The 57,671-nt window shown below is 68.9% G+C and carries 54 protein-coding genes; 39 read left to right on the top strand and 15 right to left on the bottom strand.

Features of this window, described 5'->3' with window-relative positions; genetic code table 11:
• Positions 1 to 23 precede the first annotated feature (23 nt).
• On the bottom strand, positions 24 to 1,166 hold the full coding sequence (locus NN2_RS12955) for a serpin family protein (protein ID WP_063013401.1): 1,143 nt from the start codon (positions 1,164 to 1,166) through the stop codon (positions 24 to 26).
• Positions 1,167 to 1,459: 293 nt separating this feature from the next.
• Between NN2_RS12955 and NN2_RS12950 the strand changes: the two genes are divergently transcribed.
• Entirely contained in the window at positions 1,460 to 2,011 is a 552-nt protein-coding gene (locus NN2_RS12950) for a DUF4334 domain-containing protein (protein WP_063013400.1), read from the top strand.
• Between the two features lie 4 nt (positions 2,012 to 2,015).
• Here the strand turns inward: NN2_RS12950 and NN2_RS12945 are convergent, their stop codons facing one another.
• The 3 genes from NN2_RS12945 to NN2_RS12935 all read right to left on the bottom strand — a co-directional run bounded on the left by NN2_RS12945 (position 2,016) and on the right by NN2_RS12935 (position 4,378).
• A complete protein-coding gene (locus NN2_RS12945) occupies positions 2,016 to 2,756 on the bottom strand; it encodes an HD domain-containing protein (RefSeq protein WP_063013398.1) in 741 nt (246 codons plus the stop codon).
• 47 nt (positions 2,757 to 2,803) lie between these two features.
• Positions 2,804 to 3,430, bottom strand: a complete 627-nt coding sequence (locus tag NN2_RS12940; protein WP_063013396.1) for an alpha-ketoglutarate-dependent dioxygenase AlkB — start codon at positions 3,428 to 3,430, stop codon at positions 2,804 to 2,806.
• 81 nt (positions 3,431 to 3,511) lie between these two features.
• A complete protein-coding gene (locus tag NN2_RS12935; RefSeq protein ID WP_231983081.1) occupies positions 3,512 to 4,378 on the bottom strand; it encodes an alpha/beta fold hydrolase in 867 nt (288 codons plus the stop codon).
• 208 nt (positions 4,379 to 4,586) lie between these two features.
• Here NN2_RS12935 and pyrR point away from each other — a divergent pair, with 208 nt between their 5' ends.
• The 14 genes from pyrR to NN2_RS38540 all read left to right on the top strand — a co-directional run bounded on the left by pyrR (position 4,587) and on the right by NN2_RS38540 (position 20,961).
• The gene (gene pyrR / locus NN2_RS12930) at positions 4,587 to 5,249 is read left to right on the top strand and encodes a bifunctional pyr operon transcriptional regulator/uracil phosphoribosyltransferase PyrR (RefSeq protein ID WP_082856957.1); all 663 of its coding nucleotides are present in this window, start codon (positions 4,587 to 4,589) and stop codon (positions 5,247 to 5,249) included.
• The gene (locus NN2_RS12925) at positions 5,246 to 6,211 is read left to right on the top strand and encodes an aspartate carbamoyltransferase catalytic subunit (protein ID WP_063013393.1); all 966 of its coding nucleotides are present in this window, start codon (positions 5,246 to 5,248) and stop codon (positions 6,209 to 6,211) included. Before pyrR ends, NN2_RS12925 begins: the two co-directional genes overlap by 4 nt.
• A 109-nt stretch (positions 6,212 to 6,320) precedes the next feature.
• Positions 6,321 to 7,661 (top strand): dihydroorotase, encoded by a 1,341-nt coding sequence (locus NN2_RS12920; protein WP_063013391.1) that lies wholly within the window; start codon positions 6,321 to 6,323, stop codon positions 7,659 to 7,661.
• Positions 7,661 to 8,176, top strand: coding sequence for a PH-like domain-containing protein (locus tag NN2_RS12915; RefSeq protein WP_063013389.1), 516 nt, complete (start codon positions 7,661 to 7,663; stop codon positions 8,174 to 8,176). Before NN2_RS12920 ends, NN2_RS12915 begins: the two co-directional genes overlap by 1 nt.
• Before the next feature lie 37 nt (positions 8,177 to 8,213).
• Entirely contained in the window at positions 8,214 to 9,332 is a 1,119-nt protein-coding gene (gene carA, locus NN2_RS12910; protein ID WP_063013387.1) for a glutamine-hydrolyzing carbamoyl-phosphate synthase small subunit, read from the top strand.
• The gene (carB, locus tag NN2_RS12905) at positions 9,332 to 12,658 is read left to right on the top strand and encodes a carbamoyl-phosphate synthase large subunit (protein WP_063013385.1); all 3,327 of its coding nucleotides are present in this window, start codon (positions 9,332 to 9,334) and stop codon (positions 12,656 to 12,658) included. The genes carA and carB overlap by 1 nt, the downstream gene beginning before the upstream one ends.
• A gap of 14 nt (positions 12,659 to 12,672) precedes the next feature.
• Positions 12,673 to 13,062 carry a hypothetical protein gene (locus NN2_RS12900; protein ID WP_063013383.1) on the top strand — a complete coding sequence of 130 codons (390 nt, stop codon included), beginning with the start codon at positions 12,673 to 12,675 and terminating at the stop codon, positions 13,060 to 13,062.
• Entirely contained in the window at positions 13,059 to 13,883 is an 825-nt protein-coding gene (pyrF, locus tag NN2_RS12895; protein WP_030513993.1) for an orotidine-5'-phosphate decarboxylase, read from the top strand. The genes NN2_RS12900 and pyrF overlap by 4 nt, the downstream gene beginning before the upstream one ends.
• A gap of 611 nt (positions 13,884 to 14,494) precedes the next feature.
• Complete coding sequence (gene mihF, locus NN2_RS12890; protein ID WP_030513994.1) at positions 14,495 to 14,815, top strand: integration host factor, actinobacterial type; 321 nt, start codon at positions 14,495 to 14,497, stop codon at positions 14,813 to 14,815.
• Between the two features lie 7 nt (positions 14,816 to 14,822).
• Positions 14,823 to 15,404, top strand: a complete 582-nt coding sequence (gmk, locus tag NN2_RS12885) for a guanylate kinase (RefSeq protein ID WP_063013381.1) — start codon at positions 14,823 to 14,825, stop codon at positions 15,402 to 15,404.
• A gap of 64 nt (positions 15,405 to 15,468) precedes the next feature.
• A complete protein-coding gene (gene rpoZ / locus NN2_RS12880) occupies positions 15,469 to 15,744 on the top strand; it encodes a DNA-directed RNA polymerase subunit omega (protein WP_025350704.1) in 276 nt (91 codons plus the stop codon).
• A 53-nt stretch (positions 15,745 to 15,797) separates the two neighbouring features.
• Positions 15,798 to 17,015, top strand: coding sequence for a bifunctional phosphopantothenoylcysteine decarboxylase/phosphopantothenate--cysteine ligase CoaBC (gene coaBC, locus NN2_RS12875; RefSeq protein WP_063013379.1), 1,218 nt, complete (start codon positions 15,798 to 15,800; stop codon positions 17,013 to 17,015).
• 200 nt (positions 17,016 to 17,215) lie between these two features.
• Positions 17,216 to 18,430, top strand: coding sequence for a methionine adenosyltransferase (gene metK / locus NN2_RS12870; protein WP_063013377.1), 1,215 nt, complete (start codon positions 17,216 to 17,218; stop codon positions 18,428 to 18,430).
• 290 nt (positions 18,431 to 18,720) lie between these two features.
• The gene (locus tag NN2_RS38540) at positions 18,721 to 20,961 is read left to right on the top strand and encodes a primosomal protein N' (RefSeq protein WP_369829568.1); all 2,241 of its coding nucleotides are present in this window, start codon (positions 18,721 to 18,723) and stop codon (positions 20,959 to 20,961) included.
• Positions 20,962 to 21,007: 46 nt separating this feature from the next.
• Here NN2_RS38540 and NN2_RS12860 read toward each other — a convergent pair whose 3' ends face one another.
• Positions 21,008 to 21,847, bottom strand: a complete 840-nt coding sequence (locus NN2_RS12860) for an NAD(P)H-binding protein (RefSeq protein ID WP_063013375.1) — start codon at positions 21,845 to 21,847, stop codon at positions 21,008 to 21,010.
• A 73-nt stretch (positions 21,848 to 21,920) separates the two neighbouring features.
• Between NN2_RS12860 and NN2_RS12855 the strand changes: the two genes are divergently transcribed.
• The 6 genes from NN2_RS12855 to NN2_RS12830 all read left to right on the top strand — a co-directional run bounded on the left by NN2_RS12855 (position 21,921) and on the right by NN2_RS12830 (position 27,648).
• Positions 21,921 to 22,502 (top strand): TetR/AcrR family transcriptional regulator, encoded by a 582-nt coding sequence (locus NN2_RS12855; RefSeq protein WP_063013373.1) that lies wholly within the window; start codon positions 21,921 to 21,923, stop codon positions 22,500 to 22,502.
• Between the two features lie 99 nt (positions 22,503 to 22,601).
• Positions 22,602 to 23,258 carry a PadR family transcriptional regulator gene (locus NN2_RS12850; protein ID WP_369817501.1) on the top strand — a complete coding sequence of 219 codons (657 nt, stop codon included), beginning with the start codon at positions 22,602 to 22,604 and terminating at the stop codon, positions 23,256 to 23,258.
• A gap of 55 nt (positions 23,259 to 23,313) precedes the next feature.
• Positions 23,314 to 24,336: an esterase/lipase family protein gene (locus NN2_RS12845; protein ID WP_082856956.1), complete on the top strand. Its 1,023-nt coding sequence runs from the start codon at positions 23,314 to 23,316 to the stop codon at positions 24,334 to 24,336.
• A 67-nt stretch (positions 24,337 to 24,403) separates the two neighbouring features.
• On the top strand, positions 24,404 to 24,964 hold the full coding sequence (gene def / locus NN2_RS12840) for a peptide deformylase (protein ID WP_036523470.1): 561 nt from the start codon (positions 24,404 to 24,406) through the stop codon (positions 24,962 to 24,964).
• A complete protein-coding gene (gene fmt / locus NN2_RS12835; RefSeq protein WP_063013371.1) occupies positions 24,965 to 25,888 on the top strand; it encodes a methionyl-tRNA formyltransferase in 924 nt (307 codons plus the stop codon).
• A 428-nt stretch (positions 25,889 to 26,316) separates the two neighbouring features.
• Complete coding sequence (locus NN2_RS12830; RefSeq protein WP_030514005.1) at positions 26,317 to 27,648, top strand: RsmB/NOP family class I SAM-dependent RNA methyltransferase; 1,332 nt, start codon at positions 26,317 to 26,319, stop codon at positions 27,646 to 27,648.
• Between the two features lie 13 nt (positions 27,649 to 27,661).
• Here NN2_RS12830 and NN2_RS12825 read toward each other — a convergent pair whose 3' ends face one another.
• The gene (locus tag NN2_RS12825) at positions 27,662 to 28,867 is read right to left on the bottom strand and encodes a YeiH family protein (RefSeq protein ID WP_082856955.1); all 1,206 of its coding nucleotides are present in this window, start codon (positions 28,865 to 28,867) and stop codon (positions 27,662 to 27,664) included.
• A gap of 103 nt (positions 28,868 to 28,970) precedes the next feature.
• Here NN2_RS12825 and NN2_RS12820 point away from each other — a divergent pair, with 103 nt between their 5' ends.
• Positions 28,971 to 29,900, top strand: coding sequence for a LysR family transcriptional regulator (locus NN2_RS12820; RefSeq protein ID WP_063013369.1), 930 nt, complete (start codon positions 28,971 to 28,973; stop codon positions 29,898 to 29,900).
• Between the two features lie 9 nt (positions 29,901 to 29,909).
• On the opposite strand, the gene NN2_RS12815 is transcribed toward NN2_RS12820, so the two are convergent.
• Together NN2_RS12815 and NN2_RS12810 are read right to left on the bottom strand one after the other, a co-directional pair.
• Entirely contained in the window at positions 29,910 to 30,641 is a 732-nt protein-coding gene (locus NN2_RS12815; RefSeq protein WP_063013420.1) for an RNA polymerase sigma factor SigF, read from the bottom strand.
• A 194-nt stretch (positions 30,642 to 30,835) separates the two neighbouring features.
• Positions 30,836 to 31,249: an ATP-binding protein gene (locus NN2_RS12810; protein ID WP_227462764.1), complete on the bottom strand. Its 414-nt coding sequence runs from the start codon at positions 31,247 to 31,249 to the stop codon at positions 30,836 to 30,838.
• A 132-nt stretch (positions 31,250 to 31,381) separates the two neighbouring features.
• Here NN2_RS12810 and rpe point away from each other — a divergent pair, with 132 nt between their 5' ends.
• The gene (gene rpe, locus NN2_RS12805) at positions 31,382 to 32,047 is read left to right on the top strand and encodes a ribulose-phosphate 3-epimerase (RefSeq protein WP_030514010.1); all 666 of its coding nucleotides are present in this window, start codon (positions 31,382 to 31,384) and stop codon (positions 32,045 to 32,047) included.
• On the opposite strand, the gene NN2_RS12800 is transcribed toward rpe, so the two are convergent.
• Positions 32,016 to 32,486, bottom strand: coding sequence for a hypothetical protein (locus tag NN2_RS12800; RefSeq protein WP_030514011.1), 471 nt, complete (start codon positions 32,484 to 32,486; stop codon positions 32,016 to 32,018). The two genes, rpe and NN2_RS12800, sit on opposite strands and share 32 nt — an antisense overlap.
• A 490-nt stretch (positions 32,487 to 32,976) precedes the next feature.
• Here NN2_RS12800 and NN2_RS12795 point away from each other — a divergent pair, with 490 nt between their 5' ends.
• The 4 genes from NN2_RS12795 (at position 32,977) to NN2_RS12780 (ending at position 35,945) form a co-directional block, all read left to right on the top strand.
• Positions 32,977 to 33,597, top strand: a complete 621-nt coding sequence (locus NN2_RS12795; RefSeq protein WP_063013367.1) for a riboflavin synthase — start codon at positions 32,977 to 32,979, stop codon at positions 33,595 to 33,597.
• An 81-nt stretch (positions 33,598 to 33,678) separates the two neighbouring features.
• Positions 33,679 to 34,929, top strand: a complete 1,251-nt coding sequence (locus NN2_RS12790; protein WP_063013364.1) for a bifunctional 3,4-dihydroxy-2-butanone-4-phosphate synthase/GTP cyclohydrolase II — start codon at positions 33,679 to 33,681, stop codon at positions 34,927 to 34,929.
• 28 nt (positions 34,930 to 34,957) lie between these two features.
• A complete protein-coding gene (gene ribH, locus NN2_RS12785) occupies positions 34,958 to 35,437 on the top strand; it encodes a 6,7-dimethyl-8-ribityllumazine synthase (protein WP_030514014.1) in 480 nt (159 codons plus the stop codon).
• Positions 35,438 to 35,441: 4 nt separating this feature from the next.
• Positions 35,442 to 35,945, top strand: coding sequence for a PH domain-containing protein (locus tag NN2_RS12780; RefSeq protein WP_082856953.1), 504 nt, complete (start codon positions 35,442 to 35,444; stop codon positions 35,943 to 35,945).
• 4 nt (positions 35,946 to 35,949) lie between these two features.
• On the opposite strand, the gene ggt is transcribed toward NN2_RS12780, so the two are convergent.
• Positions 35,950 to 37,893, bottom strand: coding sequence for a gamma-glutamyltransferase (ggt, locus tag NN2_RS12775; protein WP_063013362.1), 1,944 nt, complete (start codon positions 37,891 to 37,893; stop codon positions 35,950 to 35,952).
• Between the two features lie 100 nt (positions 37,894 to 37,993).
• On the opposite strand from ggt, the gene NN2_RS12770 reads away from it, so the two are divergent.
• A complete protein-coding gene (locus NN2_RS12770) occupies positions 37,994 to 39,463 on the top strand; it encodes an amino acid permease (RefSeq protein WP_063013360.1) in 1,470 nt (489 codons plus the stop codon).
• 40 nt (positions 39,464 to 39,503) lie between these two features.
• Here the strand turns inward: NN2_RS12770 and NN2_RS12765 are convergent, their stop codons facing one another.
• On the bottom strand, positions 39,504 to 39,917 hold the full coding sequence (locus NN2_RS12765) for a DUF3291 domain-containing protein (protein WP_063013358.1): 414 nt from the start codon (positions 39,915 to 39,917) through the stop codon (positions 39,504 to 39,506).
• Between the two features lie 100 nt (positions 39,918 to 40,017).
• Positions 40,018 to 40,821, bottom strand: coding sequence for an ABC transporter ATP-binding protein (locus NN2_RS12760; protein ID WP_063013356.1), 804 nt, complete (start codon positions 40,819 to 40,821; stop codon positions 40,018 to 40,020).
• A gap of 246 nt (positions 40,822 to 41,067) precedes the next feature.
• On the opposite strand from NN2_RS12760, the gene NN2_RS12755 reads away from it, so the two are divergent.
• Positions 41,068 to 43,080, top strand: coding sequence for an MFS transporter (locus tag NN2_RS12755; RefSeq protein ID WP_082856952.1), 2,013 nt, complete (start codon positions 41,068 to 41,070; stop codon positions 43,078 to 43,080).
• Between the two features lie 97 nt (positions 43,081 to 43,177).
• On the opposite strand, the gene NN2_RS12750 is transcribed toward NN2_RS12755, so the two are convergent.
• Positions 43,178 to 43,876, bottom strand: coding sequence for a haloacid dehalogenase type II (locus tag NN2_RS12750; RefSeq protein ID WP_063013416.1), 699 nt, complete (start codon positions 43,874 to 43,876; stop codon positions 43,178 to 43,180).
• Between the two features lie 169 nt (positions 43,877 to 44,045).
• Here NN2_RS12750 and NN2_RS12745 point away from each other — a divergent pair, with 169 nt between their 5' ends.
• Both NN2_RS12745 and NN2_RS12740 read left to right on the top strand, forming a co-directional pair.
• Complete coding sequence (locus tag NN2_RS12745; protein ID WP_063013354.1) at positions 44,046 to 44,765, top strand: oxygen-binding di-iron domain-containing protein; 720 nt, start codon at positions 44,046 to 44,048, stop codon at positions 44,763 to 44,765.
• 137 nt (positions 44,766 to 44,902) lie between these two features.
• The gene (locus NN2_RS12740) at positions 44,903 to 45,493 is read left to right on the top strand and encodes a DUF6069 family protein (protein WP_063013352.1); all 591 of its coding nucleotides are present in this window, start codon (positions 44,903 to 44,905) and stop codon (positions 45,491 to 45,493) included.
• Here NN2_RS12740 and NN2_RS12735 read toward each other — a convergent pair.
• The gene (locus NN2_RS12735) at positions 45,490 to 47,160 is read right to left on the bottom strand and encodes an FAD-binding dehydrogenase (RefSeq protein WP_063013350.1); all 1,671 of its coding nucleotides are present in this window, start codon (positions 47,158 to 47,160) and stop codon (positions 45,490 to 45,492) included. The two genes, NN2_RS12740 and NN2_RS12735, sit on opposite strands and share 4 nt — an antisense overlap.
• Before the next feature lie 126 nt (positions 47,161 to 47,286).
• Here NN2_RS12735 and NN2_RS12730 point away from each other — a divergent pair, with 126 nt between their 5' ends.
• Positions 47,287 to 48,576, top strand: coding sequence for a winged helix-turn-helix domain-containing protein (locus NN2_RS12730; RefSeq protein ID WP_063013348.1), 1,290 nt, complete (start codon positions 47,287 to 47,289; stop codon positions 48,574 to 48,576).
• On the opposite strand, the gene NN2_RS12725 is transcribed toward NN2_RS12730, so the two are convergent.
• A complete protein-coding gene (locus NN2_RS12725; RefSeq protein WP_082856951.1) occupies positions 48,554 to 49,594 on the bottom strand; it encodes a bile acid:sodium symporter family protein in 1,041 nt (346 codons plus the stop codon). The two genes, NN2_RS12730 and NN2_RS12725, sit on opposite strands and share 23 nt — an antisense overlap.
• Positions 49,595 to 49,665: 71 nt before the next feature.
• On the opposite strand from NN2_RS12725, the gene NN2_RS12720 reads away from it, so the two are divergent.
• The 7 genes from NN2_RS12720 to pgk form a co-directional block, all read left to right on the top strand.
• A complete protein-coding gene (locus tag NN2_RS12720) occupies positions 49,666 to 50,520 on the top strand; it encodes a LysR family transcriptional regulator (RefSeq protein ID WP_063013346.1) in 855 nt (284 codons plus the stop codon).
• 86 nt (positions 50,521 to 50,606) lie between these two features.
• Complete coding sequence (uvrC, locus tag NN2_RS12715; RefSeq protein ID WP_063013345.1) at positions 50,607 to 52,727, top strand: excinuclease ABC subunit UvrC; 2,121 nt, start codon at positions 50,607 to 50,609, stop codon at positions 52,725 to 52,727.
• Positions 52,728 to 52,831: 104 nt separating this feature from the next.
• Positions 52,832 to 53,773 (top strand): RNase adapter RapZ, encoded by a 942-nt coding sequence (gene rapZ / locus NN2_RS12710; RefSeq protein ID WP_051042714.1) that lies wholly within the window; start codon positions 52,832 to 52,834, stop codon positions 53,771 to 53,773.
• Positions 53,770 to 54,858, top strand: a complete 1,089-nt coding sequence (locus tag NN2_RS12705) for a gluconeogenesis factor YvcK family protein (protein ID WP_063013342.1) — start codon at positions 53,770 to 53,772, stop codon at positions 54,856 to 54,858. The genes rapZ and NN2_RS12705 overlap by 4 nt, the downstream gene beginning before the upstream one ends.
• Positions 54,849 to 55,832, top strand: a complete 984-nt coding sequence (whiA, locus tag NN2_RS12700; protein WP_030514031.1) for a DNA-binding protein WhiA — start codon at positions 54,849 to 54,851, stop codon at positions 55,830 to 55,832. The genes NN2_RS12705 and whiA overlap by 10 nt, the downstream gene beginning before the upstream one ends.
• Positions 55,833 to 56,299: 467 nt before the next feature.
• On the top strand, positions 56,300 to 57,319 hold the full coding sequence (gene gap, locus NN2_RS12695) for a type I glyceraldehyde-3-phosphate dehydrogenase (protein ID WP_030514032.1): 1,020 nt from the start codon (positions 56,300 to 56,302) through the stop codon (positions 57,317 to 57,319).
• Between the two features lie 4 nt (positions 57,320 to 57,323).
• A partial coding sequence (gene pgk / locus NN2_RS12690) for a phosphoglycerate kinase (RefSeq protein WP_082856950.1) occupies positions 57,324 to 57,671 on the top strand: 348 nt, incomplete at its 3' end.

Below are 57,671 nucleotides of genomic sequence, written 5' to 3'. Positions count from 1 at the left end.
GGACCGCCCGCATCTGGGCCGGTTCACGGCGTGGGGGTGGCGACCCAACCGGCCACGATCGCCAGTCCGGTGGGACGGTGGACGCCGAGGAAGCCGAAGGGCCGGTCGAAGTTCACTGCGATCATCAGGGCATCGGCCGGCGCCGGTGGCATGCCGGTCGGTTCCATCAGAACCCCGGTGACGGCTGCGGCCGCGAAACCGTCGGCGGTGAATCGGGCGCAGACGTCCTGGGCCGCCGCGGTCACCCGGAGCGCGACCGGTGAGAGGCCGGGGAAGGGGTTGTCCGTCGCGGTGGTCGCCGCGGTCAGTCCGAATAACTCCGGATCGCGCAGCAGGTCGTGGGTGGATCGAACAGCGAAGGGCGGCACCTGGATTCGCAGGGTGTCCGATACGGCGGTCACCGTCCGCACCTCGAGCCCGGGGGCGGCGGTGCCCAGGCCGGGCTGGTGGGTTTCCACCGAACCGTCGAGTGCCCCCAGCCCCGCGGCCAGTACCACCGGAGCGGTGTCCCACTCCTCGCCGAGCAGCAGATGCACATCCAGATCGGACGCACCACGCACCACGACGCGTGAAACCGGTGTGCCGGCCGTCAGCACTGCGGCGTCGCCGAGGCCGGTGCTGTACCGGGCGAGGGCAGGTCCGCGGTGTCCACGCCACGGGCCGCTCGACGGTTCCAGCACATCGGCGTGAAAGCTCTGCCGCCAGGCGGTGCGGGCGACGACGGCGGTCGCCAGCGCGAGCGCTGTCGCCGCGCCGATCCGGGCGGGGAAGCGATCGATCAGGCCGTCGGTATGGCGACGTGCCCACTCGTCGAGTCCGTCCTGTCCGCGCAGCGCGGCGATCGTGCCCGGAGGCAGCGCCCGGATCCACTCGTCGCGCAGCGCGATATCGTCGCGCACCCACACGCCGAGTGCCGCGCGCATTGATTCGGCGGCCTCGATCCGGCGCAGCAGGGTGACCGCGGCGGCGTGAGCGGATGCGGCGGGAAGGCCGGTCGCCGCGGTGAGTTCGCCGCGGGCCGGTTCGCCGGCCGCCGCGGCCAGTAGTGCGAGCAGCGGCCAGATTCCGCATCCGGACAGGACGAAATCCCCGGAACCCGCTGCGGCACACCATTTTCCGGTGAGGGTGTTGGCGGCGGCCACATCGGGTGCGAGGCTCGGCTGCATGGGCGAAAGCCTACCGACGGGTGCCGACGGCAGTGCGCCCCTGCCGGGGTGTACGTGGGCGGCAGGGGCGCGTCCGGATCCTGTGGCCCGGACGATCGGCCGGAACCGATCTGCCGACCAGTCTGGTTCCTCAACCGCACTCGAGGTCCAGGCATGCGGTGCGTGGTCTGCGTCACGCCGGCGCGAACACTGGCCGAAACTACGTCTTCGTGGCCGAACGTGTTGAGGCGTCGCGGCCGGTGTGTGTCATCCTTCCGAGGCGGAACGGTCCGCGAGAGGTCCAGGAGGTAGGGATGGCTGGTGCCGGTACGGCCCGTCTGGCGGAACTGCGCGCGGGTCGCACGACCCCGGAGCAGGCGTGGCAGCTGTACGACAGCCTGCCCGAGGTCGCGGTCACCGAGATCACCACCGGCCGCTGGACCGGCGACGAACTGGACACCGGACATCCGTGGGCCGGTGTGCTGGTCGAATCGGGTTGGTACGGAAAGCAATTCGATTCACCGGACGAGGTGCAGCCGCTGCTGTTCGCCGGGCCGGACGGCCGGGTATTTCCGGTCGACCCCCGCCGAGTGCCGCTGGGGCTGGCCGGAACGTTGCCGTCGGCGGGATTCCGGGCCGCGCGGCGCATGCTGCCGGCGTTGCGCCCGCTGCTGCGGACCCGCACCGCTCGTGCGCGCCTGCGCGAGATCGAATTCCGCGGCAAAGTCAGCGCGGCCATGATCTACGACCACCTGCCCATCATCGACATCTTCCGCCGGGTCGACGAGGACACCCTGCTCGGTGTGATGGATATGCGCGGGCTGGCCGACCCCTACTTCTTCATCCTGCGCCGCGACCGCTCCTGATCGCTCAGTCGTCCCCGGCGGCGAGGATCACCTCGAAGCGGGCGTCGGCAGTGTCGAGTTGCTCGAGAATGTGCTGCTTGACATGCGGCGCCAGCGGCGTGTCCGGGCGGGTGATCAGTTCGCGGTAGACCGCGGTGAGCGGCCGGTATTTGGTGGCGAGTTTCGACATGACGGCCTGTTCGTCGGCGTAGAGGATGCCGACGCCGTTGTCGGTGAAATCGGAGATCTTCACAACCCGGGCCCACGGATCGCGGTCCAGGCTCGCGGCGACGTGGTCGCGGTATCGGATGTGCCGGTCCTGGTCCGAATCGGGTGCCGGGTTGGTCACCGCCGCAACGAGATTCGATACGCGCTCGCCGAACCGCTGGGTGAGCACCGCCAGCGCTGCGGCGTTCAGGTTCTCGTCCGGCTCCGGCGCGCCGCGGAGGGCGACCAGGTCGGCGGCGTGATCCTCGACGGCGTCGTGCAGGAGGCCGGCGAGCACCAGGTCCGTGTCGTGCACCTCGTAGTGGCTCACGATGCGGATCGCCACCCGCAGTAGATGATTCAGGTACGGCTCGCGGCCGTAGTTGTCGCCACGGTGCAGGTCGGCCACGAATTCGAGTGCCGCCTCGACCCGTTCGGGGCCGGGCAGTTTGCGCTGCGACTCCAGCAGCAGTCGTTGCCGCAGCCCTTCCTCGCCGTGCACGTCGCTGAGTGTGTGCAACGGCATGGCCGCCAGAATTCCCGCCCCGATGGACTCCATCCGCCCAATCTAGCGGGACGAGGTGACAATCCGCCGTCGCCGGGTTTTCAGCGAACCCCGCGCGGGCGGAATTGGATGCTGATCCGCGGACCCACGGGCCGCCGCGTCTTCGGCACCGCATGTTCCCAGGTGCGCTGGCAGGAGCCGCCCATCACGAGAAGATCGCCGTGCCCCACGTGATAGCGAATGCTCGCGCCGCCGCCGCGCGGACGCAGCAGCAGGGCCCGCGGCGCGCCGATCGACAGGATCGCGACCATGGTGTCGTGGGTGGAACCGCGGCCCCCGGTATCACCGTGCCAGGCCACACTGTCCTCGCCGTCGCGGTAGTAGCACAGTCCGGCTGTGCGGAACGGTTCGCCGAGTTCCGGGCCGTAACGGCCGCTCAGAGCCGCGCGGGCGTCCTCCAGGATCGGGTCCGGCCAGGGCTCGTTCTCGCCGTAATGGCGCAGCAGTCGCGGTACGTCCACCACGCGGTCGTACATCGGGCGACGGTCGGCTCGCCACGGGACGCGAGTGGCCAGCCGTTCGAACAGTTCGTCGGCCCCGCGCAACCATCCCGGAAGCAGGTCGACCCACGCGCCCTCGGTCAGCTGGGTGCGGCGGACGCCGTCCAACGACCCCAGTTCGATGTCGCCGAAGCCGTCGAACAGCGATCTCTGCAGCGGTGTCGACATGCGTTCGAATCTACGTTCTATCGAACATATGTTCAAGCATCGGGTCGCGCGGCTACTCGGGGCCGATCCGGGCGGTCCGGATCAGCTCAGGTGCGCACGCACGAAATCGACCACCGCGTCGGAGAATTCGTCGTTGACATCGCTGGCCGCGGTATGGGCGGCGCCGGAGATCTCGACATATTCCATCTGCGGCACCAGCGCGCGGAAGTCGGCGACCCCCTGTTCGCTGACCACGTCCGACAACCGTCCGCGCACCAGCAGGACCGGGATCTCCAGCGCGCGGGCGGCATCCTCGAGGTCGCTGGTCTGCAGTTCGATGTCTTCCGGCCGGCTCGACATCATCGCCGGATCCCAATGCCAGTACCAGCGCCCGTCCTCGCGCAGCCGCAGATTGCGCCGCAGACCCTCCGGGTTGCGGGGCCGGCGGCGGTGCGGCAGGTATTCGGCCACCGCATCGGCGGCTTCCTCGAGGGAGGCGAAGCCCTCGGGATGGCCGCCGAGGAAGTTCATGACCCGTTCCACGCCCTTGTGCTCCGGGCGCGGCACGACGTCGACCAGGACCAGTCCGGCGATGCGCTCCCGGCCGGGACGGGCGGTGGCCAGCAGTGCGGTCAATCCGCCCATGCTCGCGCCGACCACGATGGCGGGCCGGTCGAGTTCGGCGAGAATGTCGAGGAGGTCGGCGGTCATCGCCGTGCGCGAGTAGTCGCCGTCCGGCGCCCAGTCGCTCTCGCCGTGCCCGCGGGCGTCCAGCAAAATGGCGTGCATACCCACCTTCGCCAGCGCGGCGCCCGATTCCTTCCACGAGTGCCGGGTCTGGCCGCCGCCGTGCAGGAAGATCGCCAGCGGGCCGTCGGCCGGCCCCCAGCTCTCCCCGGCCAGGGCGATGCCGCCGTGGCCGCGGAAGGTGATCCGGCGGGGCTCGGTGAAGTCGGCTTCGTTGCTCACCCTTCGAGCATCCCACATCCGGTTTACGCTGTATGAAACAGTCCCGGCCAACGGTTGTGCCGTTCGCGTGATGTGTCGGCATAGCCGCAGGTGGCGGGGCTCACAGCCGGACCCCCGCCGTCGGGAGGCCGCGGCGGCGCTGCTACGCTCAGGCATCGAAAAGACATCCTTTAACGGACCGTCCGGTGAGGCGGGGAAGGAGGTCGGCATGGCCGTGCCCGAAGAGCGCGGCGGCCGCGTCGCGCCCGAAGAACGGGCCGCCAGGTCGAGCGCTGCCGAATATTCGCAGCGGCACGACCCAGAGTGGGTCCGCGCCGGGCGTGAACTGTTGTCCGCCTCCGATGTCGGCCGGACCATCGCGCGCATGGCGCATCAGATCATCGAGAAGACCGCGCTGGATTCGTCGGATCCCGAGGCGCCCCGGGTGGTGCTGATCGGCATTCCCACCCGCGGCACCACCCTCGCCGCGCGGCTGACCGATCGCATCGAGGAATTCTCCGGCGTGCGTCCCGCGCTCGGTTCGCTCGACATCACGCTGTATCGCGACGATCTGCGCAACCGCCCGCATCGCCCGCTGGAACGGACCTCGGTCCCCGAGGGTGGCATCGACGACGCGCTCGTCGTACTCGTCGACGACGTGCTGTTCTCCGGTCGCAGCGTGCGCTCGGCGCTGGACGGGCTGCGCGATCTGGGCCGGCCGCGCGCGGTGCAACTGGCGGTACTGGTCGATCGCGGCCATCGCGAACTGCCCATCCGCGCCGACTACGTCGGCAAGAACGTGCCGACCTCGCGCAGTGAGGACGTCTCCGTACTGCTCAGCGAACACGACGGTCACGACGGCGTCTATCTGCATCAGGGGGATGAGCGGTGAGGCATCTGCTCTCGGTCACCGATCTCGACCGCACCGCCGCCACCGAACTGCTCGACGACGCCCAGCGCTTCGAACAGGCGCTGCTCGGCCGCGAAGTCCGCAAACTGCCCACGCTGCGCGGCCGCACCGTGATGACGGTGTTCTTCGAGAACTCCACCCGGACCCGGGTCTCGTTCGAGGTCGCCGGCAAATGGATGAGCGCCGATGTCATCAACGTGAGCGCCTCGAGCTCCTCGGTGTCGAAGGGCGAATCGCTGCGCGATACCGCGCTGACCCTGCACGCCGCGGGCGCCGACGCGCTGATCGTGCGGCATCCGGCCTCCGGGGCGGCCCATCAGATCGCGCGCTGGTTCGGCGAACTGGACGCCGGCTCGGGTGGATACACCGGAACCGGGCCCGCGATCGTCAATGCCGGCGACGGCACGCACGAACATCCCACCCAGGCCCTGCTGGACGCGCTGACGCTGCGGCAGCGACTGGGTGAGCTGACGGGCAAGCGCATCGTGATCGTCGGCGACATCCTGCACAGCCGCGTCGCGCGGTCCAATGCCTTCCTGCTCGACACCCTCGGCGCCGAAGTGGTGCTGGTCGCGCCGCGCACCCTGCTGCCGGTCGGGGTCGAGCAGTGGCCGGTGCAGGTCTCGCATTCGCTCGACGCCGCGCTGCCCGGCGCGGACGCGGTGATGATGCTGCGCGTGCAGGCCGAGCGGATGAACGGCGGCTTCTTCCCGTCGGCCCGCGAATACTCCATCGCCTATGGACTGAACGAGCGGCGCATGGCGCTGCTCGACGACGAGGCGGTCGTCCTGCATCCGGGCCCGATGCTGCGCGGTATGGAAATCGCGTCGGCGGTGGCCGATTCCCCGAAAGCCGCAGTGCTGCAACAGGTCACCAACGGTGTGCACATGCGCATGGCGGTGCTGTTCCGCCTGCTCGTCGGCGCGGGGGAGGCCGTCGCATGAGCGGAACACGGCCAGAGGCGGCAGCCTGCGTAACCCCCCAGGCCCCCGTTCATGCGCATCGACACCGCAGGAGGGTGAGCATGAGCTTCTTCGTGGAAGGTGAGGGCGCGTGAGCGATCTGGTTATCCGGGGCGTGCGGCCCTACGGCGAGGGTGAGCCGGTCGACGTGCTGGTGCGCGACGGCGTGATCGTGGCCCTCGGCGCGCGATCCGGCGACACCGTCGACGGCGTCGAGGTCGCCGCCGATGCCGAGGTGCTGGAGGCCGGCGGCCGGATCCTGCTCCCCGGTTTCGTCGATCTGCACACCCACCTGCGCGAGCCCGGCCGCGAGGACACCGAGACCATCGAAAGCGGTTCGGCCGCAGCGGCATTGGGTGGCTACACCGCGGTATTCGCGATGGCCAACACCAATCCCGTGGCCGACACCTCGGTCGTCACCGATCATGTGTGGCGGCGCGGGCAGGAGGTGGGGCTGGTCGATGTGCATCCGGTCGGCGCGGTGACCGTCGGCTTGGCCGGCAAGCAACTGGCCGAGATGGGCACCATGGCCGCCGGCGAGGGCCGGGTGCGGATCTTCTCCGACGACGGGCACTGCGTCTACGACCCGCTGATCATGCGCCGCGCCCTCGAGTACGCGAAATCGCTCGACGTCCTGATCGCTCAGCACGCCGAGGAGCCGCGGCTCACCCAGGGCGCCGTCGCGCACGAGGGGCCGAACGCCGCCCGTCTGGGCCTGGCCGGCTGGCCGCGCGCGGCCGAGGAGTCGATCGTCGCTCGCGACGCGCTGCTGGCCCGCGACGCCGGAGCCCGGGTGCACATCTGCCACGCGTCCACCGCCGGCACCGTCGAGCTGGTGAAATGGGCCAAGGCGCAAGGGATTTCGATCACCGCCGAGGTCACTCCGCATCATCTGCTGCTCGACGATTCGCGGCTCGAGACCTACGACGCGGTGAACAAGGTCAATCCGCCGCTGCGCGAGGCATCCGACGCCCAGGCGCTGCGCAAGGCCCTGGCCGACGGAGTGATCGACTGTGTGGCCACCGACCACGCCCCGCACGCCGAACAGGAGAAGTGCTGCGAGTTCGCCGCCGCCCGTCCCGGCATGCTGGGACTGGAGACCGCGCTGTCGATCATCGTCGAGACCCTGGTGGCTCCGGGCCTGCTCGACTGGCGTGGCGTGGCGAAGGTGATGAGCGAGAATCCGGCCCGCATCGCCGGACTCGACGATCAGGGCCGCCCGATCGCGGTCGGCGAGCCGGCCAACCTGACCCTGATCGACCCGGACGCGTCGTGGACCGTGCGGGCGCGGGAGCTGGCGAGCATTTCCGACAACACGCCGTACGAGGCGATGACCCTGCCCGCCAAGGTCGCCGCCACGATGCTGCGCGGACGGATCACCGCCCGCGACGGCGTGGTGACGACCGCCCTGGCGGGGAGAGTGGGGCAATAATGGAGCGAACACTGTGGGTGATCGGGCTGGCGGCCCTGTTCGTCCTGTTCCTGTGGTTGATGTATCGCTCCTGGCTCGTGCGGGCCAGGAAGCAGGCCTCCTCGGTCGGGGAGCTGCCCACGGTGCCGGCGGATCTGGGCGCGCAGGTGCTCGAGCCGACGACCGGGTTGTACACGGGGACCACGCTGGCTCCGAGCTGGCAGAACCGCATCGTGGTCGGAGATCTGGGTTTCCGGGCCACAGCGGAGCTGACCCGCTTCGAACGCGGGATCCTGCTGGAACGCGACGGCGCGGAGGTGATCTGGATTCCGCAGGAGTCCATCACCGCGGTCCGCACCGAACGCGGCCACGCGGGCAAGGTGATGACCGACAATGGTGTGCTGGTTATTCGCTGGAAACTGCCGACGGGAACCGAAGTCGATACCGGGTTCCGCGGCGACGACAAGACGGTGTATCCGGCCTGGACGGCCATATCCGCGACGGGACAGACCGGCGCGGCGACGGGAGACGAATAAACGTGAAGGCTGGATTTTTCGTGAACGAGGTGAGCGAATGAGCGACCGCGCCGCGGTGATGGTGCTCGAGGACGGACGGGTATTCCGGGGCCGGCGGTTCGGCGCCGAGGGTGAGACGCTGGGCGAAGCGGTGTTCTGCACCGCGATGACCGGCTATCAGGAGACCCTGACCGACCCCAGCTACCACCGCCAGATCGTGGTGGCCACCGCCCCGCAGATCGGCAACACCGGCTGGAACGACGAGGACGACGAGTCGAATCGGATCTGGGTGGCCGGATACGCGGTGCGCGACCCCGCCAAGCGGGCCTCGAACTGGCGCGCCACCACCACCCTGCAGGACGAACTGGAGCGCCAGCACATCGTCGGCATCGCCGGCATCGACACCCGCGCACTGGTGCGTCATCTGCGCACCCGCGGGTCGATGAAGGCGGGCATCTTCAGCGGTGACGCCGCTGCGGCCTCGCCCGAGGAATTGCTGAGCCGGGTCACCGGTCAGGCCTCGATGCTCGGCGCCGATCTGGCCGGCGAGGTCTCCACCGACGGCGTGTACACCATCGAGCCCGCCGGTGAGCATCGGTTCACCGTGGTCGCGGTCGACCTGGGTATCAAGACCAACACCCCGCGCATGTTCGCCGAGCGCGGCATCCGGGTGCACGTGGTGCCCTCCGGCGTCACGCTGGACCAGATCAGGGAGCTGAAGCCGGACGGCGTCTTCCTGTCCAACGGCCCCGGTGACCCGGCCACCCAGGACGACGCGGTCGAGCTGACCAAATCCGTTCTGGGCGAAGGACTTCCGCTGTTCGGAATCTGCTTCGGCAACCAGATCCTGGGCCGCGCGCTGGGCCTGGGCACGTACAAGATGAAGTTCGGCCACCGCGGCATCAACGTCCCGGTCATCGATCACGCCACCGGCGCGGTCTCGATCACCGCGCAGAACCATGGCTTCGCGCTCGAGGGGGAGGCCGGACAGCGCTTCGAGACCCCGTTCGGCACCGCCGAGGTCAGCCACACCTGCGCCAACGACGGCACCGTCGAGGGGGTGCGCCTGGTGGACGGTCGCGCGTTCTCGGTGCAGTACCACCCGGAGGCCGCCGCGGGGCCGCACGATGCCGCCTACCTGTTCGACCGCTTCGCGGGTTTGATGGAGGAAGCCTGATGCCACGTCGTAACGACCTGCACCACATCCTGGTCATCGGCTCCGGGCCGATCGTCATCGGCCAGGCCTGCGAGTTCGACTACTCCGGCACCCAGGCGTGCCGGGTGCTGCGGTCCGAGGGCCTGCGGGTGTCGCTGGTGAACTCCAACCCGGCCACGATCATGACCGACCCGGAATTCGCCGACTCCACCTACGTCGAGCCGATCACCCCGGAATTCGTCGAGAAGGTCATCGCCAAGGAGCGCCCCGACGCCATCCTCGCGACCCTGGGCGGCCAGACCGCGCTCAACACCGCGGTGGCGCTGCACGAGAACGGTGTGCTGGAGAAGTACAACGTCGAATTGATCGGCGCCGACTTCGAGGCCATCCAGCGCGGTGAGGACCGGCAGAAGTTCAAGGACATCGTCGCCAAGGTCGGCGGCGAGTCGGCCCGCTCCAAGGTCTGCTACACCATGGACGAGGTGCGCGAAACCGTTGCCGAACTGGGCTTCCCGGTGGTCGTGCGGCCGTCGTTCACCATGGGTGGCCTGGGCTCGGGCATGGCCTACAACGACGAGGATCTCGACCGCATCGCCGGCGGCGGCCTGGCCGCCTCGCCCACCGCCAACGTCCTCATCGAGGAATCCATCCTCGGGTGGAAGGAATACGAACTCGAGCTCATGCGCGACGGCCGCGACAACGTGGTCATCGTCTGCTCGATCGAGAACGTGGACCCGATGGGCGTGCACACCGGCGATTCGGTGACCGTCGCCCCGGCCATGACCCTCACCGACCGCGAATATCAGAAGATGCGCGATCTGGGTATCGCGATCCTGCGCGAGGTCGGCGTCGACACCGGCGGCTGCAACATCCAGTTCGCGGTGGATCCGCGCGACGGACGCCTGATCGTCATCGAGATGAATCCGCGTGTCTCGCGCTCCTCAGCATTGGCCTCCAAGGCAACCGGTTTCCCGATCGCCAAGATCGCGGCGAAGCTGGCCATCGGCTACACGCTCGACGAGATCGTCAACGACATCACCAAGGAAACCCCGGCCTGTTTCGAGCCCACGCTCGACTACGTGGTCGTGAAGGCGCCGCGGTTCGCGTTCGAGAAGTTCCCGGGCGCCGACCCGACCCTCACCACCACCATGAAGTCGGTCGGTGAGGCGATGAGCCTGGGCCGCAACTTCTCCGAGGCGCTCGGCAAGGTGCTGCGCTCGCTGGAGACCAAGGCGGCCGGGTTCTGGACCCAGCCCGACGGCCGCTGGACCGACGTCGCCGAGATCCTCGACGACCTGCGCGTGCCGACCGAGGGTCGGCTCTACCAGGTGGAGCGGGCGCTGCGCCTGGGCGCGAGCGTCGAAGACGTCGCACAGGCCTCGGGCATCGACCCGTGGTTCGTCGCCGAGATCGCCGGACTCGTCGAGTTGCGCGCCGAGATCGCGCAGGCGCCGGTACTGGACGAGCCGCTGCTGCGCTACGCCAAGCACAACGGCCTGTCGGATCGCCAGATCTCCGCGCTGCGACCGGAACTGGCCGGCGAGAACGGGGTGCGCGAGCTGCGTCACCGCCTCGGCATCCGGCCGGTGTACAAGACGGTCGACACCTGTGCGGCCGAATTCGAGGCCAAGACGCCGTACCACTACTCGAGCTACGAACTCGATCCGGCCGCCGAGTCGGAGGTCGCGCCGCAACCCGAGCGCGAGAAGGTGATCATCCTCGGCTCCGGGCCCAACCGCATCGGCCAGGGCATCGAATTCGACTACTCCTGCGTGCACGCCGCGCAGACGCTGTCGCAGGCCGGGTACGAGACCGTCATGGTCAACTGCAACCCCGAGACCGTGTCCACCGACTACGACACCGCCGACCGCCTGTACTTCGAGCCGCTGACCTTCGAGGACGTGCTCGAGGTGTACCACGCCGAATCGGAATCGGGCCGGGTGGCCGGAGTGATCGTGCAGCTCGGCGGCCAGACCCCGCTCGGTCTGGCGCAGCGGCTCACCGATGCCGGAGTGCCCGTGGTCGGCACCTCCGCGGCGGCGATCGACCTGGCCGAGGACCGCGGCGAATTCGGGCACGTGCTGGTCTCGGCCGGACTGCCCGCGCCGAAGTACGGCACGGCCACCACGTTCGAGCAGGCCAAGGAGATCGCGGCCGGAATCGGCTATCCGGTGCTGGTCCGCCCGTCCTACGTGCTGGGCGGGCGCGGTATGGAGATCGTCTACGACGAGGGCTCGCTCGAGGGCTACATCTCCCGCGCCACCGAACTCAGCCCCGAACATCCGGTGCTGGTCGACCGCTTCCTGGAAGACGCCATCGAGATCGATGTCGACGCGTTGTGCGACGGCGAGGAGGTCTACCTCGGCGGCGTGATGGAGCACATCGAGGAGGCGGGTATCCACTCCGGCGACTCGGCGTGCGCGCTGCCGCCGATCACCCTGGGCCGCAGCGATATCGAAGCGGTGCGCCGCTCGACCACCGCACTGGCCAAGGGCATCGGCGTCAAGGGCCTGCTGAATGTGCAGTATGCGCTCAAGGACGACGTGCTGTACGTGCTCGAGGCCAATCCGCGCGCCAGCCGGACCGTGCCGTTCGTCTCCAAGGCGACCGGCGTGCAGCTGGCCAAGGCCGCCGCGCGGGTGATGCTGGGGACGAGCATCGCCGAATTGCGCAAGGAGGGCATCCTGCCCGCCGAGGGCGACGGCGGTCACGCGCCGATGGACGCGCCGGTCGCGGTGAAGGAAGCGGTGCTGCCCTTCCACCGGTTCCGCCGTCCGGACGGCACCGGTATCGATTCGCTGCTGTCGCCGGAGATGAAGTCCACCGGCGAGGTGATGGGTATCGACGCCGATTTCGGTACCGCCTTCGCCAAGAGCCAGTCCGCGGCCTACGGTTCGCTGCCGGTCGCGGGCACGGTGTTCGTCTCGATCGCCAACCGCGACAAGCGGGCCATGGTGTTCCCGGTCAAGCGGCTGCACGATCTGGGCTTCCGGATCCTCGCCACCGACGGCACCGCGGAGATGTTGCGGCGCAACGGGATTCCGTGCGAGCGGGTGCGCAAGCAATCCGATCCGGTGCCCGCGTCGGCCAACGGCGATCCCATCGAACCCTCGATCGTCGATCAGATCAAGGACGGCGAGATCGACATCGTGTTCAACACGCCTTACGGTAACTCCGGGCCCCGCGTGGACGGCTACGAGATTCGTACCGCCGCGGTGGGCGCCAACATTCCGTGCATCACGACGGTTCAGGGTGCGGCTGCAGCCGTACAGGGCATCGAAGCAACCATCAACGGCGGTATCGGGGTGCGCTCGCTGCAGGAGCTGCACGCCGTATTGCGCGGCTAAGAGGAGAGATAACGGTGGGAGCCATCGGTTTCGGCGCGGGAGTCCGGCCCCCGGGGGCCGGACGGGCGACGACTCGGCGGATTCGGGGATTCGGTGCGGCGGAGGCCGCGCCGCCCGGAGGCGGTGACATCCGCCGGATGCGCAACGTCGGCGGCTACAGCACGGTCGGTTTCCGGGCGATCCCGCCGATCGGCCGCAAGCCGGCGCCCGACGCCGAGGCCGAGGCAGAGGCGGACGCGCTGACCGACGCGGTGCTCGCCCGGGCGGACGAGGTGCTCGCCCAGGCCGACGAACTGCTCGCTTACGCCGGTGAGGAGGCATACGCCGAATCCGGGTCCGCCGGTGCGCAGACACCGCCCGCCCATACCGGGGACGAGCTGGCGGGCGCCGGGGCGAGCCGGTGACGCCGTTCGGCCTGCGGCTGGCCGACGCGATGGGCCGGCTGGGCCCGTTGTGCGCCGGCATCGACCCCCACCCGCAGTTGCTGCGTGCCTGGGGGCTCAGCGAGGACGTCGAAGGCCTGAAACGGTTCTCCGACATCTGCGTCGAGGTGTTCGCGGGCCGGGTGGCGCTGGTGAAACCCCAGGTGGCGTTCTTCGAGGAGTACGGCTCCGGCGGCATCGTGGTGCTCGAGGACACCATCGCCGCGCTGCGCGCGGCCGGCACGCTGGTGCTGGCCGACGCCAAGCGCGGCGATATCGGCTCCACGATGGCCGCCTACGCGCGGGCCTGGCTGGGCGACGGTCCGCTGGCCAGTGATGCGGTGACGGTATCGCCGTACCTCGGCTTCGGTGCGCTGTCTCCCGCCCTCGACGCCGCGCGCTCGGCCGGTCGCGGCGTCTTCGTGCTGGCAGCCACCTCGAATCCGGAGGCGGCCCAGGTGCAACGCATCACCGCGGCCGACGGTCGCAGTGTCGCGCAGATCATGATCGACGAGGCCGCCGGCTGCAACGCCGGGGCGGAATTCGGATCGGTCGGCGTCGTGGTCGGCGCGACCCTCACCGAACCCGTCGACGTGAGCAAACTCAACGGTCCCGTCCTGATGCCCGGCGTCGGCGCGCAGGGCGGGGGAGCGGAATCGATCCGTGCGCTGATCCCGTCCGACCGGTTCGCGGCGGTGGTACCCAACGTATCCCGGGAACTGCTCGACACCGGGCCTTCAGTGGCGGCGATGCGCACCAAGATGCACAAGCTCGCCGACGAATTCGCCTTCCTGCAGGCCTGATTCATTCCGCCCGGGTTCGCGAGCCGTCGCACCCGGGCGGGATTCGCTGATGTCCACCACGCGCGTCGCGCGGGAGCCGGCTGCCTCTCGGAAGGCGACCGGTCTGTTTGCGTTTGCGGCCCGTTCGCGCGCATCCGTGCTCGTTCCCGGGTGGAAGTTACACGCGCGTGTTTTTCCGGCTCAGCGGCCCTTCCGGGGTGTCTTACGGCCCCGCCGCGCACATCGCCGACCGGTGCCGAGAGTGCTCGCCACGCCGCGCCACGCCGCGACACGCTGGGGAAAAATTCGCGACACGCGGAGAATTTTCAGAAAGTTCCAGGTCGCGCGATTACGGGTCGGTTACGGTCGCATCCGGCCGGACTCGAATCCGGCGGGGAAGCCGTCGGAATCGGGATATGCCCAGGTCACCGGCATGGTGAAGAAAATCCCCGGACCGGTGCCACGACGTGGCGCAATCAGCCGCGCGACCTGCCCGGTAACGGGCTCGAATGCCCGAATCGGGCGCTGACCTGGGGGGTGGGTTCGCAATCGGCGCGCCGCGTGGGTACGGTCGCTGAGACCACCGGGTTACCGGAGGTAGATCTAGCAATGAACGATGAGACGGAGGAACCGTGGCCCTTCCCCAGCTGACTGACGAGCAGCGCGCCGCTGCTTTGGAGAAGGCGGCTGCCGCTCGCCGCGCTCGGGCAGAGCTCAAGGAGCGCTTGAAGCGTGGCGGCACTGACCTGAAGACGGTCCTGAAGGACGCCGAGACCGACGAGGTCCTCGGCAAGATGAAGGTATCCGCGCTGCTGGAGGCCCTGCCCAAGGTCGGCAAGGTCAAGGCGGCCGAGATCATGAGCGAGCTGGAGATCGCGCCGACCCGCCGCCTGCGGGGCCTGGGCGACCGGCAGCGCAAGGCGCTGCTGGCGAAGTTCGACTTCGAAGCCTGATCCGAGGGTGGTCGAACACACTCAGAAGGGTCGGCTGGTAGTACTGGTCGGCCCCTCGGCCGTCGGCAAGTCCACCGTGGTCCGTTGCGTCCGGGAACGGCTGCCGGAACTGGTGTTCAGTGTGTCGGCCACCACCCGGGCCCCCCGGCCCGGGGAGGTCGACGGCCGCGACTACCGGTTCGTGACCCGCGCCGACTTCGACGCCATGATCGAAGAAGGCGAACTACTCGAATGGGCCGACATTCACGGCGGCCTGCAACGGTCGGGAACCCCGGCCGCACCGGTGAAGGCGGCACTGGCCGCCGGGAAACCGGTCCTGGTGGAGGTGGACCTCGCCGGCGCCCGCTCGGTCCGAGCGGCGATGCCCGAGGCGCTGCTGGTCTTTCTGGCCCCGCCCAGCTGGGAGGAACTCGTGGCCCGGCTGACCGGCCGCGGCACCGAATCACCCGAGGTGATCGAGCGCCGGCTCGCCACCGCGAAGACCGAACTCGCCGCCTGTGACGAGTTCGACATCGTGATCGTGAACGACGACGTGACCACTGCCTGTGAGCAGTTGGTATCGTTGTTCGTTAGCACAAATTCGAGATGACCGCGGGCGATCCGCGAACTCCTCTCGAACAGCAACTCCCCATCGACCCGCAGGAGCCTCCCTAGTGAGCGACACCAAGACCGTGCCCGCCTACGACACCCCGGTCGGCCTCACCAACCCGCCGATCGACGAGTTGCTCGAGCGCACGTCGTCCAAGTACGCGCTGGTCATCTACGCGGCCAAGCGGGCGCGTCAGATCAACGACTACTACAACCAGCTCGGCGACGGCATCCTCGAGTACGTGGGTCCGCTGGTCGAGCCGGGCCTGCAGGAGAAGCCGCTCTCGGTCGCCATGCGCGAGATCCACTCCGACCTGCTCGAACACACCGAGGGCGAGTGACCCTGCGGTCGTAACCCGCTGTCTCTCCACCGGACCGAAGAGGCTTGATTCAGATGCGAATCGTTGTCGGCGTGGGCGGCGGGATCGCCGCCTACAAGGCGTGCTCGCTGGTGCGCAAGTTCACCGAGACCGGGCACCACGTCCGAGTCATTCCCACCGAGTCCGCGCTGCAGTTCGTCGGTAAGGCCACCTTCGAGGCACTGTCGAGCAATCCGGTGCAGACCGGGGTGTTCGCCGACGTGCCCGAGGTGCCGCATGTGCGCATCGGCCAGGAGGCCGATCTGGTGGTCATCGCCCCGGCCACCGCCGATCTGATGGCGCGCGCCGCCTCCGGCCGCGCCGACGATCTGCTCACCGCCACACTGCTCACCGCCCGATGTCCGGTGCTTTTCGCTCCCGCGATGCATACCGAGATGTGGGAGCATCCGGCCACGATCGCGAATGTCGCCACGCTGCGCGCCCACGGTTCGACCGTGATGGAACCGGCCTCCGGGCGCCTCACCGGCGCCGACACCGGTCCCGGCCGGCTGCCCGAGCCGGAGGAGATCTTCGCGCTGGCCTCGCTGCTGCTCGAGCGCTCCGACGCGCTGCCGCGCGATCTGGAGGGCCGCCGCGTCGTCGTCTCCGCCGGTGGCACGCGCGAACCGCTGGATCCGGTCCGGTTCCTCGGCAACCGTAGTTCCGGCAAACAGGGCTATGCGATGGCCCGCGTGGCCGCTCAGCGCGGCGCCCAGGTCACCCTGATCGCCGGCAACACCATCGGCCTGGAGCCGCCCGCCGCGGTCGAGGTCGTGCACGTGACGACCGCCGAGCAGATGGGCACGGCCGTCGACAAGCACTCCGTGGGCGCCGACGCGGTCATCATGGCCGCCGCGGTCGCCGATTTCCGGCCGGTCAACGTGGCCGCCGCGAAAATCAAAAAGGGTGCGCACGAGCCGAATTCGATCGAACTGACCAAGAATCGCGACATCCTGGCCGGACTGGTGCAGGCGCGCCGCGACGGGCAGCTCGGCGGCCTGGCGATCGTCGGTTTCGCCGCCGAGACCGGCGACGAACACGGCGACGTCCTGACCCACGCGCGGGCGAAACTGGCTCGTAAGGGTTGTGACCTGTTGGTGGTCAATGCCGTCGGCGAGGGTAAGGCGTTCGAAGTCGACAACAACGACGGCTGGCTGCTCGGCGCCGACGGCACCGAACAGTCGCTCGATCACGGTTCCAAGGCGCTGCTCGCCAGCCGGGTGCTCGATGCGCTGGGCCCACTGTTGCGTTGAGCCCCAAATGATTCGGCCGCGCCGCCGTGGCGGCGACGCGGTCCGCACAGCCGTGGCGGCCGCCGCGGAGGCCCGAACGCCGGTGCTCCGCCCGGCCGTGGCAAGTTTGGAATAGTCTGAGGTAAAGGGTTGTGCGGTGACGCGATGCCGCTACTGTCGCATCCCGACATGAGAAACCCGTTGAGGGAGAGGGAACAACTGTGCGCACGTCCGGTAGCCGGCTATTCACGAGTGAGTCCGTCACAGAGGGTCACCCGGACAAGATCTGTGACGCGATCAGCGATTCCATCCTCGACGCGCTGCTCACCGAGGACCCGCACAGCCGGGTGGCGGTCGAGACCCTGGTGACCACCGGTCAGGTGCACGTCGCCGGTGAGGTCACCACCGAGGCCTATGCCGATATTCCGACCATCGTGCGCGAGAAGGTGCTCGAGATCGGTTACGACTCGTCGGCGAAGGGCTTCGACGGCGCCTCCTGCGGCGTGAACGTCGCCATCGGCGCGCAGTCGCCCGATATCGCCCAGGGTGTCGACCACTCGCACGAGGCGCGTGTCGGCGGCTCCGACGACGAGATCGAACGCCAGGGCGCCGGTGACCAGGGCCTGATGTTCGGGTACGCCACCAAGGAGACCCCCGAGCTGATGCCGCTGCCGATCGCGCTGGCGCACCGGCTCTCGCGGCGGCTGACCGAGGTCCGCAAGTCCGGCGTGCTGCCCTATCTGCGCCCGGACGGCAAGACCCAGGTCACCATCGAATACGAGGGCGACCGTCCGGTCCGGCTGGACACGGTCGTGCTCTCGACCCAGCACGCGGCGGATATCGACCTGGACAACCTGCTCGCGCCCGATATCCGCGAGAAGGTCGTCGACGCGGTCCTGGCCGATCTGGAACTGCCCAACCCGCTCGACACCTCCGATATCCGGCTGCTGGTCAACCCCACCGGCAAGTTCGTCCTCGGCGGACCGATGGGCGATGCCGGCCTGACCGGGCGCAAGATCATCGTCGACACCTACGGCGGTATGGCCCGTCACGGTGGTGGCGCCTTCTCCGGTAAGGATCCGTCGAAGGTGGACCGCTCGGCGGCCTACGCCATGCGCTGGGTGGCCAAGAACGTCGTCGCCGCCGGCCTGTCCGACCGGGTCGAGGTCCAGGTGGCCTATGCGATCGGCAAGGCCGCCCCGGTGGGCCTGTTCGTCGAGACCTTCGGCACCGAGCAGGTCGGCCCGGCGCAGATCTCGAAGGCGATCAGCGAGGTCTTCGACCTGCGCCCGGGTGCGATCATCCGTGATCTGGATCTGCTGCGGCCGATCTACGCGCCGACCGCCGCCTACGGCCACTTCGGCCGCACCGACATCGACCTGCCGTGGGAGCGCACCGACCGCGCCGACAAACTGCGCGCGGCCGCCGGTCTCTGACCGGGTCCGCGCCTGCCGTGGCCGAAGCGGTAGCACCGACGGCGCCCTCCGTTCCGACGGAGGGCGCCGTTTGCATGCCCGGCTCGTCGTCCGCGGCGCCGCCATCCTCCGACATCCCCGAGGTTCCGGATATATCGCCGGAAGAGAACACTCCCGACGTGGCCCGTGAATCACTCCCGGACCCGGAATCCGTTGCGGTGAAGGAGTTATCGCCGCATTCCGAACACGACACAGCGGAGCCGGCGTCGCTCGGCGAACAGGGTTCGGACGCGGTGGACGACGCGGATCCGCTGACCTCGGCGAAGGGGGCCGGTGAAACCCGGCTCGACAAACCGATCGCCCGGGTGCTGCCGTTGCTCGAACCCGCCCATCTGGACCGCGATTTCGACTACTCGGTGCCGCCGGAGATGGATGAGCTCGCCCAGCCCGGGGTACGCGTGCGGGTGCGATTCTCCGGCCGCCTGGTCGACGGATACATCCTCGAAAGGCTCGCGCGCACCGAACATTCCGGAAAGATTCAGCCGCTGCAGCGGGTGGTGTCCGGCGAGCGCGTCCTCACCCCGGAGATCGTTCGCCTGGTATCGGCCGTGGCCGCCCGCTACGCCGGAACGCGGGCCGATGTGCTGCGGCTGGCGATTCCGCCGCGGCATGCGCGCACCGAGGCGGCCGAACCGAAATCCGTTGATCTGCCCGAGATTCCGCTCGATTTCCCGGCCTGGTCGCACTACGTGCACGGCGGTTCGTTCCTGTCCGCGCTGCGCCGGGGCAGCGGCCCGCGCGCGGCCTGGCAGGCGATGCCCGGGGAGCAGTGGCCGCGCCGGCTCGCGGAATTGGCGGCCACCACGGTCGCGAGCGGGCGCAGTGCGATCGTGATGGTTCCGGATCAACGCGATCTGGACCGGGTCGTCGCGGAATGTGCTGCCCTGATAGGGGATTCGGTGGTGGGCCTGTCGGCCGGACTGGGGCCCGCGGCCCGGTACCGGCGCTGGCTCGCGGTGCTGCGTGGCACCGCACGGGTCGTGGTCGGAACGCGCAGTGCGGTTTTCGCGCCGGCGCGGGAACTGGGCTTGATCGTGGTGTGGGACGACGGCGACGACACCTATGCCGAACCGCGCGCACCTTATCCGCACGCCCGCGAGGTCGCGATGCTGCGTGCCCACGACACCGGCGCGGCCTTCGTGGTGGCCGGGTTCGCGCGGACCGCGGAGGCGCAGGCCATCGTCGAATCCGGATGGGCGCACGACCTGATCGCCGATCGGAAGACGTTGCGCGCCGGCACTCCTCGAATCCATGCGCCGGGCGACAGCGATATCGCCTTGGAGCGCGATCCGATGGCGCGCGCGATCCGCATCCCCGGCACCGCCTTCGCCGCGGCGCGCCGGGCCTTGGCAGCCGGTGACCCGGTGCTGGTGCAGGTCCCACGGCGCGGATACGTTCCGGCGCTGGCGTGCGCGACATGCCGCACCCCGGCCCGCTGCCGGCACTGCAACGGCCCGCTCTCGCTGCCGGAGAGCGGTACCTGGGGCAGGCGAGACGCCCGGCGGGCCGTCGATTCCCGGGCCGGGGCACAGTCCCGGCGTGGATCGACGCGGTCGGCCGATGATGCGACGGCGGCCGGCCGAGCCGGCGAGACATCCGTCGAGGATCATCGAGCGGAACATACCGGCCCGCGGCATCCGGAGCCCGCACGCTCGGACACGGCCGCGGGCGAACGCCGACCCGCGGCAGTTCCCTTGGGCAGCAAGGGTTCCGGCGATATCGCCCAGAGCCCGAGCTGTCGCTGGTGCGGCAAGGTGGAACCGGCCTTCCGGTGCGGCGCGTGCGGTTCCCGGGTACTGCGGGCGGTGGTGATCGGCGCCCAGCGCACCGCGGAGGAATTGGGCCGTGCCTTTCCCGGGGTGCCGATCCGGGGTTCCGGCGGCGCCGCCGTGCTGGATTCGGTCCCGGAGGGCCCCCAGGTGGTGGTCGCGACCATCGGAGCCGAACCCGACGTGCCGGGTGGGTACGCGGTGGCGCTGCTGCTCGACGGCTGGGCGCTGCTCGGCCGCGCGGACCTGCGTGCCGCCGAGGACGCGCTGCGGCGCTGGATGTCGGCCGCCGCCCTGGTCCGCCCCGCGGGTGAGGTGCTCGTGATGGCCGAACCGTCGCTGCCGACCGTGCAGGCACTGGTGCGCTGGGATCCGATCGGCCACGCCCGCCACGAACTCGCCGCTCGCACCGAGGTTCGCTTCCCGCCCGCGGTGCGCCTGGCCGCCGTCGACGGCACGACCGCCACCATCGGCGAACTCCTCGGTGAGACGGCACTACCGGACGGTGTCGAGGTGCTGGGCCCGGTGCCGCTGCCGCCCGGCGCCCGCACGCCGTTCTCCGGCGATGCGGCGCCCGCCGAGGTCGAACGGATGATTCTCCGGGTCGACCGGCGAGCGGGCTCGGCGTTGTCGCGCTCGCTGGCCGGCGCCCTCGCAGTGCGCAGCAGTCATCGCTCGGACGGTCCGTTGCGGGTACAGATCGATCCGGTCGACATCGGCTGACGCACAAGCGAATTCGGCGTGCCGGGCCAGGGGCACGGGGTGATGTTCAGCGGAACATGTCGATATTGCGTCGTGCCCACGCCGAGAAGGGTCGCGGTGCACGGCCGAGGACCGCCTCGACATCGTCGCTGACCCGCAATTCCTCGGGCGTCGGCGCACCGATGATCGCCAGGGTCGTGTCGGCGGCGTCGGCGGGCATCACGGTGAGCAGTTGCGCGCGCGCCTGCTCGGCTGTCTGCTCGACGAAACGCACCGGCTCGCCGAGCGTTTCGGCCAGGGCCCGCGCCCGATCGCGCGGAGATTCGGGCGCGGGACCGGTGAGCACGTAGGTCCGTCCGGTGTGACCGGCCTCGCGCAGGGCGGTGGCGGCCACGGCGGCGATATCGTCGGGGTCCACGAAGGGGATCGCGACATCACCGAACGGCGCGGTGACCGTCCGCTGCGTGCGTACCGCGTCCGCCCACATCGCTACGTTCGATTGAAAACCGCTCGGCCGCAATATGGTCCATTCCAGTCCCGAGTTCTGGACGGCAACTTCGACCTGCTTTCCGAACTGTCCGTGCGAGGCGCTGTCGGGCCGGGTTCCGACGCCCTGTGACGACAACAGGACGATTCGCCGCACACCCGCATCGCGTGCCGCGGTCAGCACTCCCGGCACATCTGCGGCCAGCGATCCCGGCGCGAGTAGCAGGAACAGCTGTTCCGCGCCATCGAGGGCCGCCGCGACCTCGCCCGTATTCGTCAGATCGGCCGCAACGTGCCGCACGCCGTGGGGGAGGTCGTCGGGACGGCGGCGGGATACGGCAGTCACCTTCTCGCCGGCTTCGGCGAGCATCCGCACCAACGGTCGTCCGACGTTGCCGGTCGCTCCGGTTACCACAATCATCTTCGCTCCTGAGTTAGTTGACTGACTAACAGGACCGTACGGCATGAGCTTCGATGTGTCTATAGTCAGTTGTATGACTAACTCGCTCGACAGCAAGCGGTCCGGCGGTAAGCGGGAACGGCTCGCCGCCGCGGCCGCCGAGGTCTTCCACCGGCAGGGGGTCGAGAAGACGACGATCGCCGACATCGCCCGGGCTGCCGAGGTGCCGGTCGGCAATGTGTACTACTACTTCAAGACCAAGGATCAGCTGATCCAGGCGGCAATCGGGGCTCACGCCCACAGCCTGGAGGGCTTCCTTGCCGAACTCGACCGGGAAGCCTGGCCGGCCGATCGGCTGCGGGCGTTGATCCGGTCCTGGGTCGACCAGCGCGATGTCGCGGCCCGATACGGATGTCCGTCCGGCACTCTGGCCGCCGAACTCGACAAACGCTCCGACGGTCTGGAGCGTGAGCTGGCCGAGGTGATGGGCGTCCTGCTGGACTGGGTGCAGCGGCAATTCGAGCAGATGGGCCGCGCCGATGCGCGCGAACTGGCCGTCGCGCTGATCGCCTCCTATCAAGGAATCTCCTTGCTCACCAACACTTTTCGTGATCCGGAGCTGATGCGCGCGGAGGGTGACCGGCTGGAGCGCTGGATCGGTTCGCTCGCCGCCTGAGCCACAGCACGCGCTGTGGCGCGTTCCATACTTGTCAAAGATGCATTGCCGATATATCGTTGATTGCGTCAACGTAAGACGATGCCCGAGGAGGCAATCATGGAACGCATGGAGAACATGGACAGGTTCGGCCGCGGCCGCCGTCGCGGACCCCGGCCGGACCCGCAGGAACGCGGCGGACACGAACAGTTCCGTCGCCATCCGCGCGGACACGGCTTCGGGCCGTTCGGTCCGGATTTCGGACCCGGATTCGGTCCGGGCGGCCATGTCGGTCGCGGTCGCGGCCGTGGTGGACGCGGACGGCGCGGAGATGTCCGCGCGGCGATTCTGCTGCTGGTGCAGGAACGTCCGATGCACGGCTACGAGCTGATCCAGCAGATCCGCGAGCGCAGCGACGACATCTGGCGGCCCAGCCCCGGCTCGATCTACCCGGCACTGTCCCAGCTCGAGGACGAGGGCCTGGTGATCATCGAGAAGGTGGCCGGTCGCAAAACCGCCAAACTCACCGACGCGGGCGCCGAGTACGTCACCGAACATCGCGACGAACTGGGCGATCCCTGGCAGGACGTCCGCGAGGGCGTCGGCGACCAGGCGCTGGACCTGCGCGAACTGGTCGGCCAGCTGATGGGTGCGGTCGGGCAGGTCGCCCGCGCCGGCACTCCGGAACAGGCCGGTAAGGCGGCCGAGGTCCTTACCGAGGCCCGGCGCTCGATCTACCGGATCCTCGCCGACGACGACACCACCGCGGCCGAGTGAGACGAATACCGTTGGCCCGTCGCATGTACCGGTCCGGACGGCGCACAATCGGAATATGGGACGAGGTCGGAAACATCGAGACGGGGGCCTCGCCTGGCGTAGGGCGTTCGCGGCGGTGGCGACGTGCGGGGCGGTGTTCGGCGGCAGCGCGAATGCCTGGGCCGAACCTCCCGCATCGCCGCCGCCGGACACCCGCCCGGTGGTGGTCCCGACCGAATGGGGACCACCGCAGGGCAACCATCTCACCGCCTCGCGCTATCTGAAAGCGCACCCCGGCGCAACGCCGTGGGGCACCAACGATTTCAGCTGCCGGCCCAGCGCCCGGCATCCGCGCCCGGTCATCCTGGCCCACGGGACCGACGCCACCGCCTATACCGACTGGGGCGGTATCGGCCCGCAACTCGTCACCGCGGGCTTCTGCGTCTTCGCCCCGGACTACGGGGGCAAACCGGATGCGACCAGTTACGGCACCGAGGATCTGTGGGCATCATCGCGACAGTTCGGCGCCTTCGTCGACCGGGTCCTGTCGGCCACCGGCGCAGACAAGGTCGACCTGGTCGGATTTTCCCAGGGCGCCAACATCACTCGGTACTACATCGACAAGCTCGGCGGGGCTCCCGAGGTCGATCAGTGGATCGGGCTCGCCTCGCCCAGCTACGGCGGCCAGATGTACGGGTTGGTTCCGCTCGCCGATGCCGTGCCGAATCTGTGGAACGCCTATCGGCAGGTCACCTCGCTCGCCGCCGTTCAGCAGGCCCAGGGCTCGCCGTTCATGCGCGAACTCAACGCGGGCGGCGACACGGTCCCCGGTGTGCGGTACACCACGGTCGGCAGCCGTGCCGACGAGATGATCCAGCCCTACACCAATATCGCCCTGACCGGTCCGGGTGCGCGCAACATCGTGCTCCAGGATCTGTGCCCGATCGACCTGACCGGGCATTTCCACATGGTGTACGACCCGTTCGTCCAGCAACTCCTGCTCACTCTGCTCGCCCCCGAGCAAGCACCGCTGCCGCACTGCGCCTACGTGCCGCTGGGCACCGGAATCGGTGAGGTGATCCTGGGCGCGCATTCCTGACGAAACGGATTTCCGGCCGCCCGTAAAATGGGGCGACCGCAATGTCGTCTCGCCCGGGAGTGTGCCTGTGACAATCCAGCCCGTTCGCCTGTTCGGCGATCCCGTCCTGCGCGCCCGCGCGGACGAGGTCGACGCCTTCGACAGGGAACTCGAGCAGCTGGTCACCGACCTCACCGACACCATGCACGCCAGTCGCGGAGTCGGCATGGCCGCCCCGCAGATCGGGGTCGGCCTGCGGGTGTTCGTCTACGACACCGGCGATGCCGCCGGACACGTGGTGAATCCGGTCTTCGAGGTCCTCGGGACCGACGAGCAGACCGGACCGGAGGGCTGCCTGTCGATTCCGGGGCTGCGCTACGACGTGACCCGTGCCCACCGCGTGGTGGCGCGCGGGCTCGACAGGCATGGTGAGCCGGTGAAATTCGAGGCCGAGGGGCTGCTCGCGCGCTGCGTGCAGCACGAAACCGATCATCTCGACGGCGTGCTGTATCTACAGCGGCTGGAACCGGCCACCCGAAAACAGGCCATGCGCGCGGTGCGGGAATCGGAGTGGTTCGCCGCCGGTAAGACGGTGATGTCGGCGGCCGAGGTCGCCGGCAGCCGTCCCGAGTCCGGGCGGGGCGAGTAGATGCGCCTGGTGTTCGCGGGGACTCCCGAACCGGCCGTTCCGTCCCTGCGGCGGCTCATCGAATCCGAGCGCCACGAGGTGGTGGCGGTGGTGACGAGGCCGGATGCGGTGGCCGGGCGCGGTCGCAAGGTCACGCGCTCGCCGATCGGGCGGCTGGCCGACGAATACGGCATTCCGGTGCTGACCCCGCGCAGACCCTCGGAGCCGGAATTCGTTGCGGCACTGACGGATCTGTCGCCCGACTGCTGTCCGGTGGTCGCGTACGGCGCGTTGCTGCCGCGGGGGGTGCTCGACATCCCGCGGCACGGCTGGGTCAATCTGCACTTCTCGCTGCTGCCCGCGTGGCGTGGCGCGGCGCCGGTGCAGGCGGCGGTCCTGGCCGGCGACGAAATCACCGGCGCCTCGACCTTCCGTATCGAGGAGGGCTTGGACACGGGGCCGGTCTACGGCGTGGTCACCGAACGCATCGGCATCACCGACACCGCCGGATCCCTGTTGGAGCGCCTGTCGATCTCCGGTGCGCAGCTGCTCGAATCCACCCTCGACGGCATCGAGGACGGCACCGTACAGGCCGTGCCGCAATCCGGTGAGGGCATTTCCTATGCGCCCAAGGTAGAGGCCGACGAAGGCCACATCCGCTGGGATCAACCGGCGCTGGCGGTCGGCCGCCGGATTCGCGCCGTTACGCCGGCGCCGGGCGCGTGGACCCAGATCGACGGTAAGCGACTGAAACTCGGGCCGGTCGAACTGGTCGAGGACCAACTGCCCGAGCGGGTGATCGAGGTGCGCAAATCCGGTGTCTACATCGGCACCGCCACCACGGCCGTGCGCTTGGATCAGGTGCAACCGCAGGGCAAGCGGATGATGTCGGCCCTGGACTGGGCCCGCGGTGCCCGCCTGCAGCCCGGCGCGGTGGTCGAGTGACCGGCCCACGTCGAGGAGGCGAACGACCCGACCGCGACGGCCGGACGGCCGACGATGCGCGCCGAGGAAAAGGCCGGGCGGACAACGGCTCTCGGCAGCACGGCGACGCGGGGAGAAGTTCGGGCAGCCATGGCGGTGACGCCCCTCGGGCTCGTCGGGGCGAGGGGCGCGATTCGTCGGACGACCGCGGCCGCCGCTCCGGCGCGAGTGGTGCTCGCGATGCCGGGCGCGCCGACGCCGGATCCGGACGAGCCCACGGTGCCGCCCCCGGAAGGACCGGCGGTGATGCGTCGAAACGGGCCTCCGAGAAGAGATCGGCAAGGAAATCCGCTGCGGGGCAGCAGAAGTCGTCGCGACCAGAAGCCGGCTCCGGTTCCGCGCGCCGGACCGGTGGCTCCGCAGCCCGGACTCGAGGACGCCGTGGTGTGGTGGGTGACGCTCCCCGGCTCGTCGCACGGGACGTGCTCCGGGCGGTTCGCGAGCGTGACGCCTACGCGAATCTCGTGCTGCCCGTCCTGCTGCGGGAATACGGATTGTCCGGGCGCGATGCGGCTTTCGCGACCGAGCTCGCCTACGGATCCTGCCGGGCGATGGGGGTCCTCGACGCCGTGATCGCCGACTGCGCGGGACGTCCCATCACCGAGATCGACGGCCCGCTGCTCGACGTCCTGCGCTTGGGCGTCTATCAACTGCTGCGGACCCGAGTGGGATCACACGCCGCGGTGGATACGTCGGTCGATCTGGTGCGTACCGAATCCGGCAGCGGTAAAGCCGGTTTCGTGAACGCGGTGCTGCGCCGGGCCGCGGCGCGGACACCGGAGCAGTGGGTCGAGGATCTGGCGCCCGCGGATCCGATCGGCCGCATGGCATTCGAATTCGGGCATCCGGTCTGGATCGCGCAGGCCTTCGCCGACGCGCTCGGTGCGCGGGCGGGGGAGCTGCGCGATCTGCTCGCCGCCGACGACCAGCGGCCGATCGTCCACCTGGTGGCGCGGCCCGGCGATATCACCGCCGAGGAATTGGCCCTGGTCAGTGGCGGTGAGGAAGGGCGTTGGTCACCGTATGCGGTGTACCTGGACAGTGGCGATCCGGGGCAGCTGGAAGCGGTGCGCGAGGGAATGGCCGCCGTGCAGGACGAGGGCAGCCAGCTCGTCGCATTGTCGCTGACCCGGGCGCCGCTGCTGGGCGAGGACGGCGGGCGCTGGCTCGATCTGTGCGCCGGCCCGGGCGGTAAGACCGCGCTGCTCGGCGCCCTGGCCGATATCGATCGGTATCGGGTGGATGCCGTCGAACCCGCCGAACACCGAGCCGATCTGGTGCGCAAGGCGACTCGCGGCCTGCCGGTCACCGTCCATGTGGTCGACGGCCGCGACTCCGGGCTGGAACCCGGCTACGACCGCATCCTGGTCGACGCACCGTGCACCGGACTGGGCGCGCTGCGCAGACGACCGGAGGCGAGGTGGCGGCGCACCCCGGCCGATGTGCGCGACCTGACCACCCTGCAGAGCCAATTGCTCACCGCCGCATGGGATCTGCTGCGCCCGGGCGGTGTGGTGGTGTATTCCACCTGTTCCCCGCACCTGCCCGAAACCGTCTCCGTCGTCTCCGATTTCGTCCGCCGCTCGAACGCCGAACAACTCGACACCCGAACGCTGCTGCCGGGCGTCACCGATATCGGCGACGGTCCCGCCGTCCAGCTCTGGCCGCACCGCCACGGCACCGACGCCATGTTCATGGCCGCGCTGCGCAAACCGCTCTGACACCGCGGGCCGCTCAGCCCGCGAGAACCGCACCGGCGAGGGCGACGCCGGCCACCCAGACGGTCGACAGGAGCGCCAGGATCAGCGGGCGTGGCCCGACTCGGCGCAGGGCGGCCAGGCGTACGCCCGCGCCGAGGGCGAACATGGCGGCGGTGAGCAGAGCGGTCTGAAGCAGTTTGGCCGTGGCGAGTGCCGATTCCGGCAGGAGCCCGGTGGTGCGCAGTGCGGCGCAGGCCAGGAAGGCCACGACGAACAGCGGAATCAGGGGCGGCCTGCGGGTGCCGGGCGCGGCGTCCTCGCGCCGCCGGACCTGCCAGCCGATCACCGCCAGTACCGGTGCCAGCAACACCACGCGCGCGAGTTTCACCACGACCGCGACGGTCAGTGCGGCACCGCCGATGGCGCCTCCGGTCGCGACGACCTGTGCCACCTCGTGCACGGCGCCTCCGGCCCAGATCCCGGCGGTGCGATCGTCGAGGCCCAGCACGCTCGACAGCAGGGGCAGCGCGCCGATCATGATCGTGCCGAAAACGACCACGAGGGCGATCGCGGTGAGCACTTCCTCGTCCTCGGCGTCGACCACGCCGTCCACCGCCGCCGCGGCGGCCGCACCGCAGATGGAGAATCCGCACGCGATCAGCAGTCGCTGCGTCCAGCTCAGACCCAGCAACCGGCCCATGAACATCGTGCCGCCGATTCCGAGGGCGACGATCGCGACGACCACCGCGATCACCGCGGGCCCGAGCCCGAGGATGTCGGCGAAGGTCAGCTGCAGACCGAGCAGCGCGACGCCGATACGCAGCAGCCGCTTCGCCGAGAACTGCAACCCCGGCTGCACCCGCTGGGGCAAGGGAACGCAATTGGCGAGGACCGCCCCGACGACGATGGCGAGCAGTAGCGGACTGACCGTCGGCGTGAACTGGGCGATGCCCAGCACGACAGCTGTGATCGCGACGGTCAGGGCCAATCCGGGGACGATGCCGGCACCGGCCGGCGCACCCGGCCGCTGGGCTCGCCCCGCGAATCCGGTCGGTCCGAGCCACGCTCGCCGGCTGCGTCGTGACGTGCGGGCCGAGGTCTGCGTGCCGGAGGATTCGATGCCGCGCTGCGGACCGGCCGCGCGGTCGGTATCTCCGGTTCGGTCCGGCGCGCCGGGCCCGGTGCTACCAGGCGCTTCGTCGGCGGACCCGGCCGCTCGCGAGGAATCCAGACTTGTCATGACGACAACGGTCTCGCGAATCGGTGCGGTCCGGTAGCGGCCGAAACGGCATCGGACTCATATCATGGCGATATGTCCTGTGTCCGATGCATATGATCACGGTATGGCCGATATCCGCCCCGACCTGGGTTTCCTGGAGCTGCTGGTCGCCATCGACGACCACGGCAGTCTCGGCGCCGCCGCACGCTCGATCGGCATGGCACAACCGAACGCCAGCCGCGCGGTGCGGCAGTGGGAGCATCGGCTGGGCCTCGCCCTGCTGCGGCGCTCACCGCGCGGCTCCACGCTCACTCCGGCGGGGACCGTCGTCGTGCACTGGGCGCGCGAGGTGCTGGCGGATGTGGACCGGCTACTCGATGCCGCCGCCGCGCTGCGCACCGATCAGGAGGCCGAACTCACCGTCGCTGCCAGCATGACGGTCGCGGAATGTCTGCTGCCGGGGTGGCTCGGCGCGTTCCGCCGCGGCCATCCGGATGTGAAAGTCCATCTCCAGGTGCATAATTCGCGACAAGTGTGCGATCGGCTGGTGGCGGGGGAATGCGATCTGGGATTCGTCGAATCGCCGGCCGTGCCCGAGGGATTGCCGCATGTGACCGTGGCGCACGATCGTCTGCTCGTCGTGGTCGATCCCGGGCATCCGTGGGCGCGGCGCCGCATCCCGCTCACCGTCGCCGAACTGGCCGCGACACCGCTGGTCGTACGTGAACCCGGTTCCGGTACCCGCAGCACACTCGATGTCGCATTGGCCGAATATCCGCGTGCCGAACCGCTTCTGGAGCTCGGCAGCGCCGCGGCCATCCGCACCAGCGTGCTCGGCGGCGTGGGACCCGCGGTCCTCAGCACCCTCGCGGTCGGCGATCAGCTCGAGCGCGGCGAACTGCGCGCCGTCGCCGTCGAGGGCCTGGACCTGCGGCGCACCCTGCGCGCGGTGTGGCGTCCACCGCGCAAACTCGGCGGCCCGGCCGGGCAACTGGTGTCGGCCATCGTGCACGCCCAGCGCGCCGCGCCACCGCGAGCGTCCGCTCCGGCGTAACCGCCGGCCTCACTCGCGGGCGCTCTGCTCCCGCAGCCGCGCAAGCGTTTTCGCGAGAATCCGGGATACGTGCATCTGCGATATCCCCATCCGCTGCGCGATCTGGGTCTGCGTCATCGATTCGAAGAACCGCATGGTGAGAATGCGCCGTTCGCGTTCGGGCAGGCCCGCGAGCAGCGGCCGGATCGCCACGTACTCCTCGACTCGGTCGAACTGCGACTCCTCTTCGCCGAGAGTGTCCAGCAGCGAGGCCTCGGTATCGCGGCCCACCGATACCGCGTCGATGGAACTGGGCTGATACGCGTTGCCCGCGATGACGGCCTGGGTCACCTCGTCGGGATGGATGTCGAGTTCGGCGGCGATCTCCTTGGCGGTCGGAGAGCGGCCCAGCGACTGCGAAAGCGAATCGATCGCGGAGCCGATGCGCAGATGGGTCTCCTTGACCCGCCGCGGCACCCGCATCGCCCAGGTGTTGTCGCGGAAGTAGCGCCGCACCTCGCCCATGATGGTGGGCACCGCGAAGGACAGGAAGTTCGAGCCCCGCGAGACGTCGAACCGATCGACCGCGTGGACCAGCCCGACGCGGGCCACCTGCGTCAGATCGTCGAACGGCTCGCCGCGACCGCTGAATTTGCGGGCGATGTGGTCCGCCAACGGAATACAGCGGTTGATCAACTCGTCGCGCAATTCGGCGCGGCGGTCCTCACCGGCCTCCGACAGTGCCTGGAACAGCAAATTCACATCGTCGTAGCCGGAGACCGAACCGGTGACCTCGGCGACCTCGTCGCCGTCTTCGTCGTCGTCCGGGGTGTTCTCGCCGCCGTGCGCACGGCCATCGCCGTCCTCGGCGCCGGTGTCGTCAGGGGATCCGCTCGCGGCCGTACCCGCGGTGTCCTCGGCGTCGTCGGCCTCGAACACGCTGTCGTGCTCGGCCACTACGCCTTCCCCCGGACCCGGCGAAATTCCACCACCGTCGGGTATCCGGAAATCGCCGAATCGAAGGGTTCCTGCGCGACCTCGATCCCATCGGTGAGGGTCCGCAGTACATGCCAGCCGAAGCTGCGCTGGTCGGGCAGTTTCGAGGTGGCCGCGATTCCGGCCACCCGGACGAGGAGATCGGTGTCGCCAACGGTGAAGCGGCACTGCAGGGTGCTGCCGGGGACGGCGAGTTCGATCAGCGTCGAGCACGCCTCGTCGACGGCCAGCCGGATGTCGGCGACCTCGTCGAGTGTGAAATCGCTGAGCAGGACCAGTGTTTCGGCCAATCCGCGCACGATGGGCAGTTGCGACACCGTGGCCGCTACTCCGATTTCGACGGGTGTGCTGCGCAGTCCCTCTTCAGCCGACATGTTGATCACCCTACGAAGGCTACCCAACTTCGCGTCGCGCAATCGTCGACAGTGCCGAAAACCGGTGTGATCGACCCAGTACACTCACGCGCTGTGTCCACCTCGAATTCCCACTTTCACCGGCCGTCGCCGATGATCGCACCGTCCATCCTGTCCGCTGATTTCGCTCGTCTGGCGGAGGAGGTACGCGCCGTCGAGGGAGCGGACTGGCTGCACGTCGATGTGATGGACAACCACTTCGTACCGAACCTGACCCTGGGTCTGCCCGTGGTGCAGAGTCTGCTGAAGACCACCGACATCCCGCTGGACTGCCATCTGATGATCGAGGACCCGGCCCGCTGGGCGCCCCCGTACGCGGAGGCCGGTGCCTACAACGTGACCTTCCACGCCGAGGCGACCGACGATCCGGTCGCGGTGGCTCGCGATATCCACGCCGCCGGCGCGAAGGCCGGATTGTCGGTGAAACCGAACACACCCATCGAGCCGTATCTGGAAATTCTCCGCGACTTCGACACCCTGCTGGTGATGAGCGTCGAGCCCGGATTCGGCGGGCAGTCGTTCATTCCGCACGTGCTGGAGAAGGCGCGCGCGGTTCGCCGGCTCGTCGACAGCGGCGAATTGCGTCTGGTCGTCGAAATCGACGGTGGCATCAATATGGACACCATCGAAGCCGCCGCGGAGGCCGGGGTGGACTGCTTCGTCGCCGGTTCCGCGGTCTACGGCACGGACGATCCGGCCGCGACCGTGGAAGCTTTGCGCGAGAAGGTCATCGCGACGGAGCAGGCGGCACGGCGCTGAGCCGCGCGGCCTCCACGACCGCGGCCATGGGGACGACCGCGTCGAGATGGTCGGGCGTCTGCACCCAGATTCGATAGCCTGTCCGTTCGTCCTCGGCCGAGGGCAGCACCACGTGGCTGCCCGTGCACGCGACGGTCGTGTACAGCCGGAACAGTTCGGCCGCAACGGATGTGCTGACGCCGGCGGAGCACGACGGGCCGGTGATGAAGGTCCAGCGCCGCGCGCGCGGATGGTGAACCACGGGAGTGACGAGTCCGGACTGGGTGAGCTGGCGCAAGACCCGCTCACCCAGATCGGCCGGCATGGTGACCGCACCGAATTGCTGCCCGACTTCGAGAACGATGTGCCGGGCCGCGTCGTCCACCGTCGCGGGGAGATGAAAAATGCGGCGATACCGCTCGCAACGATCCGTGAGAGACGTATCGATCACTGTGGTCACGCCACACCCCCATGAGGTTGTTGTCCAATGAACTGTTGGAATCAACTGCATAACAATATTGCTACCGAATTCGCCTTGGTGCAAGCGCCGGGGTTGAATTCGCAGTCACGTGGGTAACAAATCGAATTCGGCCGCGATCCGGGCCGGTAGAAGCCGGATATCCGACCGGTGAAAACGTGAATCGAATTCCATTTCTCCGGAAATTGCCGACAATTCCTTTTCGGTATCCGGTGTACCCCCGAATCGCGGGGACGCCGATCGGCCCGCTCGGCGCGCCGCCGAGACGGCGTCCGGTTCAGTGCATATTTCCGGTCCGAAAGTCTCGAATGCCCGGACGCGACCGGTCGGTGGGACGGCCGGATGTGCTCTGCTACAGCGCGTCGTTACGCTGATGACACTGCGGCCCACGGGGGAATACCCCGGGCCGCCGGCACCGTTTGCGCTAGCGGACGCCCCGACGCGGTGGGCGCCGGGCTGACAGGAGATACGGATGTTCACAGGCATCGTCGAGGAGCTGGGCGAGATCGTCGCCGCCGAGCGGTCCGCGGACGCGGCCAGGCTCACCATTCGCGGCGCGACCGTCACCTCCGATGCCCGCCACGGTGACTCCATCGCGGTCAACGGTGTCTGCCTGACCGTGGTCGACGTGGTCGACGGTGACAGCTTCACCACCGATGTGATGGGTGAGACGCTCAATCGCTCCGGCATCGGCAAACTCGACATCGGCTCGAAGGTGAACCTGGAGCGCGCCGCGGCGGTGAACAGCCGGCTCGGTGGCCACATCGTGCAGGGGCACGTCGACGGCACCGGGGTCATCCTGTCGCGCACACCCTCCGACAACTGGGAGGTGGTGCGAATCTCGTTGCCCGACAACCTCGCTCGCTATGTGGTCGAGAAGGGGTCGATCACCGTCGACGGCATCTCGCTGACCGTCTCGGGACTCGGCGTGGACGACGCCGGAGAGCCCGGGCACCGCGACTGGTTCGAGGTCTCGCTGATTCCCACCACCCGCGAACTCACCACCCTCGGGTCCGCGCCCGCCGGCACCACCGTGAATCTGGAGGTCGACGTCATCGCCAAATACGTCGAGCGACTCCAGCAGCGTGGCTAGCCGGAGCAACCGCGACGTCGTATCGGCGACCCGACCCAGTAGGCTCGAGTCGCACCTATTCCGAAGTGGAGCACAGCAGACGTGACCAGGTTCGACACCATCGAGCGCGCAGTCGCCGATCTCGCCGCCGGTAAGGCGGTAGTCGTCGTCGACGACGAGGGCCGGGAGAACGAGGGCGACCTCATCTTCGCCGCGGAGAAGGCGACCCCCGAGCTGGTGGCTTTCATGATCCGATACACCTCCGGCTACATCTGTGTGCCGTTGACCGGTGCGGACTGCGATCGGCTGGGCCTGCCGCCCATGTACTCGATGAACCAGGACAAGCACGGCACCGCGTACACGGTCTCGGTGGACGCGCGAGAAGGCATCAGTACCGGCATCTCCGCCGCCGACCGCGCGACGACCATGCGCCTGCTGGCCGATCCGGCCTCGCGCGCCGACGAGTTCACCCGGCCGGGCCACGTCGTGCCGCTGCGCGCCAAGGATGGCGGAGTGCTGCGCCGCCCGGGCCACACCGAGGCGGCCGTGGACCTGGCCCGGATGGCCGGTCTGAGTCCGGCGGGTGTGATCTGCGAGATCGTCAGCCAGAAGAACGAGGGCGATATGGCCCGCACCGAAGAGTTGCGGATCTTCGCCGACGAGCACGAGCTCGCGCTGATCTCGATCGCCGATATGATCGCGTGGCGCCGCAAGCACGAGAAGCAGGTGGAGCGGATCGCCGAGGCGCGCATCCCCACCAAGTACGGCGAGTTCAAGGCCGTCGGCTACAAGAGCATCTACGACGATGTCGAGCATGTGGCGCTGGTGCGCGGCGATCTGAGCGTCGACGCCGGTGACGATGTTCTGGTGCGTGTGCACTCGGAATGCCTGACCGGTGACGTTTTCGGCTCGCTGCGCTGTGACTGCGGCCCGCAGCTGGACGCGGCGATGGAGATGGTCGCCGCCGAGGGGCGCGGTGTGGTGCTCTACATGCGCGGGCACGAGGGCCGCGGCATCGGCCTGATGCACAAGCTGCAGGCCTATCAGCTGCAGGATTCCGGCCACGACACCGTGGACGCGAATATCGAACTCGGCCTGCCCGCCGATGCCCGCGACTACGGCACGGGCGCGCAGATCCTGGTCGATCTCGGGATCAAGTCGATGCGGCTGCTCACCAACAATCCGGCCAAGCGGGTCGGTCTGGACGGCTACGGCTTGAGCATCACCGAGCGGGTGCCGATGCCGGTGCGCGCCAATGCCGAGAATCTGCGGTATCTGCGTACCAAGCGCGACCGGATGGGCCACGACCTGGTCGGCTTGGACGACCTGGATCTCGGCGAGACCGCACAGTAGTCGGAATTCGAAGAAGGGGTATCGGTCGATGAGCGGTACGGGCGTACCGGAGTTCGCGCTGGCGGACGCGAAGGAGCTGACGGTCGGCATCGTCGCCTCGCGCTGGCACACCACCATCTGCGACACGTTGCTCGCCAACGCCGAGCGGGTGGCCCGGGAAGCGGGCGTCGAGCAGATCACCGTGGTGCGCTGTGCCGGGGCGATGGAGTTGCCGGTAGTCGCGCAGGCGCTGGCCCGCACGCACGACGCGGTCGTGGCGCTGGGCGTCGTGATCCGCGGCGAGACACCGCATTTCGAATACGTCTGCGATGCGGTCACCGCCGGTTTGACGCGAGTGTCGCTGGACGAGGGCACACCGGTCACCAACGGAGTGCTCACGGTGAACACCGAGGAGCAGGCCCTCGACCGTGCGGGCCTGCCGGATTCGGCCGAGAACAAGGGCGAGCAGGCGGGTGCGGCGGCATTGGACGCGGCGCTGACCCTGCGCGCGCTGCGCCGGGAAGTCTGAGCCGATGCCGCCGGTCGTTCGCCTGTTCAAACGCGGTCCCCAGCCCCCGGCGGCGGATGCGCCGCAGTGGGATCTCGAGGTGCGCCCGCGACGGGCGGTGCGCACCGCGCGCATCGTGGCGGCGGTGATCGCGGTGTTGTTCGTCCTGGCCGGGGTGCTGTCGAGTAATTCGGCGACCGGCGTGAACTTCCGCGGGGCCGACCAGGTCGCCATCATCTGCTTCGGGTTGTTGCTGGCCGGTGCCGTGCTGCTGCTGACCCGGCCGCGGGTGCGCGTCGGGCCGCAGGGCGTGGTGGTCCGCAACATATTGGGCGACAACGAGTTCCGCTGGGCCGATATTCGCGGCGTCGCGATTCCGGACAAGAAGGCCTGGGCACGGCTGGAATTGGCCGGCGACGAATACGTGCCGATGCTGGCGATCCGCGTCAACGACAAGGATCATGCCGCCCGCGCGATGGACCGCTTCCGCGAACTCGGCGCGAAATACACCGCCGCACAGCAGGACTGAGCCGTCAGCGGGTATCGCCCAGGACGATGCCCTCCCGCCGCGGATCGGCCCCGCCGATCCAGCCGCCGTTCTCGCGCTGCAGAGCGCTGAGGCCGCTGGACTGCGGGTCGACCGAGACCTGATGCCCCATCTCGCGCAGCTTCTGCACCAGCGGGTCGTGGGCGCCGTTGTCGGTGGCGTCGATCGCGGGATGTTCCCCGCCGACGCCGGTCACCGGTGTGTTCGCCGCGCCGAAGGCCACCTGGGATACCGCCTGCTGCGGGTCCAGCTGCCAATCCAGCAGTCCCACCAGCGCTTTCACGACGAACTGGATGATCACCGAACCGCCGGGCGAACCGGTCACGTCCACCAGCTGTCCGCGTGACCCGTCCGGCGCCCGATCGAACACCAGCGTGGGACTCATCGAACTGCGCGGTCGCTTCCCCGGCTGTACCCGGTTGGCCAGCGGCGTACCGGTTGCATCGGCGGGTTCGGCGCTGAAGTCGGTGAGCTGATTGTTCAGCACGAATCCGTCGACCAGATGGAACGATCCGAACGCCGATTCGACGGTGGTGGTCATGGTGGCGGCGTTGCCGTACCGGTCCACGACGGAGATGTGGCTGGTGCCGTGTTCGGGTTGCTGCACGCCGGTGCCGAGCGGGACCGGACCGAAGTCACCGGGCTTCGCGGTGCCCATGGCATGGTTCGGATCGATGAGGGCGGCCCGCTGCTTCAGATAGTCCTTGTTCACCAGCGCGGCGGGTGAGCCGCCGGGCAGCGGGACGAAATCGGGGTCGGCGATGTACTTGTCGCGGTCGGCATAGGCCAGCCGCTCGGCCTCCGAGATCAGATGCACCGCTTCGGCTTTCGGGGTGCCGCCGTTGCGGTCGAGACGGTCCGGGGGCAGGCCGGCGAGATCGAAGTTCTCCAGAATCCCGAGGGTCGCGGCGACGGTGATGCCGCCCGAGGACGGATTGGGCATCCCGCAGATCCGGTGGGTGCGGTAGTCGGTGCACAGGGCGGTGCGCTTCTTCGCCTGGTACCGGGCGAGATCGTCGAGCGAGATCTGCCCCGGGGTACGGCCACCACTGGTGGTCGCGGTGGCGTCGACGATGTCGCGGGCGACCGCGCCGGTGTAGAAGGCGTCGGGACCGTCGGAGGCGATGGCGCTCAACGTCTTCGCCATGGCCGGATTGGCGAGGTGGAAGCCTCGCGGTTTGGGGGAGCCGTCGGGCTGCAGGAAGTACTGCCTGGCATTCGCGTCCCGGGCGAGGTCCGGGGCAGACTGCGCGATCTGGCTCGCCATCCGGGCGCTGATGTCGAAACCGTTGTCCGCCAGCGAGATCGCCGGATCGAACAAATCGCGCCAGGACTGCTTGCCGTGGTCGCGATGGGCCGCCTCGAGCAGTCGCAGCACACCCGGCACGCCGATCGACCGTCCGCTGGCGCGCGTATTCGGTTGCGGCACCGAATGATCGGTGTCGCTGATCCAGCGCAGATAGTTCTCGGTCGCGGCGGCGGGTGCGACCTCGCGCCCGTCGTAGGCGTCGACCGATCCGGACGCGGCGTCGTAGTAGAGCAGGAACGCGCCGCCGCCGATGCCGGAGGCCTGGGGTTCGACCAATCCCAGGACTGTCTGCGCGGCGATCAGCGCATCGGCCGCGGTGCCGCCGTCGGCCAGGACCTCGCAGGCGGCGTGGGTGGCCAGCGGGTTCGCGGTGGAGACCGCGAAGGTGTGCGTGCGCACCGGGGTCATACCGCTGCGATAGCCGGTGGCGATCTCGGGATTGGTGGCCAGATTCGTCGCCCCCGCCGCCGGTCCCGCCACCGCGGTGATCGGGGTGCCGGCCGGACCCTCGACGCAGCTTCGGCCGGCCTCGGAGGTGGTGGACGAGCAGCCCGTGAGCAGCCCGGTGATCAGCAGCAGGACGACGCTCGCGCCGCCCAGAATCGCTAGCGTGCGCCTCATGCAGGCACTTTAGCCCGCGTCGGCCCCACCACGCGGGGTGTCGTTCCCATACCGGGTAACGTCGAGCCGCCCCGACCTCGACCAAGGGATCACCCGACCGATGAGCGAGACACCAGCACAGACGCACCTGTCCGCGGAGGACAGTGGCTATCACAAGAGCCTCAAGCCGCGGCAGTTGCAGATGATCGCGATCGGTGGCGCCATCGGCACCGGCCTGTTCCTCGGCGCCGGCGGACGGCTGGCCCATGCGGGGCCGGGACTGTTTCTCGTGTACGCGGTATGCGGTGGCTTCGTCTTCTTCATCCTGCGGGCGCTGGGCGAATTGGTCCTGCACCGGCCCTCGTCGGGGTCGTTCGTCTCCTATGCGCGCGAGTTCTACGGGGAGAAGGCGGCTTTCGTCGCCGGCTGGACCTATTTCCTGAACTGGTCGATGACCGGCATCGTCGACACCACCGCGATCGCCACCTATCTGCACTACTGGGGCGCGTTCGGCGCGATCCCGCAGTGGGTGCTGGCGCTGATCGCGTTGTGCCTGGTGCTGAGCGTGAACCTGATCTCGGTCAAATGGTTCGGTGAACTCGAGTTCTGGGCGGCGCTGATCAAGGTCGTCGCCTTGGTGTCGTTCCTGATCATCGGCGTCGTCTTCCTCGGCGGGCGATTCCGGGTCGACGGGGCCGCGACGGGTCTCGGATTGGTCGCGCACTCCGGTGGCTGGTTTCCGACCGGGGTGCTGCCGCTGGTGACGGTCGCCTCGGGCGTGGTGTTCGCCTATGCCGCGGTGGAAATGGTCGGCACCGCGGCGGGGGAGACCGAGAATCCGCAGCAGATCATGCCGCGCGCCATCAACTCGGTGATCCTGCGTATCGCGGTGTTCTATGTCGGCTCGCTGATCCTGCTGGCGCTGCTGCTGCCCTACACCGCCTACCACGCCGACGAGAGCCCGTTCGTCACCTTCTTCACCAAACTGGGTGTGCCGCATGCCGGTTCGGTGATGAACCTGGTCGTGCTCACCGCGGCCTTCTCGAGTCTCAACGCGGGTCTGTATTCGACCGGACGCATTCTGCGCTCGATGGCGGTCAACGGCAGCGCCCCGCGTTTCACCGCGCGGATGAACAGCCGCGGTGTGCCCTACGGCGGCATCGTGCTGACCAGTCTGATCGCCCTGGTCGGCATCTGGCTCAACTACATCGTGCCGGCGCGCGCGTTCGAGATCGTGCTCAACATCGCGTCACTGGGCATCCTGTCCTCGTGGGCGACGATCGTGCTGTGCCAGTTGGCGCTGTACCGGCGCTGGCGGCGCGGTGAGCTGGAACGGCCCGCGTTCCGCATGTTCGGCGCCCCCTATACCGGCATCGCGACCCTGGTGTTCCTGGCCGCGATGCTGGTGCTGATGGCCTTCGACCACCCCGTCGGCACCTGGACGGTGGCGAGTCTGGTGATCCTGATCCCGGCGCTGATCATCGGCTGGTTCGCCGCCCGCTCGCGAGTACTGGAGGTGGCGCGGCTGCGGGAACCGCCCGAGGACGAGCAGCCGGCCAAGCGCTCGGAATCGGTCCCCGTCGACGACTGACCGGCCCTCGGACCGTGCCGCCGATCCGAGGCCCGTACGGTCACAACGAGGTTGTGCTGCTTCGCTTTTCGCGCTCCTCGGCGATGCGGCGCTGCGCCTCGGACCATTCGATCGGCAGGTCGGCGGCCGGGACGGACCAGAAGACGAACGTCGATTCGCGCATCACCGTGCGGGCGCGCACGATGGCCGAGGCGTGCGGATCGGTCCGGGCGTAGGCGCTGATCGCCGCCTGGTCCGTCCAGGCCGACAGAGTCCAGAACGTGCGGCGGGTGAGATCGGCCTTCAGGGCGATGCCGAGTGCGCCGGGGGAGCGGCGGGCCTGGCGCCGCAGCACGATCGAGGTCGCGAGAAATCCGGGGACGTGCCGCAGTGACCGGACTTCGAGCCGCGAGGCCATGATCTGGACGGTATCGGTGGTGGGCCGCTCGACAGTGACCCAGGGCAGTGTGGGCATGGCGGTGAACTTTCGACGAGTCGGAGTGTGGTGCTGTCGCCTGCCCAACATCGCACGCCCACGCAATCTTGTCAATGACAAGATTGCGAGGTGAGCCGGCTCAGGCGCGCACGCTGCGCTCCGCACGCACATGCCAGCGGCCGTCCTCGGTGCGGGTCAGCCGGATGGGATGGTCGAAACAGGTGCTGATATTGCTGCTGGTCAGCACCTCGTCCACCGGTCCGCTCGCGACGCGGCGTCCCGCACGCAGCAACAGCACGTGGGTGGTGGCCGGGGGCAACTCCTCGAGGTGATGGGTGACCAGAACCGACGCCAGTTCGGGATGGGTGGCCTGCAGCAGATCGATGCGGTCGATGAGCTGTTCCCGGCCGCCGACGTCGAGTCCGGTGGCCGGTTCGTCGAGCAGGAGCAGCCGCGGTTCGGCGATCAGCGCCCGGGCGATGAGCGCGCGGCCGCGCTCGCCTTGGGACAGCGTGGGCCAGCGAGCGTCGCGGCGATGGGTCAGTCCCATCAGTTCGATGAGCCGATCCGCCTCGGCCTCCTGTTCCGGCGTCGGTGACCAGCGCTGCTTGATGTCGGCGGTATTGGTCAGCCCGGTCACGACCACCTCGTGCGCGGTGAGCGGGTAGGGCGGATTGTGCCGGGGGTCGACATGGCCGATGGCGGTACGCAATTCGCGCATATCCACCCGCCCCAGCCGATGGCCCAGGACGTGCACACTGCCGTGGGTGGGGTGTTCGAACGCCCCCAGCATCTTCAGCAGCGTGGTCTTGCCGGCGCCGTTGGGGCCCAGCAGTGCCCAATGCTCGCCGGCGCGCACGGTGAGCGACACCGCGGACAGGATCGGATTGCGGTTGCGCACGAAATCTACGGCGTCCACCTGCAGGATGGGGGAGTCGACCATGTGCCCACGGTAGCAAACTCCTCAGACAAGCTGATAGGTCGCGAAGCGCACACGGAACGTCGCGAATATCGGGCAACCGTCGACCGGTCGGTTTGTGCCCACAATCGGGTCGGTCGGTTCGATCGAGTTGCCGGAAAAGTGATGTGGATCACGATTGGCCGTTACCCTTTTCCCACCCGGTGCTCGTGCGGAATCACAAGAAATCATCCCGCGACGAGATGCCGTGGCCAGAAAGGCATCTCGACCATGAGCTCGACCTCGACAGCAGCCGCTCCCACCCTGCTCACCGGATTGTGGCGGCGAAAACTACCGCACTATCCCGACACTCCCGCCCGCTCCTGGTACCTGACGCTCGTGGTGATCACCTCGGTCGTGCTGTACTACCAGCTCTTCGTCGCGGGCGCGGTCGGCAATCAGCTGATCGCGTACTTCCACCTCTCGTTCGCCTATTTCGTGTGGATCTTCATCATCGGCGCGGCCTTCGGCGCCGCGGCCTCGGTGGCGGCGGGCCTGCTCGACCGCTGGGGACGAGCCAATATCGTGGCCTACGGGGTGGTGATCTGTTCGCTGCTCACCCTGTTCGCGCTTCCGGCGACGACCACGAAGATGGCCTATCTCGTCGTCTACTGCGTGGTGAGCGTGGTCGAAGGCGCGGTGCTGGTGGCCACCCCCGCGTTGATCCGGGACTTCTCACCGCAGCTGGGCCGTGCCTCGGCGATGGGATTCTGGACCCTGGGGCCGGTGATCGGCGCACTCGTCACCAGCGAGATCACCGCCCGCACCCTCGACAGTCATCCGGACTGGCAGTTCCACTACCGCCTGTGCGGTGTGATCAGCTGTGCGGTCGCCGTGGTCGCGGTGATCGGATTGCGCGAACTGAGTCCGCGCCTGCGCGATCAGGTGATGGTGAGCTTGCGGGATCGGGCGCTGGTCGAGGCGCGGGCCAAGGGCCTGGACGTCGAGGCGCTCGAACGCGGGCAGTGGCGGCAGATGATGCGGGTCGACGTGGTCGGCTCCGCCCTGGCCATCAGCATCTTCCTGGCATTCTTCTACACCATCGTGTCGTTCCTGCCGGTGTATCTGGCGACCAACTTCGGTTTCACACCGGCCCAGGCCAATGCACTGGGTAACTGGTACTGGATCGCGAACGCGGTGGCGCTGGTGGTGACCGGCATCGTGTCGGACATCCTCAAGGTGCGCAAACCGTTCATGATCCTCGGCGCCCTGATCAGCATCGCGGGGCTGTACGTCTTCCTGGGCTACACCGATCATCCCGATACCGGGTACTACTCGTTCGCGGGGGTGATGACGGTCATCGCGGTCGGCGGCGGCATCGCCTACGCCACCTGGATGGCGAGCTTCACCGAAACCGTGGAGCGCCGCAATCCGGCCGCGACCGCGGTCGGGCTGGCCGTATGGGGCGGTGTGCTGCGCACGGTGGTGACCTTCACGCTGTTCGGTCTCCTGATGGTGGTCGACGCGGCCGGACCGCTGGTCAACAACGGTCCGCGATTGCAGGAGATCCAGGCGCAGCACGGAGCGCAGCTGGCGACCATCCAGACCGTCGGCGCCGAGACCATGACGCAACTCGGTCGCAATCCCGCCGATCCCGCCGCCCAGATGGCCGCGCTGACCAAGCTGACCGGCGCGTCACCCGCCGACATCCAGGCCACCATCGCGTTGAACGCGCGCTATCCGCAGGAGCTGGCGACACTGCAGGCCGTGGATCCGGCCACGCTCGGTGCTCTGGCGGTGAATCCGAACGACGCGCGGGCCGCGGGCGCCGCGGTCGGTCAGGTGGCGGCGAAATTCGGCATCAGCCCCGCCGAAGCGGTGGGGCGGCTGACCGCGACCCAGCAGATTCCGCGCGATCAGCTCGCGGTCGCCAGTACCGTCGGCCCGAAACTCGTGACCGCGCAAGCGCAGTTGCAGGCGGTGGCCACCGTGCCGGCCGATGATCTGGCCTATGTCGCCGAGCACGGCGCCGAGGTGAAGCAGGCGGCCGCCGACTCGCCGGTGCAGTGGCGGCAGTGGTGGTGGATCTGCCTGATCGCGCAGGTGCTGTTCCTGCCCTTCGTCTTCCTGATGGCCGGGCGCTGGAGTCCGAAGCGGGCCGCCGCCGATGCCGCCGAACACGACCTGCGCGTGCGACAGGAACTGGTGGCGCTGGCGGAAACCGAGGCCGGGAAGGAGGCCTCTGCAGCGGAATCGGCGGCGGGGGAAGCGGCGCCGCCTGCCGAGCCGGCGCCTGCGGGGTAGTTCCGCGACGTGAATCGAGGTCCGGAACGCGCCTGCCGCCCGTTCCGGACCTCGAGTGCGCCCAAAGGCACAGGCGGATGGCTTCGATCGCCGTGGTTCAGCATCCCAGCTGGTCGGCCAGGTCCTCGAAATCGGTTGCGTTGATATCGAATTCGTCGCTGAACGCGGTGTCGGCCAGGGCCGGATCGCCGAACTCGAGCGGCCGCGCGACGAAGGCGGTGCGGAAGCCCAGGGCGGCCGCGGCCCGGATGTCGTACTTGTGGCTCGCGACCATCATGATCTCGCCCGGCTGCGCGCCGAGATAGTGCGCGGCCATGCGGTAGGTGCGGGGATCGGGTTTGTGCGCACCTGCCATCTCGGCCGTGAACACGGCGTGCCACGGGAAATCGCAGTGCCGGGTGATGCCGACGACCGCGTCGACGTCGGCATTCGACAACGTCGCGAGGGTGTAGCGGCGTCGCAGCCGGGTCAGGCCGGGCACCGCGTCCGGCCACGGGTCCAGGCGCTTCCAGGCGGAATTCAGTTCGGCGCGGGCATCGGAGGGCGCATCCATACCGCGCTCGGTGAGGAGTTCGTCGAGTGCCGCGCGATAGATCGAATCGACACTCACCCAGTGGTCACCGACCGCGGCGGTGCCGCGGAAATACGCTGCGCGCCAATCGTTCACGAACGCCGACCAGTCCCGGCCGGGATAGCGCTGCCCGAGCGTCGCCGCAGCCGCCGCGACCACGGTGGAGTGAAAATCGGTGGCGGTGCCCTGCACGTCGAACAGCAGCGCCTTCGGCCGGTCGTTCATGATCGCGATGGTAGCGGCGGTCGTCCGGCGAGCCGCGCGGCCGGGCGGCGCGATCGCCCTCGTCGTGTGATCTGGATAACATTTGTTCCGGGGGTCGACGTCGGAGACGTGGGTCCGCGCCGCGGAGAGTGGTGCCGTCGGTGCGCGAGCCTCGGATGGGAGCGAGATCATGCAGACCCGTACCGATGAGATAGCCGATCGGATCTACCGGATATCCACCTTCGTGCCCGAGGTCGGGCCGACCGGGTTCAGCTTCAACCAATTCCTGATCGTCGACGAGGAGCCGCTGCTGTTCCATTGCGGCATGCGCGCGCTGTTCCCGCTGGTGAGCGAGCAGATCTCTGCGATCGTGCCGGTGGAACGGCTGCGCTGGATCGCCTTCGGCCACGTCGAGGCCGACGAATGCGGGGCGATGAATCTGTTCCTGGCCGCCGCGCCGCACGCGCAGGTGGCGCACGGAATTCTCGGTTGTCAGGTGTCGATCGACGATCTGGCCGACCGGCCGCCGCGCCCGCTGGCCGACGGTGAGGTCATCGAACTGGGTGAGCGGCGCGTCCGCCACATCGACACTCCGCACGCACCGCACAACTGGGAGTCGCGGGTGCTCTACGAGGAGACCACGGGCGTGCTGTTCTGCGGTGATCTCATGACCCAGGTGGGCGACGGGCCCGCACTCACCGAATCCGATGTGGTCGGTCCGGCCGTACTCGCCGAGGACGTCTTCCGAGCCACGTCACTGGGCCCCGCGGTCCCGGCCGCCCTGTACCGACTGGCGGAGTTGAATCCGGCGACGCTCGCGGTGATGCACGGCTCCAGCTTCGCCGGCGACGGCGCCGCCGCACTGCGGGCACTGGCCGCGGATTACGAGAGACGCTTGCTTCCAGCCTGATCGGTTCCGCACCGGATCGGAACGACCGAAGGCCGCGCACGGGTGTACGCGACCGCGACACCGGGTATGCCGAAGGCGCGCCGAGCGGCGGGTGTGGCCCTAGACTCGGCACACACATTCGACGGAGGTGATCGGCGGTGCATCCCCAGGATCCGCGTGAGCAGCACACCACGCGGTACGAAAGCGGTTATCAGCCGGGCGGCTATCAGGACCCCGCCTACCGGCAGGATCCCGCTTACTACCAGCAGGATCCCGCTTATCAGCCCTACCGGGCGCCGGGCGGGCAGCAGCCCGCGCCGCGGCGGCGGCCCGAGGTCAACGTGGGCATGTTCGCGGGCGGGGTACTCGCCACCGCGATCGTGACCGCGCTGGCGGCCTGGCTGTGCGCGTGGATCATCGACGTCATCGCCACCCGCGCCACCGAGAGCGGCAAGTTCGGGGTCTGGAACCCGATGGCTGAGCAGGGGTACTGGTTCGCGGTGGTGGCCTTCTTCTGCGCCCTGCTCGCCGGCGTGCTCTGGTATCTGCTGCATCTGGGCACGCCGTCGCCGGATATGTTCTTCGCCTGGATCGTCGGGATCCTCATCGCCGCGGCGGTGGTCATCCCGCTGACGCTGTCCAGCGACATCTGGGTGGGAGTGACCACCGCCATCGAACACCTGGTGATCGGCCTGCCGATCTTCAGCCTGACCCGCACCGTCGGGGCGAAGAGCCTGGAACGGCCCTAACGCGGCAGCCGGGCCATCGCGAGCCCGGCCGCGCGGCCGGAGAAGATGCACCCGCCGAGGAAGGTGCCTTCCAGGGCGTTGTAGCCGTGGACGCCGCCGCCGCCGAAGCCGGCGACCTCACCCGCGGCATACAGGCCGGGGAAGGGGGAGCCGTCGGAGCGGATCACCTGCGAGTCCAGATTGGTCTGCAAGCCGCCCAGCGTCTTGCGGGTCAGCACGTTGAGCCGTACCGCGATCAGCGGACCGTGTGAAGGATCGAGAATCCGATGCGGCGCCGCGACCCGGCCCAGTTTGTCGCCGAGTGAGCGACGCGCGTTGGCGATCGCCATCAGCTGCGCGTCCTTGCTGTATTTGTTGTCCAGTTCGCGGTCGCGGGCGACGATCTGGTGTTCCAGCGCGGCGACCTCCAGTTGCGGGCCGCGCGCGATCTCGTTCATGCCGCGCACGAGTTCGGGCAGGGTGTCGGCGACCACGAAGTCCACGCCGTGCCGCTTGAACGCCTCGACCGGGCCGGGCGCGCCCTTGGCGGCGCGGCTCTTGAGCGTGAGTTTGAGGTCCTTACCGGTGATGTCGGGATTCTGCTCGGAACCGGAGAGGGCGAATTCCTTCTCGATGATCGACTGGGTGAGTACGAACCACGAGTAGTCGTAGCCGGTGTCCAGGATCGCCTTCATCGTGGCATTGGTGTCGAAACCGGGGAAACACGGTGCGGGCAAACGCTTTCCGTTCGCGTCGAACCACAACGACGACGGGCCCGGAATGATGCGGATGGCGTGATCGGGCCAGATCGGATCCCAGTTGTGAATGCCCTCGGTGTAGTGCCACATCCGGTCGCGGTTCACGATTCGCCCGCCGGCCGATTCGGAGATCGCGAGCATGCGGCCGTCGACATGGGCGGGCACGCCGGAGATCATGGTCTGCGGGCAGGGGCCGAGCCGTTCGGTGGGCCAGTTCTTCCGGATCAGTTCGTGGTTGTGGCCGATGCCGCCGGAGGACACCAGGACCGCGGGGGCGCGGAATTCGAACTCGCCCACCGTCGTTCGCGACGAGGCCACGCCACGGTCCAGTTCGCTCGGTTCCAGGACGCTACCTCGCACGCCCACCACCGCGTCGTCCTCCACAATCAGATCGTCGACCCGGTGCCGGAACGCGAATTCCACCAGCCCGCGCTGCTCGGCGGCCAGTACCGGTTCCAGGAAGACGCGCAGCACCTCCGGGCCGGTACCCCAGGTGAGGTGGAAGCGCGGCACCGAATTGCCGTGCCCGTCGGCGGTGGCGCCGCCGCGCTCGGCCCAGCCGACCAGGGGAGTGACCCGCAACCCCAGATCGTGCAGGTACCGACGCTTTTCTCCGGCGGCGAACTCGACGTAGGCGCGTGCCCACCGGCGCGCCCAGTGGTCTTCGTCGTCGCGATCGAATCCGGCCGAACCCAGCCAGTCCTGCCAGGCCAGCGCGAAGGAGTCCTTGATGCCGAGGCGTCGCTGCTCGGGACTGTCGACGAGGAACAGTCCACCCAGCGACCAGAAGGCCTGCCCGCCGAGATTGTTGCGATTCTCCTGGTCGAGAACCAGTACCCGCCGTCCTGCCCGGGTCAGTTCATAGGTGGCCACCAGTCCGGCCAGCCCGGCTCCGACGACGATGACATCCGGCTGTTGTGACGGCGCCACAGGTACTCCTCCGCGTTCGGGCGATTTGGATACATTCGTGTATCGAACGTGTTCAAGGTAGCAGATTCGAGCCGTCGCGAGCCCGGCTCCGCCATATCTGTCGGTGGCCCATGGCAGATTCGGTGCGTGCGCACCATCACCTCCGCCGCGGCCCGCCGGGCCGCACTCGCCGCCCAGGGATTCGCCACCACCGACCGCGACCGGACGGACGGCGCGGGAGGTCCGTCGACGCGCCGCGCGGTGCTCGGAGTCGTCCGCAATACCAAACTGCTGCAATTGGATTCGGTCGCCGCAGTGGTCCGCGCGCATTACGCGCCGGTGTTCGCCCGGATCGGCGCATACGATCGTTCGCTGCTCGACGAGGCGATATGGGATCACAGCGCGCGGCGGCCGCGGCGGCTCGTGGAGTACTGGGCACACGAGGCGGCGCTGATTCCGGTGGAGGATTGGCCGCTGCTGCGATGGCGGATGGCCGGGTACGCCCACGGCCGCTGGGGTGGGGCGCGCCGGGTGCTCGACGAGCATCCCGACCTGCCCGGGCGGGTGCTGAGCGTGATCGACCAGGTCGGCGCGTGCAGCGCGGCGGAGGTGGAACGCCGGCTCGAGTTGAATCGCCCTCGGCGCAAGGATCATTGGGGCTGGAACCACAGCGACACCAAGGTGGTGTGCGAGATGTTGTTCGCCACCGGGGAGCTCTCGGTGGACAAGCGCGTGGGTTTTCAGCGGCATTACGACCTCACCGAGCGGGTGCTGCCGCCCGAGGTCGTCGCCCGCCGCATCGACGAACCGGATGCGGTGCGCGAACTGGTCCTCCGGGCCGCCGAGGCCTTGGGTGTGGCCACCGAGACCGATCTGCGCGACTACTACCGGCTGCATCGGCGGCAATGTGAACCCGCGCTGGCCGAGCTGGTCGACGCGGGAGAGCTCGAGCCGGTGCGGGTGGACGGCTGGGACAAGCCGGCTTATCTGCGTACCGGGACGCGGATCCCGCGGCGGGTCGAGGGCGCCGCACTGCTGTGCCCGTTCGACCCGCTGATCTTCTTCCGGCCGCGCACCGAGCGGCTGTTCGATTTCCACTACCGGATCGAGATCTACACCCCGGAACACAAACGGGTGCACGGCTATTACGTGTTCCCGTTCCTGCTCGACGGCGAGCTGGTGGCCCGGGTGGATCTGCGCGCGGACCGTGCGACCGGCCGGCTGCACGTGCTCGGCGCCTTCGCCGAACCCGGTCGGCCGCACGCGCGCATCGCCCACGAGCTGGCCCGGCAGCTGGAGGCGATGGCCGGGTGGCTCGCGCTCGAGACCGTGGTGGTCGGCGAGCGCGGCGATCTGGCCGCGGCGCTGGCCGTCGAGGTGGCTGCCCGCGAACGGGTTTCGGTGCCGGCCGGGGTCAGGTTCGCGGAGCCCGGGTGATCCCGGGGACCGCCGCATCGGGGGAGATGGTCGCGGTCCGGGCCGCCGCGGCCTCGTCCGCCGCGCGCCCCCACCGCCCGGCCAGCGCGGCGCAGGTGATCAGCTGAATCTGGTGGAAGATCATGAGCGGCAACACGATCAGGCCCACCGGATGTCCGGCGAACAGGACCGTCGCCATCGGCAGGCCGGTGGCCAGACTCTTCTTGGACCCGCAGAAGATCACCACGATGCGATCGGCCCGGTCGAATCCGAACAGCCGCGCCACCCCCGCCGTCACGCCCAGCACCACCGCCAGCAGGACGATCGCCACACCCACGACCGCCAGCAGACGACCCACGGCCAGCCCCTGCCAGACGTGTTCGACCATGCCCGCGCTGAACGCCGCGTAGACCACCAGATACACCGAACCGCGGTCGACGATCTTGGTGAGGGTGGTGTGCGCCAGTACGCGATGCAGCTTCGGCCGGAGCAGCTGACCGGCGATGAACGGCAGCAGCAGTTGCACCACGATCTGCACGATCGACATCGGCGAGACGGTGGCGTCGCCGGTGGTCTGCATCAGCAGCATCACCAGCAGCGGTGTCAGGAACACGCCCAACAGGTTCGACACCGATGCGCTGACCACCGCGGCCGCGACATTGCCGCGCGCGATGGCGGTGAACGCGATCGAGGACTGCACCGTCGAGGGCAGCAGGCACAGGTAGAGCATTCCCGTGTAGAGCTCGTCGCTGAGCACAGAGGGGACCAGCAGTCGCATCGCCAGGCCGAGCAGCGGGAACAGGATGTAGGTCGCGGCGAGCACCGTCGTGTGCAACCGCCAGTGCCGCAGGCCCGCGAGCGCCTCACGCGGTTCGAGCCGGGCGCCGTACAGCAGGAACAACACCGCGATCGCTACCTTGGTGCCCCACTCCAGTACGTCGGCCGCGCCGCCGCGAGCGGGCAGGATCAGGCCGATCGCCATCGCCGCGAACAAGCCCAGCAGGAACCCGTCGATACGGAGTTTGGCCAGCAACGTCACCTCGCCACGGTACGACGTCGATTACTGATCGCCAAAGTCGATGGAAGCGATATCTATGAACGAGTAACGTGATGAATGTGTTCGATCCGGAATTACTGCGCACCTTCCTGGCGGTCGAACGCGCCGGCGGGTTCACCGCGGCGGGCCGCATCCTGGGCCTGCGCCAGTCCACGGTCAGCGGGCATATCGCCCGGCTCGAGCAGGCCGCCGGCCGCGAACTGATCCGCCGCGACACCCGCAATCTGGCGCTGACCGCCGATGGTGCCGCGATGGTCGGTTTCGCGCGCAACATCCTCGACGCACAGGCCGAGGCCGACCGCTACTTCTCCGATTCCCGGCTCACCGGATTGATCCGGCTGGGCGCCTCCGACGATCTGGTCGCGCGCGAACTGCCCGACGTCCTGCTGGAATTCCAGCGGTCGCATCCGGGGGTGGATCTGGAACTGATCGTCGGGCTCAGCGAGAACCTCAAAACGAGGATGGCGGCGGGCGAACTGGATCTGATGGTGGCCAAGCGGCTGCCGGGCGAGCGGCACGGAGAACTGCTGTGGCGCGACCGGCTGGTGTGGGCCGGGCGTTCGGGTGTCGGCGACATCGTCGACCCGGTCCCCGTGGTGACCTATCCGCCGCCGAGCCTGACCCGCCACGTGGCACTGCGCGCACTCGAGCGGGAAGGACGGACCTGGCGGATCGCCTGCGTCAGCGACAGCCAGCTGGGCCTGCGGGCCGCGGTGCTGGCCGGACTGGGGGTCGTGGCGCACGCCGAAACCCTTCTTCCCCCAGGACTTTTCGCGATCGACGACGAGAAGCTGCCGGAACTGGGCGAGCTGGAGTTCGTGCTGCTGCGCCGGCACAGCCGGCTCTCCGAACCCGAACAGGCGCTCTGCGACGCGATCATCGCCGGCGCCCACCGCATGCACCGATGACCACCGCGCGGCGCCTGTCACCGGCCGCACACCGTTCACGGTCACGGCGCGTATCCGCTGTCGGTGCCGGTCGTTAACCTGGTTCCGTGGCAGATCCCGCGACCTATCGGCCCGCACCGGGCACCATTCCCGTCGAACCCGGCGTCTACAAATTCCGGGATTCCTACGGGCAGGTGATCTATGTCGGCAAGGCCAAGAGTCTGCGCAGCCGCCTGAATTCCTACTTTGCCGATGTGTCCTCGCTGCATCCGCGCACCCGGCAGATGGTGACCACCGCCGCGAGCGTCGAGTGGACGGTGGTATCCACCGAGGTGGAGGCGTTGCAGCTGGAGTACAACTGGATCAAGGAATTCGATCCGCGCTTCAACGTGCGCTACCGCGACGACAAGACCTACCCCATGCTCGCGGTGAGTATGAACGAGGAATATCCGCGGGTGTTCGTCTATCGGGGCGCTCGCAAGAAGGGCGTGCGGTATTTCGGGCCGTACGCCCACGCCTGGGCCATCCGCGAGACGGTGGATCTGCTGTTGCGGGTGTTCCCCGTGCGGACGTGTTCGGCCGGAGTGTTCAAGCGCCACAGGCAGATCGGGCGTCCGTGCCTGCTCGGCTACATCGACAAATGTTCGGCGCCCTGTATCGGCCGGGTCGACGCCGACGAGCACCGCCGCATCGCCGAGGATTTCTGCGACTTTCTGTCCGGCCGCACCGATCGCATGGTGCGGGAGCTGGAACGCCGAATGCAGTCCGCCGCAGCGGATCTGGACTTCGAGACCGCCGCACGCCTGCGCGACGATGTGGCCGCGCTCAAACGCGCACTGGAGAAGCAGGCGGTCGTGCTGGGCACCGGCACCGACGCGGACGTGATCGCCTTCGCCTCCGACGAACTCGAGGTCGCGGTGCAGATCTTCCACGTGCGCGACGGGCGGGTGCGTGGCCAGCGCGGCTGGGTGGTCGACAAATCCGGCGACGCCGTCGACCTGAACTGGGCCGGTACCGAAGACGCCGCGGGCGCCGCGCCGATCGACCAGGGTGCCCGGGGGCCGAGTGAGCTGGCCGCGCTGGTGGAACAGTTCGTCACCCAGTTCTACGGCGAACAGGCCGCCTTCGCCGAGCACACCGATACGGAGACTCCCGCCACCGCGGTTCCGCGCGAGGTCCTGGTTCCGGAGCTGCCCGGCGATCCGGAGCAGGTGCAGGGCTGGCTGTCGGGGCTGCGCGGCTCGGCCGTGGCGCTGCGGGTGCCGCAGCGCGGCGACAAGAAGGCGCTGATGGAGACCGTGCAACGCAATGCGCAGGAGGCGCTGGCCCAGCACAAACTCAAGCGCGCCGGCGATCTGACCGCGAGATCGGCCGCGCTGCAAGGTATTCAGGACGCCCTCGACCTCGACAGCGCACCACTGCGCATCGAATGTGTCGACATCAGCCACGTGCAGGGCACCGATGTCGTGGCCTCGCTGGTGGTGTTCGAGGACGGGTTGCCGCGCAAATCGGAATATCGGCACTACACGATCAAGGAGGCCGCGGGTGAGGGCCGCTCCGACGACGTGGCCAGCATCGCCGAGGTCACGCGGCGCCGGTTCTATCGGCTGCGCAAGGAACTCGACGAAATCAGTGCGGCGGCGACGGCGGAGGCCGATGCGGCCGAGCACGCGGGCGGAACCGGTGCTCCACATCCGCAGGCCGGCGCCGCGGCGATCGCCACCGCCGAGGCCGAACCCGCGGATCTACCGCCCGGCATCGATCCGGCCACGGGGCGGCCGCGCAAATTCTCCTATCCGCCGAATCTGTACGTCGTCGACGGCGGCGCCCCGCAGGTGGCGGCCGCGGCGGAGGTGCTCGACGAACTCGGCATCACCGACGTCGCGGTGATCGGGCTGGCCAAACGCCTGGAGGAGGTGTGGGTGCCGGGCGAGTCCGACCCGGTGATCATGCCGCGCACCAGCGAATCGCTGTTCCTGCTGCAGCGCGTGCGTGACGAGGCGCACCGATTCGCCATCACCTTCCATCGCAGTAAACGCTCGCGCCGGATGACCGCGTCGGCCCTGGATTCGGTGCGGGGGCTGGGGGAAGCCCGCCGCACCGCACTGGTGACCCACTTCGGATCGGTGGCCAAACTCAAGCAGGCTACGGTGGAGGAAATCACGGAGGTGCCCGGTATCGGGGTGGCGACGGCCAAGGCCGTGCTCGCGGCCCTCAACTCCGAATGACGTCTCGGTCACGGCTCGGTTTCGCCGGCGGTGCGCGCTCCGCCGGGGCCGGTCGGGGCGGGCAGGATGATCGAATGGCAGCCACGGACGGAACCCGATAGGACATGACGAGCGTCGAATCGAACCCCAACGCGAGTACCGGCATCCGGCCGCAGCCCGATGCGCATCCGGTCGAGGTCGTCATCGTCACCGGCCTGTCCGGTGCCGGGCGCGGCACCGCCGCCCGAGTCCTCGAAGACCTCGGCTGGTATGTCGCGGACAATCTGCCGCCGGAACTGATCGGCCGGCTGATCGAGCTCGGTGCCGCCGCCGATCCGCCGATCACCAAACTCGCGCTGGTCATGGACGTGCGCAGCCGCTTCTTCACCGGCGACCTGTCCGGGGTCACCGATCAGCTGCGGGCCAACGGGGTCGGCACCCGCCTGTTGTTCCTCGAGGCCTCCGACGATGTGCTGATCCGGCGCTTCGGCTTCGCCCGCCGCCGCCACCCGTTGCAGAGCGAGAGCGCCGACGGCACCCTCTCGGCCGGGATCGCCGCGGAACGCCGGGCCCTGTCGAAGGTCAAGACCGCCGCCGATCTGGTGATCGACACGACCGCGCTGTCGGTGCATCAGTTGCACCGCAAGTTGGAGGAGGCCTACGGCGGCGGCGCACCCGCGGCCCTGCAGGTGACGATCCAATCGTTCGGATTCAAATACGGTGTTCCGCTGGACGCGGACATGGTTTTCGACGTCCGATTTCTGCCGAACCCGCATTGGATCCCGGAATTGCGGGAACATACCGGGCAGGACGCCGTGGTCAGCGAGTACGTATTGTCACGGCCCGGCGCCGACGACTATGTGAATACGTGCCGCCATCTGGTCGACCTGACCACCAGCGGCTACCGCCAGGAGGGTAAGCGATATATGACCGTGGCAGTGGGGTGTACCGGTGGTAAGCACCGCAGCGTGGCGATCGCCGAAGAGCTGGGTGAACTGCTGGGCCGGCCCGACAGTGCCTCGACCGACGTCGTCCGCGTGGTCCACCGGGATCTGGGGCGCGAATGAACGACGCGGACCATAGCGACGACACCTCCGCGTCGGGAAAATCCGGCGATTCGGAAGAGCCCACTCTGGTGGCCCTGGGCGGCGGCCACGGTCTCTACGCCACCCTGACCGCCGCCCGCCGGCTCACCGAGCGCATCACCGCGGTCGTGACCGTCGCCGACGACGGGGGATCGTCCGGGCGGCTGCGTGCCGAACTGGGCATGCTGCCGCCGGGTGATCTGCGCATGGCTCTGGCGGCCTTGGCCGAGGATCCCGACGGGGTCTGGGCGCGCACCGCGCAGCACCGCTTCGGCGGCACCGGAGCGCTGGCCGGGCATTCGGTCGGCAACCTCGTGCTGGCCGGGCTGGCCGAGGTGCTCGGCGATCCGGTCGCGGCGCTCGACGAGATGGCCGCGATCCTGCGCTGCGTCGGCCGGGTGCTGCCGATGTCGCCGACCGCGCTGACCATCGAGGCCGACGTCTCCGGCCTCGAGGCCGACCCGCGGGTCAGCCGGTGTATCCGTGGCCAGGTCGCGGTGGCCACCACGCCGGGCAAGGTGCGCCGGGTCCGGCTGATCCCGTCCGACCCGCCGGCCAGCCCCGAGGCCACCTCGGCGATCGAGCACGCCGACGTGGTGGTGCTGGGCCCCGGATCGTGGTTCACCAGCGTCATTCCGCACATGCTCGTGCCGGATCTGCGGGAGGCGCTGATGGATACGCACGCGGTGAAAGTGCTGGTCCTGAACCTGGCGGCGGAGCCCGGAGAGACCACGGGATTCTCCGCCGAACGGCACCTGCATGTATTGTCCCAGCACGCACCGGATTTCGCTGTCGACCATGTGCTGGTGGACTCCGGCTCCGTACCCGAGGGTAGGGAGCGCGAACATGTGGCAAGAGCTGCCGAACAGCTGCGTGCACGAGTAACCTTCGCTGATGTCGCCGAGGCGGGGACGGACCGGCACCACCCTGGAAAGCTAGCCGCCGCACTGGATCAGGTGATCCGCCAACCTCGGCCGGAATTGGCAGGGCTTCGAGTCGAAGGACGGCATCCGGTCCAGCAGGTGCGGTCCGTGTTGGGTGGAAAGGAGCGGGTCTCGTGGCGATGACAGCCGAGGTGAAAGACGAGTTGAGCCGTCTGTCCGTCTCGCAGGTGAGTGCACGCAAGGCGGAACTGTCGGCCCTACTCCGGTTCGCCGGTGGCCTGCACATCGTCGGCGGTCGGGTGATCGTCGAGGCCGAGGTCGATATGGGCTCGATCGCGCGGCGACTACGGCGCGAGATCTTCGAGCTCTACGGCTACGGATCGGATGTGCACGTGCTGGGCGCGGGTGGTTTGCGCAAGACCTCCCGATATGTCGTGCGCGTGTCCAAGGAGGGCGAGGCGCTGGCCCGCCAGACCGGATTGCTCGATGTGCGCGGCCGCCCGGTGCGCGGACTGCCCGCGCAGGTCGTCGGCGGCAGCATCGGCGATTCGGAAGCGGCCTGGCGCGGGGCCTTCCTGGCCCACGGTTCGCTCACCGAACCCGGGCGTTCTTCGGCGCTCGAGGTGAGCTGCCCCGGCCCCGAGGCGGCACTGGCCCTGGTCGGCGCGGCCCGCCGGATGGGCATCTCGGCCAAGGCCCGCGAGGTGCGTGGCACCGATCGCGTCGTGGTCCGTGACGGGGAGGCCATCGGTGCCCTACTGACCCGGATGGGCGCCCAGGACACGCGGCTGACCTGGGAGGAACGCCGGATGCGGCGGGAGGTCCGCGCGACCGCGAACCGTCTCGCCAACTTCGACGACGCCAATCTGCGCCGCTCGGCCCGGGCCGCCGTCGCCGCCGCGGCCCGCGTGGAACGCGCCCTCGAGATCCTCGGCGAGGACGTGCCCGATCATCTGGCCGCCGCGGGACGGTTGCGCGTGCAGCACCGCCAGGCCTCGCTGGAAGAACTCGGGCAGCTGGCCGACCCGCCCATGACCAAGGACGCCGTCGCCGGGCGTATTCGCCGCCTGTTGTCCATGGCCGATCGCCGCGCCAAGGAATTGGGCATTCCCGATACCGAATCGGCCGTCACCGCCGAACTGCTCGAAGACGCGTGAGCGGGACCGGTCCCGGGTGATCGGCATCGGCCCGGGACCGTCCTCGTGATGACGGTCCCTCGGCCGATTTCCCGGTCCGAGGGTGAATCGAGCGGTGCCGTGGTCGCGAATCCCCTTGTGCCGCACGAGCGACGGTTTGCCCACAGGTTCGTGGTTGTCCACAAGCTGCGTTCGTGGCGCCTTCGCGGGCGAGCGCGGTGCGATAGGCTCGTGCTACCGAACCCACCGGCACCGAAACAGCTGAGCCGGAACAGGTGAAAACCCTGGCAGATGGGTATCCCCGCCGCGAATGGGCAGGGCCGGCGGCCGTGGCCGCCACGGTTCGGTGCGAGAGGCGTGAACTCACGCTCACCGGCGCAGCGTCGGGCCGGTGAGGTCGCGGCAGGGGCGTGTCCGTGATGTTATGGCCGGGCATTAGGGTGGTCTGGCATCGGAATGAATCCGCTTGAAAGCTGAGGAGCGATAACGTGACTGTCCGGGTAGGCATCAACGGCTTCGGTCGTATCGGACGTAACTTCTTCCGGGCGGTGGAGGCGCAGAAAGCGCTCGGCACCACCGATATCGAGATCGTCGCGGTCAACGACCTCACCGACAACGCGACCCTGGCCACGCTGCTGAAGTACGACTCGATCCTCGGCCGACTGCCGCAGGACGTCTCGCTCGACGGCGACGACACCATCGTGGTCGGCGACCAGCGGATCAAGGCACTGGCCATCAAGGAGGGCCCGTCCGCGCTGCCGTGGGGTGATCTGGGTGTCGACGTGGTCGTCGAGTCGACCGGCATCTTCACCGACGCCACCAAGGCCAAGGGACACCTGGCCGCCGGCGCCAAGAAGGTCATCATCTCCGCGCCCGCCAAGGGTGAGGATCTGACCGTGGTCATGGGTGTCAACGACAGCCAGTACGACGGCAGCCAGAACATCATCTCCAACGCGTCGTGCACCACCAACTGCCTCGGCCCGCTGGCCAAGGTCCTCAACGACGAATTCGGCATCGAGCGTGGTCTGATGACCACGATCCACGCCTACACGCAGGACCAGAACCTGCAGGACGGCCCGCACAGCGACCTGCGTCGCGCCCGCGCCGCCGCCCTGAACATCGTGCCCACCGGCACCGGCGCCGCGAAGGCCATCGGCCTGGTGCTTCCGGAGCTGCAGGGCAAGCTGGACGGCTACGCGCTGCGCGTGCCGGTGCCGACCGGTTCGGTCACCGACCTGACCGCGACGCTGCGCAAGTCGGCGAGCATCGACGAGATCAACGCCGCCTACAAGGCCGCCGCCGAGGGACCGCTGAAGGGCATCCTGAAGTACAACGTCGACCCGATCGTCTCCAGCGACATCGTGACCGACCCGCACTCCTCGATCTACGACGCGCCGCTGACCAAGGTCATCGACGACCAGGTCAAGGTCGTGTCGTGGTACGACAACGAGTGGGGTTACTCCAACCGTCTCGCCGACCTGATCGGCCTCGTCGGCAAGTCGCTGTAAACCCATGGCAGTCAAGACCCTTCAGGATCTCCTTGCCGAGGGCGTGGAGGGGCGGGGCGTACTCGTGCGCTCCGACCTGAACGTTCCCCTCGACAACGGCGTGATCACCGATCCGGGCCGGATCATCGCCTCGGTGCCCACGATCAAGACGCTGGCCGAGGCCGGTGCCAAGGTCGTCGTCACCGCCCACCTGGGCCGCCCCAAGGGCGAACCCGATCCGAAGCTGTCGCTGGCGCCCGTCGCCGCGAAGCTGAGCGAGGAGCTGGGCCGCAACGTACAGCTCGCCGGTGATGTGGTGGGCCAGGACGCGCTCGCGCGGTCCGAGGGCCTCACCGACGGTGATGTGCTGCTG

Origin of the sequence: Nocardia nova NBRC 15556 (assembly GCF_001613005.1) — a bacterium.
GTDB classification, from domain to species: Bacteria; Actinomycetota; Actinomycetes; order Mycobacteriales; family Mycobacteriaceae; genus Nocardia; species Nocardia nova.
This window is presented reverse-complemented; position numbering and strand designations above follow the sequence as displayed.

Bases quoted from the DNA above. Each gene is read 5' to 3' on its own strand.
- NN2_RS12955 (WP_063013401.1), bottom strand. From the start codon at position 1,166: ATGCAGCCGAGCCTCGCACCCGATGTGGCCGCCGCCAACACCCTCACC.
- NN2_RS12950 (WP_063013400.1), top strand. From the start codon at position 1,460: ATGGCTGGTGCCGGTACGGCCCGTCTGGCGGAACTGCGCGCGGGTCGC.
- NN2_RS12945 (WP_063013398.1), bottom strand. From the start codon at position 2,756: ATGGAGTCCATCGGGGCGGGAATTCTGGCGGCCATGCCGTTGCACACA.
- NN2_RS12940 (WP_063013396.1), bottom strand. From the start codon at position 3,430: ATGTCGACACCGCTGCAGAGATCGCTGTTCGACGGCTTCGGCGACATC.
- pyrR (WP_082856957.1), top strand. From the start codon at position 4,587: ATGGCCGTGCCCGAAGAGCGCGGCGGCCGCGTCGCGCCCGAAGAACGG.
- NN2_RS12915 (WP_063013389.1), top strand. From the start codon at position 7,661: ATGGAGCGAACACTGTGGGTGATCGGGCTGGCGGCCCTGTTCGTCCTG.
- carA (WP_063013387.1), top strand. From the start codon at position 8,214: ATGAGCGACCGCGCCGCGGTGATGGTGCTCGAGGACGGACGGGTATTC.
- carB (WP_063013385.1), top strand. From the start codon at position 9,332: ATGCCACGTCGTAACGACCTGCACCACATCCTGGTCATCGGCTCCGGG.
- coaBC (WP_063013379.1), top strand. From the start codon at position 15,798: ATGCGAATCGTTGTCGGCGTGGGCGGCGGGATCGCCGCCTACAAGGCG.
- NN2_RS12860 (WP_063013375.1), bottom strand. From the start codon at position 21,847: ATGATTGTGGTAACCGGAGCGACCGGCAACGTCGGACGACCGTTGGTG.
- NN2_RS12855 (WP_063013373.1), top strand. From the start codon at position 21,921: ATGACTAACTCGCTCGACAGCAAGCGGTCCGGCGGTAAGCGGGAACGG.
- NN2_RS12850 (WP_369817501.1), top strand. From the start codon at position 22,602: ATGGAACGCATGGAGAACATGGACAGGTTCGGCCGCGGCCGCCGTCGC.
- NN2_RS12845 (WP_082856956.1), top strand. From the start codon at position 23,314: ATGGGACGAGGTCGGAAACATCGAGACGGGGGCCTCGCCTGGCGTAGG.
- fmt (WP_063013371.1), top strand. From the start codon at position 24,965: ATGCGCCTGGTGTTCGCGGGGACTCCCGAACCGGCCGTTCCGTCCCTG.
- NN2_RS12825 (WP_082856955.1), bottom strand. From the start codon at position 28,867: ATGACAAGTCTGGATTCCTCGCGAGCGGCCGGGTCCGCCGACGAAGCG.
- NN2_RS12820 (WP_063013369.1), top strand. From the start codon at position 28,971: ATGGCCGATATCCGCCCCGACCTGGGTTTCCTGGAGCTGCTGGTCGCC.
- NN2_RS12810 (WP_227462764.1), bottom strand. From the start codon at position 31,249: ATGTCGGCTGAAGAGGGACTGCGCAGCACACCCGTCGAAATCGGAGTA.
- rpe (WP_030514010.1), top strand. From the start codon at position 31,382: ATGATCGCACCGTCCATCCTGTCCGCTGATTTCGCTCGTCTGGCGGAG.
- NN2_RS12795 (WP_063013367.1), top strand. From the start codon at position 32,977: ATGTTCACAGGCATCGTCGAGGAGCTGGGCGAGATCGTCGCCGCCGAG.
- ribH (WP_030514014.1), top strand. From the start codon at position 34,958: ATGAGCGGTACGGGCGTACCGGAGTTCGCGCTGGCGGACGCGAAGGAG.
- NN2_RS12780 (WP_082856953.1), top strand. From the start codon at position 35,442: ATGCCGCCGGTCGTTCGCCTGTTCAAACGCGGTCCCCAGCCCCCGGCG.
- ggt (WP_063013362.1), bottom strand. From the start codon at position 37,893: ATGAGGCGCACGCTAGCGATTCTGGGCGGCGCGAGCGTCGTCCTGCTG.
- NN2_RS12770 (WP_063013360.1), top strand. From the start codon at position 37,994: ATGAGCGAGACACCAGCACAGACGCACCTGTCCGCGGAGGACAGTGGC.
- NN2_RS12765 (WP_063013358.1), bottom strand. From the start codon at position 39,917: ATGCCCACACTGCCCTGGGTCACTGTCGAGCGGCCCACCACCGATACC.
- NN2_RS12760 (WP_063013356.1), bottom strand. From the start codon at position 40,821: ATGGTCGACTCCCCCATCCTGCAGGTGGACGCCGTAGATTTCGTGCGC.
- NN2_RS12755 (WP_082856952.1), top strand. From the start codon at position 41,068: ATGAGCTCGACCTCGACAGCAGCCGCTCCCACCCTGCTCACCGGATTG.
- NN2_RS12750 (WP_063013416.1), bottom strand. From the start codon at position 43,876: ATGAACGACCGGCCGAAGGCGCTGCTGTTCGACGTGCAGGGCACCGCC.
- NN2_RS12745 (WP_063013354.1), top strand. From the start codon at position 44,046: ATGCAGACCCGTACCGATGAGATAGCCGATCGGATCTACCGGATATCC.
- NN2_RS12720 (WP_063013346.1), top strand. From the start codon at position 49,666: ATGAATGTGTTCGATCCGGAATTACTGCGCACCTTCCTGGCGGTCGAA.
- rapZ (WP_051042714.1), top strand. From the start codon at position 52,832: ATGACGAGCGTCGAATCGAACCCCAACGCGAGTACCGGCATCCGGCCG.
- NN2_RS12705 (WP_063013342.1), top strand. From the start codon at position 53,770: ATGAACGACGCGGACCATAGCGACGACACCTCCGCGTCGGGAAAATCC.